Annotated in this window: 52 protein-coding genes, 1 tRNA gene and 2 pseudogenes (2 of these 55 cut by a window edge); 33 read left to right on the top strand and 22 right to left on the bottom strand. The window is 63.6% G+C overall.

Annotated elements, in window-relative coordinates; translation table 11 throughout:
- The 10 genes from LRP30_RS20285 to LRP30_RS20240 all read left to right on the top strand — a co-directional run.
- Positions 1–578, top strand: the 3' portion of a protein-coding gene (locus tag LRP30_RS20285) for an ABC transporter ATP-binding protein (RefSeq protein ID WP_128944170.1). 406 nt of this gene lie to the left of the window's left edge; 578 of the gene's 984 nt are visible here — the last part of the coding sequence; its start codon lies beyond the left edge, outside the window; the stop codon is at positions 576–578.
- The gene (locus LRP30_RS20280) at positions 575–1,561 is read left to right on the top strand and encodes an ABC transporter ATP-binding protein (protein ID WP_249761476.1); all 987 of its coding nucleotides are present in this window, start codon (positions 575–577) and stop codon (positions 1,559–1,561) included. The genes LRP30_RS20285 and LRP30_RS20280 overlap by 4 nt, the downstream gene beginning before the upstream one ends.
- Complete coding sequence (locus LRP30_RS20275) at positions 1,561–2,490, top strand: ABC transporter permease (protein ID WP_249761475.1); 930 nt, start codon at positions 1,561–1,563, stop codon at positions 2,488–2,490. The genes LRP30_RS20280 and LRP30_RS20275 overlap by 1 nt, the downstream gene beginning before the upstream one ends.
- Positions 2,487–3,449, top strand: a complete 963-nt coding sequence (locus LRP30_RS20270; RefSeq protein ID WP_249761474.1) for an ABC transporter permease — start codon at positions 2,487–2,489, stop codon at positions 3,447–3,449. The genes LRP30_RS20275 and LRP30_RS20270 overlap by 4 nt, the downstream gene beginning before the upstream one ends.
- Before the next feature lie 360 nt (positions 3,450–3,809).
- The gene (gene ilvD / locus LRP30_RS20265; protein ID WP_249761473.1) at positions 3,810–5,660 is read left to right on the top strand and encodes a dihydroxy-acid dehydratase; all 1,851 of its coding nucleotides are present in this window, start codon (positions 3,810–3,812) and stop codon (positions 5,658–5,660) included.
- 398 nt (positions 5,661–6,058) lie between these two features.
- The gene (locus LRP30_RS20260; protein ID WP_249761472.1) at positions 6,059–6,376 is read left to right on the top strand and encodes a hypothetical protein; all 318 of its coding nucleotides are present in this window, start codon (positions 6,059–6,061) and stop codon (positions 6,374–6,376) included.
- Positions 6,377–6,717: 341 nt separating this feature from the next.
- Complete coding sequence (locus LRP30_RS20255) at positions 6,718–7,041, top strand: hypothetical protein (protein ID WP_091895582.1); 324 nt, start codon at positions 6,718–6,720, stop codon at positions 7,039–7,041.
- Positions 7,042–7,356: 315 nt separating this feature from the next.
- Positions 7,357–7,446: transfer RNA gene (locus LRP30_RS20250), tRNA-Ser, on the top strand.
- Positions 7,447–7,611: 165 nt separating this feature from the next.
- On the top strand, positions 7,612–7,833 hold the full coding sequence (locus LRP30_RS20245) for an Arm DNA-binding domain-containing protein (protein WP_249761471.1): 222 nt from the start codon (positions 7,612–7,614) through the stop codon (positions 7,831–7,833).
- Positions 7,834–8,145: 312 nt separating this feature from the next.
- Positions 8,146–8,514: a hypothetical protein gene (locus tag LRP30_RS20240; RefSeq protein WP_249761470.1), complete on the top strand. Its 369-nt coding sequence runs from the start codon at positions 8,146–8,148 to the stop codon at positions 8,512–8,514.
- A 734-nt stretch (positions 8,515–9,248) separates the two neighbouring features.
- Here LRP30_RS20240 and LRP30_RS20230 read toward each other — a convergent pair.
- Together LRP30_RS20230 and LRP30_RS20225 are read right to left on the bottom strand one after the other, a co-directional pair.
- Complete coding sequence (locus tag LRP30_RS20230; protein ID WP_091894579.1) at positions 9,249–9,467, bottom strand: hypothetical protein; 219 nt, start codon at positions 9,465–9,467, stop codon at positions 9,249–9,251.
- 706 nt (positions 9,468–10,173) lie between these two features.
- Positions 10,174–10,380 (bottom strand): hypothetical protein, encoded by a 207-nt coding sequence (locus LRP30_RS20225; RefSeq protein ID WP_091895531.1) that lies wholly within the window; start codon positions 10,378–10,380, stop codon positions 10,174–10,176.
- A 462-nt stretch (positions 10,381–10,842) separates the two neighbouring features.
- On the opposite strand from LRP30_RS20225, the gene LRP30_RS20220 reads away from it, so the two are divergent.
- Positions 10,843–12,876, top strand: a complete 2,034-nt coding sequence (locus tag LRP30_RS20220; protein ID WP_249761469.1) for a VTT domain-containing protein — start codon at positions 10,843–10,845, stop codon at positions 12,874–12,876.
- A complete protein-coding gene (locus LRP30_RS20215; protein WP_128933879.1) occupies positions 12,876–13,550 on the top strand; it encodes an endonuclease/exonuclease/phosphatase family protein in 675 nt (224 codons plus the stop codon). Before LRP30_RS20220 ends, LRP30_RS20215 begins: the two co-directional genes overlap by 1 nt.
- A gap of 76 nt (positions 13,551–13,626) precedes the next feature.
- On the opposite strand, the gene LRP30_RS20210 is transcribed toward LRP30_RS20215, so the two are convergent.
- From LRP30_RS20210 to LRP30_RS20195, 4 genes and pseudogenes are all read right to left on the bottom strand, one after another.
- Positions 13,627–14,607 (bottom strand): transporter, encoded by a 981-nt coding sequence (locus LRP30_RS20210; protein ID WP_249761795.1) that lies wholly within the window; start codon positions 14,605–14,607, stop codon positions 13,627–13,629.
- 480 nt (positions 14,608–15,087) lie between these two features.
- Positions 15,088–16,518 carry a DUF1254 domain-containing protein gene (locus LRP30_RS20205; protein ID WP_249761468.1) on the bottom strand — a complete coding sequence of 477 codons (1,431 nt, stop codon included), beginning with the start codon at positions 16,516–16,518 and terminating at the stop codon, positions 15,088–15,090.
- A gap of 146 nt (positions 16,519–16,664) precedes the next feature.
- Positions 16,665–17,331, bottom strand: a pseudogene (locus tag LRP30_RS20200) (hypothetical protein).
- Between the two features lie 136 nt (positions 17,332–17,467).
- Positions 17,468–17,707 (bottom strand): AraC family transcriptional regulator, encoded by a 240-nt coding sequence (locus LRP30_RS20195; RefSeq protein ID WP_249761794.1) that lies wholly within the window; start codon positions 17,705–17,707, stop codon positions 17,468–17,470.
- Positions 17,708–18,053: 346 nt separating this feature from the next.
- On the opposite strand from LRP30_RS20195, the gene LRP30_RS20190 reads away from it, so the two are divergent.
- The 4 genes from LRP30_RS20190 to LRP30_RS20175 all read left to right on the top strand — a co-directional run bounded on the left by LRP30_RS20190 (position 18,054) and on the right by LRP30_RS20175 (position 21,196).
- Positions 18,054–19,100: an AraC family transcriptional regulator gene (locus tag LRP30_RS20190; RefSeq protein WP_249761467.1), complete on the top strand. Its 1,047-nt coding sequence runs from the start codon at positions 18,054–18,056 to the stop codon at positions 19,098–19,100.
- Positions 19,087–20,019, top strand: a complete 933-nt coding sequence (locus LRP30_RS20185; protein WP_346016224.1) for a hypothetical protein — start codon at positions 19,087–19,089, stop codon at positions 20,017–20,019. Before LRP30_RS20190 ends, LRP30_RS20185 begins: the two co-directional genes overlap by 14 nt.
- A 419-nt stretch (positions 20,020–20,438) precedes the next feature.
- The gene (locus LRP30_RS20180) at positions 20,439–20,630 is read left to right on the top strand and encodes a hypothetical protein (protein WP_128937410.1); all 192 of its coding nucleotides are present in this window, start codon (positions 20,439–20,441) and stop codon (positions 20,628–20,630) included.
- A 248-nt stretch (positions 20,631–20,878) separates the two neighbouring features.
- Entirely contained in the window at positions 20,879–21,196 is a 318-nt protein-coding gene (locus LRP30_RS20175; RefSeq protein ID WP_249761466.1) for a DUF1476 domain-containing protein, read from the top strand.
- Between the two features lie 38 nt (positions 21,197–21,234).
- Here LRP30_RS20175 and LRP30_RS20170 read toward each other — a convergent pair.
- Positions 21,235–21,345: pseudogene (locus LRP30_RS20170) on the bottom strand (TIGR00645 family protein); the annotation flags it as partial.
- A 211-nt stretch (positions 21,346–21,556) separates the two neighbouring features.
- Between LRP30_RS20170 and LRP30_RS20165 the strand changes: the two are divergent.
- Positions 21,557–21,790, top strand: a complete 234-nt coding sequence (locus LRP30_RS20165) for a hypothetical protein (protein WP_249761792.1) — start codon at positions 21,557–21,559, stop codon at positions 21,788–21,790.
- A gap of 33 nt (positions 21,791–21,823) precedes the next feature.
- On the opposite strand, the gene LRP30_RS44980 is transcribed toward LRP30_RS20165, so the two are convergent.
- Entirely contained in the window at positions 21,824–21,952 is a 129-nt protein-coding gene (locus LRP30_RS44980) for a hypothetical protein (protein WP_256465491.1), read from the bottom strand.
- Between the two features lie 806 nt (positions 21,953–22,758).
- Between LRP30_RS44980 and LRP30_RS20160 the strand changes: the two genes are divergently transcribed.
- Positions 22,759–23,694, top strand: a complete 936-nt coding sequence (locus tag LRP30_RS20160; protein ID WP_128941691.1) for a septal ring lytic transglycosylase RlpA family protein — start codon at positions 22,759–22,761, stop codon at positions 23,692–23,694.
- Here LRP30_RS20160 and LRP30_RS20155 read toward each other — a convergent pair.
- On the bottom strand, positions 23,688–24,644 hold the full coding sequence (locus LRP30_RS20155; RefSeq protein ID WP_249761465.1) for an alpha/beta hydrolase: 957 nt from the start codon (positions 24,642–24,644) through the stop codon (positions 23,688–23,690). The two genes, LRP30_RS20160 and LRP30_RS20155, sit on opposite strands and share 7 nt — an antisense overlap.
- A gap of 153 nt (positions 24,645–24,797) precedes the next feature.
- Between LRP30_RS20155 and LRP30_RS20150 the strand changes: the two genes are divergently transcribed.
- The 9 genes from LRP30_RS20150 to LRP30_RS20110 all read left to right on the top strand — a co-directional run bounded on the left by LRP30_RS20150 (position 24,798) and on the right by LRP30_RS20110 (position 34,544).
- Entirely contained in the window at positions 24,798–26,060 is a 1,263-nt protein-coding gene (locus tag LRP30_RS20150; protein ID WP_249761464.1) for a D-alanyl-D-alanine carboxypeptidase family protein, read from the top strand.
- Positions 26,061–26,062: 2 nt separating this feature from the next.
- Positions 26,063–26,749, top strand: a complete 687-nt coding sequence (tmk, locus tag LRP30_RS20145; RefSeq protein ID WP_128933889.1) for a dTMP kinase — start codon at positions 26,063–26,065, stop codon at positions 26,747–26,749.
- Positions 26,746–27,792 (top strand): DNA polymerase III subunit delta', encoded by a 1,047-nt coding sequence (locus LRP30_RS20140; protein WP_249761463.1) that lies wholly within the window; start codon positions 26,746–26,748, stop codon positions 27,790–27,792. The genes tmk and LRP30_RS20140 overlap by 4 nt, the downstream gene beginning before the upstream one ends.
- Before the next feature lie 99 nt (positions 27,793–27,891).
- Entirely contained in the window at positions 27,892–29,859 is a 1,968-nt protein-coding gene (gene metG, locus LRP30_RS20135) for a methionine--tRNA ligase (RefSeq protein ID WP_249761462.1), read from the top strand.
- Positions 29,860–29,872: 13 nt separating this feature from the next.
- Positions 29,873–30,661: a TatD family hydrolase gene (locus LRP30_RS20130; RefSeq protein WP_249761461.1), complete on the top strand. Its 789-nt coding sequence runs from the start codon at positions 29,873–29,875 to the stop codon at positions 30,659–30,661.
- Positions 30,658–31,455 (top strand): MBL fold metallo-hydrolase, encoded by a 798-nt coding sequence (locus LRP30_RS20125; protein WP_128941686.1) that lies wholly within the window; start codon positions 30,658–30,660, stop codon positions 31,453–31,455. The genes LRP30_RS20130 and LRP30_RS20125 overlap by 4 nt, the downstream gene beginning before the upstream one ends.
- 209 nt (positions 31,456–31,664) lie before the next feature.
- On the top strand, positions 31,665–32,213 hold the full coding sequence (locus LRP30_RS20120; protein WP_245473404.1) for a TRAP transporter small permease: 549 nt from the start codon (positions 31,665–31,667) through the stop codon (positions 32,211–32,213).
- Between the two features lie 2 nt (positions 32,214–32,215).
- The gene (locus LRP30_RS20115; RefSeq protein ID WP_128941684.1) at positions 32,216–33,529 is read left to right on the top strand and encodes a TRAP transporter large permease subunit; all 1,314 of its coding nucleotides are present in this window, start codon (positions 32,216–32,218) and stop codon (positions 33,527–33,529) included.
- A 37-nt stretch (positions 33,530–33,566) separates the two neighbouring features.
- Positions 33,567–34,544, top strand: a complete 978-nt coding sequence (locus tag LRP30_RS20110; RefSeq protein ID WP_249761460.1) for a TRAP transporter substrate-binding protein — start codon at positions 33,567–33,569, stop codon at positions 34,542–34,544.
- Positions 34,545–34,617: 73 nt separating this feature from the next.
- On the opposite strand, the gene LRP30_RS20105 is transcribed toward LRP30_RS20110, so the two are convergent.
- The 4 genes from LRP30_RS20105 to LRP30_RS20090 all read right to left on the bottom strand — a co-directional run bounded on the left by LRP30_RS20105 (position 34,618) and on the right by LRP30_RS20090 (position 39,676).
- Positions 34,618–34,911 (bottom strand): hypothetical protein, encoded by a 294-nt coding sequence (locus LRP30_RS20105; protein ID WP_249761459.1) that lies wholly within the window; start codon positions 34,909–34,911, stop codon positions 34,618–34,620.
- Positions 34,912–35,081: 170 nt separating this feature from the next.
- Positions 35,082–36,731: an acyl-CoA synthetase gene (locus LRP30_RS20100; protein ID WP_249761458.1), complete on the bottom strand. Its 1,650-nt coding sequence runs from the start codon at positions 36,729–36,731 to the stop codon at positions 35,082–35,084.
- Positions 36,732–36,751: 20 nt separating this feature from the next.
- Positions 36,752–38,641: a TRAP transporter large permease subunit gene (locus tag LRP30_RS20095; RefSeq protein WP_128933898.1), complete on the bottom strand. Its 1,890-nt coding sequence runs from the start codon at positions 38,639–38,641 to the stop codon at positions 36,752–36,754.
- Between the two features lie 15 nt (positions 38,642–38,656).
- Complete coding sequence (locus tag LRP30_RS20090) at positions 38,657–39,676, bottom strand: TRAP transporter substrate-binding protein (protein WP_091895472.1); 1,020 nt, start codon at positions 39,674–39,676, stop codon at positions 38,657–38,659.
- A 471-nt stretch (positions 39,677–40,147) separates the two neighbouring features.
- Here LRP30_RS20090 and LRP30_RS20085 point away from each other — a divergent pair, with 471 nt between their 5' ends.
- On the top strand, positions 40,148–41,344 hold the full coding sequence (locus LRP30_RS20085; protein WP_128955963.1) for a Xaa-Pro peptidase family protein: 1,197 nt from the start codon (positions 40,148–40,150) through the stop codon (positions 41,342–41,344).
- Between the two features lie 323 nt (positions 41,345–41,667).
- Here LRP30_RS20085 and LRP30_RS20080 read toward each other — a convergent pair whose 3' ends face one another.
- The 3 genes from LRP30_RS20080 to LRP30_RS20070 form a co-directional block, all read right to left on the bottom strand.
- Positions 41,668–42,495, bottom strand: coding sequence for a hypothetical protein (locus LRP30_RS20080; protein WP_128955964.1), 828 nt, complete (start codon positions 42,493–42,495; stop codon positions 41,668–41,670).
- Between the two features lie 632 nt (positions 42,496–43,127).
- Positions 43,128–44,420, bottom strand: a complete 1,293-nt coding sequence (gene fsrB / locus LRP30_RS20075) for a siderophore utilization protein FsrB (RefSeq protein WP_249761457.1) — start codon at positions 44,418–44,420, stop codon at positions 43,128–43,130.
- A 59-nt stretch (positions 44,421–44,479) separates the two neighbouring features.
- Positions 44,480–46,468: a TonB-dependent siderophore receptor gene (locus LRP30_RS20070; RefSeq protein ID WP_249761456.1), complete on the bottom strand. Its 1,989-nt coding sequence runs from the start codon at positions 46,466–46,468 to the stop codon at positions 44,480–44,482.
- 144 nt (positions 46,469–46,612) lie between these two features.
- Between LRP30_RS20070 and LRP30_RS20065 the strand changes: the two genes are divergently transcribed.
- The gene (locus LRP30_RS20065; protein ID WP_249761455.1) at positions 46,613–46,831 is read left to right on the top strand and encodes a hypothetical protein; all 219 of its coding nucleotides are present in this window, start codon (positions 46,613–46,615) and stop codon (positions 46,829–46,831) included.
- Between the two features lie 151 nt (positions 46,832–46,982).
- Here the strand turns inward: LRP30_RS20065 and LRP30_RS20060 are convergent, their stop codons facing one another.
- The 3 genes from LRP30_RS20060 to LRP30_RS20050 all read right to left on the bottom strand — a co-directional run bounded on the left by LRP30_RS20060 (position 46,983) and on the right by LRP30_RS20050 (position 50,491).
- Positions 46,983–47,648, bottom strand: a complete 666-nt coding sequence (locus tag LRP30_RS20060) for a methionine ABC transporter permease (protein WP_128944195.1) — start codon at positions 47,646–47,648, stop codon at positions 46,983–46,985.
- A complete protein-coding gene (locus LRP30_RS20055; protein ID WP_249761454.1) occupies positions 47,638–48,789 on the bottom strand; it encodes a methionine ABC transporter ATP-binding protein in 1,152 nt (383 codons plus the stop codon). The genes LRP30_RS20060 and LRP30_RS20055 overlap by 11 nt, the downstream gene beginning before the upstream one ends.
- Before the next feature lie 229 nt (positions 48,790–49,018).
- Positions 49,019–50,491 carry a DASS family sodium-coupled anion symporter gene (locus LRP30_RS20050; RefSeq protein ID WP_249761453.1) on the bottom strand — a complete coding sequence of 491 codons (1,473 nt, stop codon included), beginning with the start codon at positions 50,489–50,491 and terminating at the stop codon, positions 49,019–49,021.
- A gap of 240 nt (positions 50,492–50,731) precedes the next feature.
- Here LRP30_RS20050 and nthA point away from each other — a divergent pair, with 240 nt between their 5' ends.
- Genes nthA through LRP30_RS20035 form a run of 3 tightly spaced genes read left to right on the top strand, consistent with a single transcriptional unit; the run spans position 50,732 to position 52,394 of the window.
- A complete protein-coding gene (nthA, locus tag LRP30_RS20045) occupies positions 50,732–51,361 on the top strand; it encodes a nitrile hydratase subunit alpha (protein WP_249761452.1) in 630 nt (209 codons plus the stop codon).
- On the top strand, positions 51,358–52,017 hold the full coding sequence (nthB, locus tag LRP30_RS20040) for a nitrile hydratase subunit beta (RefSeq protein WP_249761451.1): 660 nt from the start codon (positions 51,358–51,360) through the stop codon (positions 52,015–52,017). Before nthA ends, nthB begins: the two co-directional genes overlap by 4 nt.
- Positions 52,017–52,394, top strand: coding sequence for a nitrile hydratase accessory protein (locus LRP30_RS20035; protein ID WP_164939260.1), 378 nt, complete (start codon positions 52,017–52,019; stop codon positions 52,392–52,394). The genes nthB and LRP30_RS20035 overlap by 1 nt, the downstream gene beginning before the upstream one ends.
- A gap of 241 nt (positions 52,395–52,635) precedes the next feature.
- Here LRP30_RS20035 and queC read toward each other — a convergent pair whose 3' ends face one another.
- Complete coding sequence (gene queC / locus LRP30_RS20030) at positions 52,636–53,349, bottom strand: 7-cyano-7-deazaguanine synthase QueC (RefSeq protein ID WP_249761450.1); 714 nt, start codon at positions 53,347–53,349, stop codon at positions 52,636–52,638.
- A 125-nt stretch (positions 53,350–53,474) separates the two neighbouring features.
- Between queC and mazG the strand changes: the two genes are divergently transcribed.
- Positions 53,475–54,329, top strand: a complete 855-nt coding sequence (mazG, locus tag LRP30_RS20025; protein WP_249761449.1) for a nucleoside triphosphate pyrophosphohydrolase — start codon at positions 53,475–53,477, stop codon at positions 54,327–54,329.
- A 133-nt stretch (positions 54,330–54,462) separates the two neighbouring features.
- Here the strand turns inward: mazG and hflX are convergent, their stop codons facing one another.
- Both hflX and hfq read right to left on the bottom strand, forming a co-directional pair.
- Entirely contained in the window at positions 54,463–55,863 is a 1,401-nt protein-coding gene (hflX, locus tag LRP30_RS20020; RefSeq protein ID WP_249761448.1) for a GTPase HflX, read from the bottom strand.
- Positions 55,864–55,874: 11 nt separating this feature from the next.
- Positions 55,875–56,094 carry the 3' portion of an RNA chaperone Hfq gene (hfq, locus tag LRP30_RS20015; protein ID WP_007591126.1) on the bottom strand. It continues 29 nt past the right edge of the window, so the window shows 220 of its 249 coding nt (coding positions 30–249); the start codon falls outside the window, past its right edge — the gene reads right to left on this strand; it ends in the stop codon at positions 55,875–55,877.

Genomic DNA, 56,094 nt, shown 5'->3' with positions numbered 1-56,094 from the left:
TTCCCGATGCGGCGCGACGGCTGTCGGCCTATCCGCACGAATTCTCCGGCGGCCAAGTCCAGCGCATCATGATCGCGATGGCGCTCGCCGGAAATCCCGACCTGCTGATCGCGGACGAGCCGACGACCGCGCTCGATGCCACCATCCAGGCCCAGATTCTGGAGCTGCTCTCCACGGTCCGCCGCGAGATCGGCATGGCGATGGTCCTGATCAGTCACGATCTCGGCGTCGTCGCCGAGAACTGCGACCGCGTCGCGGTGATGTATGCCGGCCGCATCGTCGAGGAGGCACCCAGCAATCAGCTCTTCGCCGATCCCGTGCACCCCTATGCGCAGGGGCTGATCGGCGCGCTGCCGCCGCTCGATGGGCCGCGGCGGCGTCTGACGGCCATTCCCGGCACCGTGCCCGATCCCGCGCGGATGCCTGACGGTTGCGCCTTTGCGCCACGCTGCACGCTGGCGGCCGAGCCCTGCGGGCTTGCTTCGCCGAGCCTGGCGCCGATCGCGGATGATCGCGCTGTCGCCTGCATCCGCGCCGAGGCCTCGCGCCGCGCGTTGCTCGGGATCGCGGCCGAATGAGCGCGCCGCTCGTCGAGGTGTCCGCGATCGCGCGCAGCTACGCGATGCGCTCCGGGATGTTCGGCCGAGCTACGGCCGTGCATGCGGTCGATGGCGTGTCGCTGACGATTGCCAAGGGCGAGACGTTGGGCCTCGTCGGCGAGTCCGGCTCGGGAAAATCGACAACAGGTCGCATCGTGCTCGGGCTGGAGCCGCCCGACAGCGGCGAGGTGCGGTTCGACGGCAAGCCGATGGCCGCGCCGGCAACGGCCGCATGGCGCGCGCAGCGGGCACGCATGCAGATGATCTTCCAGGATCCGCTGGGCGCGTTGGACCGGCGGCTGCCGGTCGCTGCGCAGATCCGCGAGCCCCTGGACATCCACGATCTCGGCACGCCTGCCGAGCGCGAAGATCGCGTCCGCGAACTGCTGCGCGCGGTCGAGCTGACGCCGGCGCATGGTGCGCGCTATCCCGGCGCGCTCTCGGGCGGACAGCGCCAGCGGATCGTGCTGGCGCGGGCGCTGGCGACGAAACCTGATTTCCTGGTCTGCGACGAGCCGGTCAGCGCGCTCGACGTCTCGATCCAGGCGCAGGTGGTGAACCTGCTCGCCGATCTCCAGGCGCAGCTGTCGCTGACGTTGCTGTTCATCAGCCACGATCTGCGTGTCGTCAGGCAGATCAGCACGATCGTCGCCGTGATGTATCTCGGCCGCATCGTCGAGATCGGCAGCGCCGATGATCTGTTTGCGCGGCCCGAGCATCCGTATACGCAGGCCCTGGTCTCGGCTTCGCCGGCGCCCGGCCGCCGCAGCGCCGGCCGCATCGTGCTGGCGGGCGATCCGCCGAACCCTGCCGCGCGTCCGCAAGGCTGCGCCTTCCACCCGCGCTGCCCGCGCGCGATCGGGCGCTGTGCGAGCGAGGTGCCGGTGCTCTCGGCTGTGGGCAGCAACAGGCAGGTCGCCTGTCATCAGGTCACGGGCGCCGAAACGCGGGACGCGGCGTGATGGGCCGCTATTTCGCCATTCGCATCGGACGCGCGGCGCTCACCATTGTGCTCGTCGTCACCTTCGCCTTCGTCGTGCTGCGGCTATCGGGCGATCCCGCGCTGATGATCTTGGGACCGGAGGCGCCACCTGAGGTGCTCGCGGCGTTCCGCAAGGCCTGGGGCCTCGATGATCCCATCTGGTTTCAGTATCTCGATTATTTCGGCGCCATCGCCAAGGGCGAGCTCGGCCGCTCCATGCGCGACGGAAGGCCCGCAATCGAGCTCGTGCTGGAGCGGATTCCGGCGACGCTGGCGCTGACGCTGCCGGCCTTTGCCTTCAAGGTGGCGCTCGGCATTCCCGCCGGCATCTACGCCGCGCTGCATCGGGGCTCGGGAATCGACCGCGCCGTGATGATGACGGCGGTCGCGGGCTTCACCGTCCCGAGTTTCGTGCTTGCGCTGGTGCTGGTTCTGGTCTTCGCCGTACAGCTCGGCTGGCTGCCCTCGGGCGGGCAGGAGGGCTGGCGGCACGCGATCCTGCCCATTGCGACGCTCGGCCTCGGCGGCGCCGCGGTGCTCGCGCGCTTCACCCGCAGCGCAATGCTGGAGGTGCTGGGCCAGCCCTATATCCGCACCGCCTCGGCCAAGGGCGTGCCATGGCGCAAGGTGGTGACGTCGCATGCGCTGCCGAACGCGGCTATCCCCACCGTGACCATTCTGGGCTTCATGGTGGGCACGCTGATCGCCGGCGCAGTCGTGGTGGAGAGTGTGTTTGCCTGGCCGGGAGTCGGGCGCCTGCTCGTCGTCGCCGTCGCCAACCGCGACCTCGCCGTCGTGCAATGCATCCTGCTGCTGGTGGCGATGACGATGGTCACGTCCAACCTGATCGTCGATTTCCTCTACGGCTTCCTCGACCCGCGCCTGCGCGCCAAAGGGGCGCACGCATGACCGACGCGACGCTGAAGGATACTGAAGCGTTTTCAAGCGAAGTGGATACCGGTTCGCGTGAAGAAAACGCGTCAAAACCAGAATCTAGAGCCCCGTTCCGATTTCATCGGAACGGAAAGGGCTCTAGCGTCCGCCGCCGCATCGGCCTGCCGGTGATCCCAGTCTCGGTCGCGCTCGCGATCATCTGGATCATCGCCATGCTGGTGATCGCCGCCTTCGCCGAGAAGATCGCACCCTACGGCTTCACCCAGCTTGATCTGCGCAATCGCCTGGCCGCGCCCGGCAATGCCGCGCATTGGCTCGGCACCGACGAGCTCGGCCGCGACGTGCTATCGCGGCTCCTCGTCTCGATCCGCATTTCGCTGCTGATCGCGTTCGGCGCCACCGCGATCTCGGCCGTGGTCGGCACCACGCTCGGCTTCCTGGCCGCGCATTTCCGCGGGGCCGTCGAACAGCTCGTGCTGATGCTGACCGACTTCCAGGCCAGCATGCCCTTCCTGATCATGGCGCTTGCAGTGCTCGCCTTCTTCGGCAACTCGCTGCCGCTCTTGATCGGCCTGATGGGCTTGTTCGGCTGGGAGCGCTACGCCCGCATCGCGCGGGGATTGGCCATCTCGGCCAATGCACAGGGCTATGCCGCCGCGGTCGGCCAGTTGGGTGCGACGCCGTCGCGGATCTATCTCCGGCACATCCTGCCCAACATCGCCTCGACCCTGATCGTCTCGACCACGCTGGTCTTTCCCGAGGTGATCCTGATGGAATCCGGCCTGTCCTTCCTTGGACTCGGCGTGCAGCCGCCGATGACCAGCCTCGGCAACATGGTCGGCTATGGCCGGGAGTACCTGACCCGGGCGCCCTGGATCATGCTGGCGCCGGCCACCACGATCGTGGTCACGACGCTGGCGGTCTCCATGATCGGCGACTGGCTGCGCGACCGGCTTGATCCGACGCTGCAATAGGCAACGGGCCCGGCGGTTACAGGCCCGTGCGACGTCCTCCGGCGTCGTCCCTGACAAGCGTAAGCGCAGATCCGGGACCCATAACCACCGGCGGACGTGATTACGGAGACTCGGAGTTGTCAGCTTCGCGCCACAACCACCCCCTGTGGCTATGGGTCCCGGATCGGCGCGCGCTTTAAGGCGCGCTTGGCCGGGACGACGGTTGGGGGCGCGGCAGTAGCCCGCGCCGGGAGCAGGGGAGGGCTGTCCGGACCAAGTTCCCGTTGCACCTCGCCAGCCCGTGCGCTATCCGGCCGGAAAGGCCTGAGGCGGCTTCCATTTTTCCGCCCGGCCCAAGCCAACCCGAGGACGGAAACCGCCATGCCAGCCTATCGCTCCCGCACCACCACCCACGGCCGCAACATGGCGGGTGCCCGCGGCCTCTGGCGCGCGACCGGCATGAAGGACGCCGATTTCGGCAAGCCGATCATCGCGGTCGTCAACTCCTTCACCCAGTTCGTGCCCGGCCACGTCCACCTCAAGGATCTCGGCCAGCTCGTGGCCCGCGAGATCGAGCAGGCCGGCGGCGTCGCCAAGGAGTTCAACACCATCGCGGTCGATGACGGCATCGCCATGGGGCATGACGGCATGCTCTACAGCCTGCCGTCGCGCGAATTGATCGCCGACAGCGTCGAGTACATGGCCAACGCGCACTGCGCCGACGGCCTCGTCTGCATCTCCAACTGCGACAAGATCACGCCCGGCATGCTGATGGCGGCGTTGCGGCTCAACATCCCCGCCGTGTTCGTCTCGGGCGGACCGATGGAGGCCGGCAAGGTCAAGCTCGAGGGCAAGACCAAGGCCGTCGACCTCATCGACGCCATGGTGGCGGCGGCCGACTCCAAGGTCAGCGACGACGACGTCAAGGTGATCGAGCGCTCGGCGTGCCCGACCTGCGGCTCCTGCTCGGGCATGTTCACCGCCAACTCCATGAACTGCCTCACCGAGGCGCTTGGCCTGGCGCTGCCCGGCAACGGCTCGGTGGTGGCGACCCATGCCGACCGCAAGCGCCTGTTCGTCGAGTCCGGCCACACCATCGTCGATCTCGTTCGCCGCTACTACGAGCAGGACGACGCCAGCGTGCTGCCGCGCAACATCGCGAACTTCAAGGCGTTCGCGAACGCCATGACGCTCGACATCGCCATGGGCGGCTCGACCAATACGGTGCTGCATCTGCTCGCCGCCGCCCATGAAGGGCAGGTGGAGTTCACCATGCGCGACATCGACCGGCTCTCGCGCCGTGTGCCCGTGCTCTGCAAGGTCGCACCATCCGTCGCCGACGTGCATGTCGAGGACGTGCACCGCGCCGGCGGCATCATGGGCATTTTGGGCGAGCTCGACCGCGCCGGCCTGATCGACACCTCGGTCTCGACCGTGCATGCGCCGACCATGGGCGATGCGCTGGAGCGCTGGGACATCAAGCGCTCCAAGAGCGAGACGGTGCGCACCTTCTATCGCGCCTCGCCCGGCGGCATCCCGACCCAGGTCGCCTTCAGCCAGGAGCGCCGCTATGACGAGCTCGATGCCGATCGCGAGAAGGGCGTCGTGCGCGATCTCGAACATGCCTTCAGCAAGGACGGCGGTCTCGCCGTGCTCTACGGCAACCTCGCGCAGGACGGCTGCATCGTGAAGACCGCGGGCGTCGATGCTTCGATCCTGAAATTCTCCGGCCCCGCGCACGTGTTCGAAAGCCAGGATGCTGCGGTCGAAGGCATTCTGAGCGGCAAGGTCGTTGCCGGCGAGATCGTGGTCATCATCTACGAAGGTCCGCGCGGCGGCCCCGGCATGCAGGAGATGCTGTATCCGACCAGCTACCTGAAATCGATGGGCCTCGGCAAAGCCTGCGCGCTCGTCACCGACGGCCGTTTCTCTGGCGGCTCGTCCGGCCTGTCGATCGGCCATCTGTCGCCGGAAGCGGCCGAAGGCGGCAACATCGGTCTGGTGCGCACCGGCGACCGCATCGCCATCGATATCCCGAACCGCAGCATCAGCCTCGAGGTCTCCGACGAGGAGCTGGCCAAGCGCCGCGCCGCGGAGGAGGCGAAGGGCGATGCCGCCTGGCAGCCGCAGAACCGCAAGCGCAACGTCTCGACCGCGCTGCAGGCCTACGCCGCGCTCACCACCAGCGCGGCGCGCGGCGCGGTGCGCGAGGTGAAGCGTCGCCCGAGATAGGCGCCTGATCGGCGCGCCGCTGGCTAAATCGATCCCTCCGGGACGACTCGCGGTCTCCGCGCGAGCGCGCCGTTGCATGACAGAACCGTGGAGCCCGGGCCGAGGTCCGTAAAGAAACGGCCCCCGCGTCCTGGGGTGTGGGCTATTGGGGGTGGACGCGGGAGCCGTTTGCGAGGTGGTTGCCCGACGTGCGGGCTTGCCCGCCAGGCGCAACCAATTTAGTGGATTTCACCGCGCTTTGCTATTTAATTTTATTTATTTCTGTTTTTTTGTGATTTAATCGGGAGGTGGATCCTAGGAAAAATACCTGGAATCCATTTTTCCGAATCCGGTCAGGGGCAAATCGCCTTATCCCGATCTGTCCGCAACTGTTCGGATTGCCAGTAGCGGAGTAAGCCATGAGTCCTTCTCCATCGCTCGTGCCGCACATTACGACCGACCGGGACGTTTATCTCGTGCTCGATGACTTCGGCCGGCGACTGGGCCGCGCCTGGTGTGAGACGGCCGAGGAGGACGCCAATCGCGCGACCCTGATCAGACATCTCGTCGAAGGGCAATATCTCCATCCCGCACGCATCGTGGCCTTCAATACCGCGGAGGGATGGTCGCGGGATGCCACCGCGGAAATCGCCGACGAGCTGCGCCGCCGCTTTGTCGAATTCGAGGAGACCGATCCCTCCCTGCTGGAGTTTTTGGAAAGAGCAGTGAGGCGCTAAGGCTCGACCCGTCGGAGGCGGATGAACGCTTTCGGAACGGCGCTCGAACGGAGCACCCGCGGCGGTGTCCTATCGCCGGCGCAGCGATCACGCCCTCGATGTCATGCGGAGTTCGGAGCCAATGGGCATCGCGCGTTAATGCGCGTGGTCAATGAGTTCTTACTGCTCGGCCGTGATCGGCCGTTCGCATTAAGGATGCCCCGACGAAGTTCGGCACCCCAGGATTTTGCCGCATATACTGCGTTCGACCTTTGCAAAATCTATTTCTGGAAGCTGGGGCACCACACGCAATGTCTCGTACTCTCGCCGTTGTTTTCTCCACCGCTGTCGCCGCGATTGCCATGACGGGCGCAGCCTCCGCCGGCTGCTACAATTGCTACGCGCCGCCGCCGTGCACGACCTGCTATCAGCAGCAATACGTCGCGCCGCAATACCGCACCGTCGACGAGACCGTGATGGTGTCTCCCGGCTCCGTGGTCGCGCATCGCACGCCGGCGCAGTACCGCACCGTGATGGTGCCGCAGACCGTGATGGTGGCCCCGCCCAGTGTCCAATACGAGCGCATCCCCCCGCAATACGCCACACGCCAGCGTGTCGAGATGGTCTCGCCGGGCTATTCCTATTACGCCCCGGTGCAGATGGGCTGCGCCTCCTGCGGGTATTGACGTCCGACGCAGTTACGAAGATCTGGCGCGGCGCCTTACGGGGCGCCGCTTTCTTTTCCGCACCAGCAAACGAGGCCCGGACATGGAGACGAATCCAACCGGGCCTCGCAACCAGCGACGCCCTGGGAGATGTCGCCAGTATCCGGGATTGCTGACGGTGCGGCGGCGGTGGGCTGCCGAGCGTATTGGTCAAGCTAGAGGAACAGGCTGACGCTCGCCTGACAGATCGGGACAGCAGAAGAGTGTGGGGCACGCCACCAACTTCGCGTTGCCTTGCGCGGTCGACTGCGTTAAGCGACACCCATTCCAACGCTTGGAAGGGTGGCCGAGTGGTTTAAGGCACCGGTCTTGAAAACCGGCGTGCCCGCAAGGGTACCGTGGGTTCGAATCCCACCCCTTCCGCCAGTATATTGTTCGCCACTGTTCGCGAACGTTCGGAATTCACAGTAAAATCAAAGGATTGCTTCGAAAAGCTGTGCACGCTTGTTCGCAAGTGTTCTCGGTAATTCGAGCAAGAACCGTAGATTTTGCCCGTGGGTTCGGCGGACGGTTTCGCTCGGAGGGGAGCACATGACAGGCAAACCGAAGGCACTCGACGTCGAACGTCAGACTGAACCGGGCAAATACTCCGACGGCAGTGGTCTCTATCTGATCGTTGCTGGCCCGACCTCGAAGAACTGGGCTTATCGATACTGGAAGGACGGCAAAGAGCGCTGGCACGGCCTGGGCTCGTTCAAGGACGTGTCACTGAAGGACGCACGGCTTGCGCGCGACGCGGCCGGCTCCGCGTGAAAGGCGATCGCAGCAATCCCGGCGTCGATATCGTTCAGGAGCGCCGACAATCCGTCGTTCGACCACGGCCGAGCCGAACGCCGCGTGACAGCCCGGCAGCGCGCCAGCCGTAGCCGCAATCCGCTGCGGCATCCTTGCAATAGCGTTTCCTTAGCCGTGACAGTCGCGGGGAAACCCCAGAAAGGCGAACCGCTCCGGGTCGATCCCTTTCTCGACGAGGGCGCCATACTCTGGAAAGGCGTAGAGGCCGCACGCCCCCTCCTTGCGGAGTTGTTCGAGCTTGCCGTGCAGCACTGCGGGAAGGCCGCAGCAATGAGCAACGTCGTTGAGCTACAGCTGCCCGATCGCTTCGAGAACGAGGCTGACGTCCAAAACATCGTTCTGCTGATTGATATGCTCGTCGTGTTGTTGGCTCAGCCCGATGCGGAGACGGCACCATCGATGGGATGCACCGCGTCACGCAGATCATCTCGGATCATGCGCACGCGCTCCGGGACCGCCTACAGCAGGGCGGCTTGGCATGAACCGGCGGCGCCGAGCCCACAGAAAGCGCGAACGGCAGCGGCTGGCTGCCCACGCCCGCCGGTTGAAGCGATGAATACGAGGCCGCCGGATCTCCTTTCGGCGGCCTTCTCACTATTGCGGCAGCTTCCCGCGATCATTTTAATGGCGCGGTCATAGGGAGAAGTCGCAATGCAAAAATTGATTGCCGCTGCTGCATTAACCGCCGCACTCGCGCTAGCGGGCTGCGGAAGAGAGCCCGGGCCAAAGGGCGATCCCGGCCCTCAAGGGCCGGCCGGTCCCCAGGGTGCCCAAGGTATTCAGGGCGTCCCCGGTCCTCAGGGGCCAGCCGGCGCACAAGGGCCTCAGGGGCCGCAAGGGCCAAAAGGCGACAAGGGAGACAAGGGAGATCCGGCGTCCGTAAATATCCGCGCGGTACAAGCGGATGGCGCCGTCAATTGCGACACCAGCGAAACGCTCGTGTCCGTGTTCTGCCCGAGCGGAGGGGCAGCGGACGGTATGAAGTGCGGGGCCTCGCCGACGATCGGTCTGTGCCTGAAGAAGTGACGATCGGTCTGTGCCTGAAGAAGTGAGGACCCAGAGCCCGCCGGTTCACGCTGGCGGGCCGAACGCGCGAAACCGGCGCTGTCCGGAAGAGTACTGACAATGTTCGGAAACGAACAGAACGAAGCTCGAGCTGTGAGTAACCTCGCGGTCGCTTGAACTTCCCCAAGGTCCAAGCACCCCAACGGCCCCGGCCTCCCACGCCCACCCCATGGCCGGGGCCATTTTTCGTCAGAGCTCGCGTGCCATCGCGGGATGGCTCCGGTTCTTCACCTTGATCCAGTGCTTCTGCCGACCGCCTCGGTACGGCCGATCGCGATGCGGGGTGGCCGTTTCAGTCAGGATTCCGGTCACGACACGACATCCAGCGGGACGCTGCAAACGGCGGCACCATCCTCGTCGATAACGAAGATTGCATACTTTTTGCCGATCAGTTGCGGTCTCGTTTCGCGCAGCGATCGAGCGAGCTTGATAGCTTCTGTCCGCGCCTCCGCCTCGCCCGGCAGGTCATGCACGCCGAAATCCGAGACCAACTGGGAATCGATGAGCTTGAAGGAAAAGAGAGGCATCGAATATTGCCTGGGTTCGTGCCAAGCGAAGCCCCCGCCAGCGTTAGGAAGGCGGGGACTCGCGGATGGATGGTTCGAGGCTAGGGAAAACCTAGGTGTCGCACCAAGGACCCGCAGTTATCAGAACGCCATCATGACGCCTCGTGTACCGCGCAAATGTTGGGCAGGTCGCGCAAATAAGAGGCCGTTGCGAGAGAGGAGGCGCACACTCTTGTCCTCCCGGATGACCAGCATCCGGTAGCGTCGTGTTTCACCTCACGAATCCAGTCCGGCCCGATTTCGGATGTGGTATGCGCCCAATTCAGCCACAATGCGGCTTCGTTGCCGTGGTCAGCTGAGCTCGATATTGAGGGCACAATCGCCGACCGGCTGAAGTGACTGTTGACCCGTCGAGGGCGCCGCGACGCTCGAGATCGGTGGCAATTCCAATCGAGGCGGCTTGGTGTGCCTTAGCTGCGTTCCGCGGACGATTGATCATCCCAGAGCAGTTCACCGCACCGGCATTTGTACACCCGGATGAAGCGGGCTGTCTTCATGTCCCATAGCTTTTCCGCCAGACTGAGTGGTTCGCCGCATTTGGGGCAGCGGAATAGGGTGGGGCTCGGGGGCGTGGCTGGAAGCATAGGCACGTCTCTTCTTTCAGAAGACGCGAAAGCCCAGCGAGCGTTGCACCAACGTCGCGGTCGACCGGGCTGCTTGATCCGCATCAATCAATCGACCGCTCCAGCTTCTGAGCTGCCCGGAAGTCATCCAGATGCTGCAGGTTCGGGCCGTACGCGGCCTCCTTGGTGAGCAGATGGTAGATCCGGGCCGCCACCAATTGGAGATGCTTCATTCGTCCGCGGGGCATCGCCCGGGCCTTGCAAAGGGCTCGGACCGCGTGCGCTCGGAAATAGTCAAAAGCGTCGGACATCGGAGATTCAACGTCTCGTCCAGAGATTGGTTCTTACCCCTCGTTTCCAGGAACACCAGTCAATCAAGCTGTCTGTAGAGTCAGACCGCTCGACGGTCAGGACAAACGAGAGCGCATCCGGAACGCTATCGAGTTTGAAAAATTAGCCCGGCAGGAAACTTCACGGCGAGCACGCATGTTCTTCTTTTTCTCGAACCGGGTGGGGTGTCTCGGCTCGCTGCTGATCTCCGGCTTGGTCACCGTGGCGCTGCTCTTCCTGTTCGGGATACTCCGGTTCTGAACCCAGGCGCGTGGTGTCAACAGATCACCTGCGTCTTTGTAACCCTATGTCCAGAGGACGTGGAACCCTCTAAGCATTTGGGACGTTGAGCCGCGAATGCGATTTGCGAGGTCCATCTGCTTCAGAGTTCATCGACCCTGATCCCCGGAGACACCGTCTGGAGGCGGTGCGAAGCGCGGCGCGTGACGGTTCTGAACGATGCTGCCGCGTTTTTCGCGGCCCTGCGGCAAGCGCTGCTGGAGGCGCAAGAGCAGGTCTACATCATCGGATGGGACATCCATAGTGCAACCAGGCTGGTCGGAGCTTCCGGACGAGCGGATGATGGTTTGCCGGAACAACTAGGCCCATTGCTACGCGCGCTCATCCGACGCCGCCCGACCTTGCGGATCGACATCCTTGTCTGGGACTTTGTCTCCTTTTACGCCTCCGAAAGAGAACGGAATTCCGCGACAAAATTTACTGCCGAAACATCTGGCCACGTCCGGTTTTGTCTCGATTGCACGCTTCCGTTTGGTTCGGCCCAACACCAGAAGATGGTCTGTATCGACGGTTCACTGGCGTTCGTTGGCGGGCTCGATCTGACGATCAGGCGCTGGGACACCAGCGATCATCGGGCCGAGCATCCATTGCGCTGCGACCCTGAGGGCAAGCCATACCCACCCTTTCATGATGTTCAATGCATGGTCGATGGGGATGCAGCAGCGTGGCTGTTCGACCTCGCCGAGGAACGCTGGCGTGCTTCAGGTCAACAGGCCCATCATCGGCGCCGGCTAGGGAACATGCGGTGGCCGGCCAATGTACCGGTGGAGGCCGAGCACTTGCCGGTAGGTATCGCGAGGACCGAGGTGGTCTGTCCTGCAGGCTCGACCATCAAGGAAGTCGAGCGCTCATTGACTGCAGCGATCCGGTCGGCGACCAGCTTCGTTTACATCGAAAATCAGTTTACCAGCGCGACCAAGATTGCGCGTGAATTGGCGCAGCAGATGCTTCGCGTGCCTTCGCTTCGGGTTCTGGTCGTCACTCCTAAATTGCATTCATCGTGGTTGGAATCACAAGCCATGCAAAATGGCCGTGGTGCCTTCATCGACTGCTTCAGTGAGGTTGGAGTCGCAGATCGCATCCGCTTCGTCTACCCGGTCTCACGCAGCGAGGATGCCGAAGCTGCCGTGATGGTGCACAGCAAGCTCATGATCGTGGATGATCGGATCTTGAGGGTCGGCTCGGCTAACCTGAACAATCGCTCGATGGGCGCCGATAGCGAATGTGACCTGATCTTTGAAGCGGCATCCGACCAGCATCGGAATTTCATCGCTTCGGTCCGCCGTCGCCTGATCGCACATTTCTGCGGTCTCGACGAACTGACCATAACGCAAAACGAGGATCGTCTTTTTGCGCTCCTGGACGACGTGGCGGGAACTGATGGGGCGAAGACGCTGCGGGAAGTGGGGGCCTCGGTCCTGACCAGTACGCTGGCCACAATGGTTCAGCCGGTAGCAGACCCGGAGCGGCCGCTTCATCTGGAGCGGGCGGCATCTCGCATGTGGAGCACGAAGACACTAATGGGGATCGCGTCGATAACGGTCGCGCTTTTTGGACTGACGATGGCTTGGTCGTACACGCCGTTGAGCGATTTTACCGACGCGCCTCATATTTCGGCGTTACTGTCTGCCTACTCGCAGTCCATCTGGGGGCCACTATTCGCTATCGCAGCTTTCGTCGTTGGCGGGCTGGTCGTGTTTCCGGTTCTCGTGCTCATTGCAGCAACTGCTGCCGCACTTGGGCCCTGGCTAGGCTTCATCACCGCCATGGCGGGCGTCTTGCTCAGCGCCTTCATCCTTTTTGCGATCGGACGGGGACTCGGCCGACAACGCCTCCAGCAGTTGCTCGGCCGACGTGCAGCGCGCATCCAAGAACGCGTCGTGGGCAAGGGGATTCTAGCCGTCGTCGTCATCCGGATGATTCCCATAGCACCGTTCTCGGTGGTGAATGTCGTGGCTGGTGCGAGCACGCTGCCTCTACGTGACTTCATGGTTGGAACTCTGCTGGGCATGATGCCCGGTATTCTCGCCATGGCAGTTCTTGGGGCTCAAATCGCAGACTTCGCCAGGAATGCGTCCTGGAGCAACATATTGCTGTTGGCTCTGGCGTTCTTGGGCTGGCTGGGAATCTGCGCAGGCGCACAATTCGTCGCGACCTGGCTCGCCGGGAGGCGCTGATGGCGGCGATGCGCTTCATGACATGGAATGTGCATGGCACGTTCAATCTCAATCCGAAGTTCGATTTGAAGGGTGTTTGCTCGATCGTTCGCAAGTGGGCCCCCGATGTCGTCGCGCTTCAGGAGGTGGATTCGCGATCGCGGTCAGACGATCCATTTGCGAAGTTGGCGAGTGTTGTCGGCGATCACGGGGTTCACGCCAAGTCGATTGTCGCCGAGGATGGCGACTACGGTCAGATGCTCCTGAGCCGCTTTCCGCTCTCCGGCGTGCCCGAGATCCTCGATGTGTCGTATCGAGAGCGGGAGCCACGCAGAGCGATTGCCACGGGACTGCTGACACCGGTCGGCGATGTACGCGTAGTGGCCACTCATCTCGGCCTGAGTATCCACGAGCGCTATGCGCAAGCTCAGGCCCTGGTAAGCTTGGTGCGACCTGGAAGGACCGTTGTCCTCGGCGATTTCAATGACTGGTTTTGGGTGAAATCGGTGCGGCGCGTGCTTGCGCAGGTCTGCCCCAACCGTACACGCTTGCGGACTTTCCCGGCGCGTTTGCCCGTTCTCCGCCTCGATAGGATCTATGCCACGCCCGATAGCCGGTTCGAGAGAATTTGGACTGACGGAGAGGCAACGGCCTATTCAGACCATTTGCCCGTGATTGCGGACATCGAGATCTAGGGCGTGCCCTCATTAACAGGGTGGCCATGATGTATGTCGGTAAGATTTGACTCGCCTCGTTGCCGGTGACGCGTGGCTATTTCGTTGTCAGGCGCCGCGCCGGCGTCAGCGTGCTGGCGGGCGCCATCGGAGAGAGCGAGAACGTCAGCCACGTGTTCCAACCGGCGGGGCGGTTCTCGGCGGCAAACTCGCCGTACCCTTTCAGGTTCAAATATCCCTGCATGTCCCCCACAGGAAACAGCACGCCTACTTGCGGGCCGACGCCTAGCACGCGGGACCGGAAGCCACCCAGCACCGGATGCTGACCGGAGTCGTCGGTGATCTGCTGATACGCATAACCGACGAGGCCAACAAAAACCTGCTTGGACAGAAACTGGGAGACGCCCCAGTCGATGTGAAAGTCGACACCATTTTGGTACTGGGTGTCTGTATTCTTGAAATTGTAGGTGAAGCCTGCGACCGCAGAAAATTCATGACCTGCCTGCGGGTTGAAATATGTGTATCCGCCGCCGGCATCGACCGCGCCGTGACCGATGCCGAGATTGGCGAGGCGCGTCGAACTATATGCACCGACCGGGATGTCTCCAGTCACATACGTCATGAAGTTATGGACGCCGGCGTTCCATTTGAGCGTCGCCTGCGGGTAGAGATCACCCACCGATGTGATCGAGTCGCCGAAACTGCCCGTACGCGTTACCGCGAATGGACCGATCGCGGTCGTCAGCGTTCCGGCAAGATCGGCGCTCGATCGCCCGAACAGTCCGGTTACGCCGATGGCGAGTTGTCCGCCCAGCACCGGCGTCGCGAAGGTGTAGGTGGGATTGAGCAGCATCAGATCGGCCTGCGCATTCAGGCGCAGGTTCAGGTCGACGTTTACGTTGGCGGGTATTCGGCCGACATGGATCTCCCTGGCGGCAGCTGCCGTGCCAAAGGCGCTGACGCTGGTGTGATAGTAAACCGCTGCCATCGACCAGCCGGGGACTTGAGGGGTCGCCGCAAGGCTGCTGAAGCGCCCCGGCAGCCAATATGAAACACCGCCTTCATCCGCGTAGGCCATACCAGTGAGGAGTCCGGAAACCGCCAGAGCTGCGCCGACAGCCAGATCGATGGGCCGACGACCCAGCCTCGCTTCGCACACAGGGCCCTTCATGCGCTCGCCTCCATCCGGTTGTGATATTTGTCGCAGCCCCCTGATCGGACATCGAGCTGCATGCTCTTCCAGCCGTGTTGCTCCGGCACCACGCTGCGCGGCTGCTCCACATGTGGTTGTCATAGATATGCCATGTATGCGCTGACCCCTCGACATGATCAGGCCGATGACGCCGGCGTTCTCTGCAAATATCGTGGTGGTCCCGGGCATCCCGAGCCTTAGCTGACTGCGTAGGCACTGAAATGATGGTGAATACGGCCAGGATCGTTGTCGAACACCAGCTTGACTGCGGCACCGGGCTTGATCGTCTGGAATCCGTTCGGCGAGAACGTGCCAACGGCGGTCTATTCGCTCTGACAAACAGACCGCCGGCATGGGTTCATATTCTCAAGCCCCGACTTTCCTAGCGGCAGGAACCTTCCATGTGCCGTTGATGATGGAAGGATTCGTTTCCCTCGGCCAATACATGCGCAGCATGAGTATGAAATCCCCCTCGGGCGCCGGCAGCCAATTTGATTCCTTGTCCTTGCCCGGGGAGTCCTTCTGGATATAAAGATCGGTCGAGCCGTCAGCGTTTTTCTTCAGATCTTCGCGAGCGCTGATTGAGTAGCGGTTGATCGGATTCTTCACGAAGAAGTAGCCGCTGTCGTACATGGTCAGCGACCAAAACCCTTCCGCAGGAGGCAGGTGGCCCTTGGGAAACCGCATGACGTACTTGTTGGCGCCATTGTATTTGCGACCGTCCGCATCCTTTTGCGAGGTCGGGTAGACCGCATCCTGCGGACGGTTGGCGCCAAGTCCAATCGCGGTCACCAGCGCCCGCACCAGATAATCGGTGCCATAGATACCGGTTTTCGTCGTGAACGCGAAGCCGTTCTCGTCCGTGATCGCCTTGTTGACCTTGAACTGAAGCATGATCCTGTCGAACGACACCTCAGGGACGCGCCGCAGAAAATCCGCATTCAGCTTCTTCTCGTCGAAATCCTGTCCGGGGACGATGCCGATGCGGGCAAATTTTGCAAGCTGGGGTGCGTCCGCAGCGCTCGGCGGGTTGGTCTTCATCAACTCGCACAGCAGCTTAAAGTACGAGACCGCGTCCATGCGATTGACTTGCTCGCGCACCGCCGTCTTCATGTCGATCGACGGATCGACCTTTCCGGGCGGTGGCGTGTACGGTTTACCATAGGCGCTGAGCGGAACGAGCTTGCACTCATCCTGCAGCTTGTGCACGGCGGCGTAATCTTCCGGTGTGCCGGTGCAATAGATGCGGCCGAGCAGCCACACGATGCTCGTGGGCGATTTGTACTCCTTCACGCCGGCCGGCAGCGTGCCTTTCCATCCTGGCCCAGTGATCGCATAGGTCTGCGCACCGGTGCCGGTGGTGCGCTTGCCCGGGACCTGGAACACCGTCGTCCAGCCGTCCAGCATCGGCATCAGGAAGTAGCGCCCCTTCATGTCGGGGATACTGAGGACCCAGGGTTCTTTCCCGACATCGAAGAAGGACGTCGTATACAGGGTATCGGCGTTCGGCGCGGTGACGTCCCGGAAGGATGCGTCAGGATATTGGCGCAGCTTGATAATGTGGCCCATCGGCCCCCGCGTTCCCACCGGTTCGGCAACGTTGGTGATGATCCGGCGCGTCATCTCCATCGTCACCAGGGGATAGCCGAAAATGTAGGCGTCGCTCGCGAGCCAGAAATCCTCCAAGCCTTCCCCGACGCCAAGAAACGAGTCCTGGGCGAGTGCCGATCGTGCAGAGGCCGCTCCTGCCAGCAGCCCCATTCCGCCAAATGCGAGGGATCGACGAGTGATATCCATGGTGTTTCCCTTTCAAAATAATTCACAACTCACGGGCAGCAACTTTCAGAGTTGACGGAAAGACGACGGCAATATCGCGTGACGAAGGTCGCCCCGAAGGACTGTGCATTGCTGAACCGGCTTCGATGCCGTCAATCTCCGTTGGCTCAATAGCAAGGCGGATAGGGATAGTACCCGCATCGGGGTGCGTAGTAGGGATAGGCCGCAGCTCCAACCGCGGCGGCCGCTCCCGCATAGGCGGCGCCACGGTAGAACGCGCCGCGCCAAGCCGTCCGGCGCGCGACACCGGCAAACGACAGCGGTGTGAACGGCCGGCCGATGATGTCGATGAAGACCGAAGCCGGTCCGTCGGCGCCCGCAAGATCGCCTTCGAGCACGTCGACATCGAACGTCAGCTTGTCGGCCTCCAGTTTTGGCGATTTGAGCACCACGACGGCATCGGCCACCGACGACCCATCTTTCCTGAACCCGGACACGGTAGCGTTCGGCGGATCTTTCGCGAAGTTGTCGCTGCCGTTGCCCCAATCCTCGACTTCGTGACGTAAGATCGTGCCCGGCCGCCCGAACAGGTCGATCGGCAAATACGATTGCATTCGGCGAAATTCCCATCAGCACGAGCTTGCCGTCCTTCAGGCTCGCACCGCGCGAGTTCAGAACAAAGAGAGACGGGACGACTTCCGGCTTCGCCTGACCTATGGATTTCTCGAGCGGAACGTGCGGCTTGTTCTCGGGTGCGGATTGAGCAAAAAGCTTTTGGGGAAAGGCCAACAGCCCGGCGGCGCAAGCCGCGATCAAAGCTAAGCGAAGCGTCATGTTAGTGCCCTCCTTGCAGGCTGGTTGTTCTTCTTCGATGAGCTTCAATTCAGGAAGCAGCTTCGCTACGCATTTCGCGCCAATCCAGATCGCGCGTCTTGCCATTTCGCGCCAAACATCGTGAATAGTTCAGCGATCAATCACGCCAGATTTTCTGCGCTGGCATCCCACTCTTTCCCTTACGTACGAGTTGCTGCTGCCTGTAAATGACAGGTTGGATTTTCATCAAACGTACAAAGGTGCGGCTGAAGCTGCTCGCGTTGCGATACCCGAGAAATTTAGCGATATCCGACAGGGGCTTGCGTGAGTCGACGAGCAAGTGGCAAGCGATGTTCAGGCGAACCTCTGCAAGTATCTCGCTGTGACTTGTGCCCATACGCCCAAGGTGACGCTGCAACGTGCGCGAGCTGATTTTGAGAGAGCGAGCGGTACTATCGAGGGTTGCGTCACCGTGTCGCAGTGACGCGTCAATGGCGGCGCGGACCGCTTGGAAAGGAGGTAACCGAACAGCTCTCATCGCCGCGAAGCCCATGCTCCTGCAAGAGAAAGCGCTGCATTAATTCTAAAGGCGTGCCGACGACGAATCTGGCCATCAGCCGCCAAAGTTTCTCATTCAAATGAATTTGGTCGGGAGCGTGAGCAGGCCTGTCCTAAAGGACAGGGGCGGGGAGGTCGTTGCCCCGCTAGGCTGCGATCACGGCAAGCTTGTTGGGCAGGCAGCAATGACCGCAATTCCATTGACCCGTTGTCAATTTCTCATTCCATTTGCCGAGATTCATTCAGAGATCGGCGGGCCCACTGCGACCCTTCTCGCCAAGTTTAAGTTGCCGACGTCGCTGCAGGAAAAGGCAGACCACTACGTGCCGCTGCTGCCAGCCGTTCGCTTCGCGACGGCTGCGCAGCAAAAGCAGGGATTGTCGGAGATCGCCTTTCGAGCAGCCCAGAGGCTTTCATTCGATCATCTGAGCGACGCGATGCGCGTTCGAATCCGTCATTCACCGACCTTGTTGGCCGCTCTCGAGCAGATGTGCAAATGGGCGCCGGTTGAAGATACAAGTCTTCAGCTATGGCTGGAGCCATGCGACGCAAGCGTGAAAATTAGCAGCAGGATCGCTGGAACGCAAGGGATCTCCGATCTTGAGATATCCCAATGGCTTCAGAACGTATTCGTCCTGCACATCGTCCGCCAGTTCGCTGGCGCGAACTGGATGCCCAAAGTGATCGCGTTTGAAGCAAATTATAAACCGAGCATTGAGGTTCAATCGCTTTGGCCGCACACGCGCTTCATGTCGGGACAGAAGGCGTCATGGATCGAGGTGCCGTTGCAGTTTTTGAGCCTTCCGAATGGGGATGCCGCCCGATCGAAGTTACCGGAAACCGAGAGGCAGCCGTTCGGCAATGACATCGTCAGCGTTCTCAGGTTGGCTCTGCCGTCCTACCTTGACGAGGGCGGCCCGACGATAGCCCAGGCGGCCGAAATGGCTGCCTTGAGCGTCAGGAGCCTCCAGAGGAAGCTTGCCTTGGCGGGGCTCACATACTCCGGCCTGCTAGAGCAGGTCCGCTTCAACAATGCCGTCAAGCTCCTGAGCAGTACCGAAACCAAGATCATCGACGTGGCATTTTCGTCGGGCTACGCCGATCCTGCCCATTTTGCCCGTGCTTTCCGTCGAATCTCCGGCTGCACTCCACGCGAGTTTCGCGAGAGAGCAAGAAGCGGACAAGCTGAGATCGATCACAACTCCACGCGATCGAACGATGATCGTCTCTAGAGAAGAGTCGCGCTTGCGCGCCTCTCTCCGTAGAGGCGCAGAGTTTTCGGGCTTCAGATCGATTTTGAGAGCCGGACTGTCCGCGACATTGATGTTCCCGACTGGGACGGCTCTTAGCGCAAACGATGACGACGTCGCTATCAAAGCACCGGTGCCAGCGATCTATCTCGACCTAAGAACGATCTATGCGCAGGTTCCAGCAGGGTCGCTTGCATTCGGCTTTGGCCATCCAACGCTGTTCACTGCGTTGCGAACGTTTGATGCGGTATTTCCGACCAGCCTGCCAGCGGCGAAATCTCTCAACGTGGATTTTCCCCTAACGGTCGACGTCACCGACAGCGTCTCGTTATATACCGGCGTCTCCGGCAATTCGACGGAGTTCGGAGGCGCCGGGTGGTCGTCCTTTCAAATCACGAGCTGGAACATCGGTATCCAGGCGGATGTTTATCAGCAGAACGGCGGGCTCTTTCCTACCGTGACGCTGCAATCGACCTTCACACAGTCGATCCCCAACGGCTCGCTGACCACGACGTCCTTCAACAACATTCTCGAATTCGATTACGCCCTCGATCCCGACGAGACCAGAGGGTTGCTCGCTGGATTCCAATACACGCGCACTGACGTTGCCGACAAGCTGGTGAAGATCAACCCAAACACGATCGCCTATATCGGCGGCTACTATCAATGGCCGAACAATTGGAAGTTCACCGGGCCAGTGGGCGTGCAATCCTTCCAAGGTGCGCAGCTTGTTAGCCTTGCGTCGATTCAGCCCTACACACAAGCGATTGTGCGGCTCGATCTCGATCGCATGGACGATAACGACAATCGCTTGTTTGGTGTCACGGCCGAAATCATGTGGGTACCTAAGCCCGCGTATCAGCTGACGGTTAGAACGCCGTTGTATGCGGTTCGCAATTAGGCGCGCCTTGATCCCAGATATCCCGGGCTTTTTGCTGGATCAACGCGCAGCGCGTCTACAGCTTGACGCCAACTTTCAGTTTCGGCCGCATCGCGACCACCCACCATGGTATTTTCCTCCGACGAGACGATCTTCGCTCGCTCGTCTCTCGTCCTGGCGCCGTGAAGCAATAACGTCCTGAGGTTCCGGCGCGTGCAACGTCTAGCAGCCTCATCAGCTCATATTTCGATTTTCCGAAGATGGCAGAATGCCACTGTTTTGCCGGACGGGTCAACCGGCTTTTGCGCGAATGCAAAAGTCGTTGTGCCAACAAGACTTAGCTACTGTGCATGGGGTTGTTTTCGCAAATCTTAGTGGTCAGCGCCTACACTTCAGCTCGACCATGCGGAACTTTTTCCTCGTCGCCACGTTGTGTCGCCATGAGTGAAGAGCTTTCCTTCCGACGCAAACCCCTGACCCCCGAGCAGCGCCAGGCGCGCGATGCGGCGCGCCGGATCGAGGCCGAAAAGGCCATGCGCGATCATGAAGAGGCGCAGAAGGCGTTTTACGCCAACAAGGAGCGGCTGAAAGCCGAACGCCTCGCGCGCGAGGCGGCCGCGGCGAAGGGCTGACCAAGCGCGGTCGGCGCTGACAATCTCCTAGATCGATCTTTCGACTGACGCCGGCGGCTCATGCCGGTTGGCGTGCCCGTCGCGCTCAAGACCAGCTTGCGCGCGCCCGGTCGCGCGCCCATCGGCGGGCTTGACGGCGTTTGCGTTTCGGGAGGAAGCTTCGAATGATCCTCAATTGACGTGAATGACGGAGACGTTCGCTCCCAGCCAATCCGACCCCTTCAGCGAAAGCGAGAATGGAGCTGACCATGACCACGTTCGACAAGCGCGAGCAGGGCTTTGAAGCAAAGTTCGTCCACGACGAGGAGCTGATGTTCAAGGCGACGGCCCGGTCCAACAGGCTGCTCGGGCTCTGGGCCGCAAGCCTGCTCGGCCTCAGCGCCGACCAGGCGGCAAGCTACGCAACTGCGCTGGTCACGGACAATCTGGAGAGGCAGACGATCGACGACATCGTGAGCAAGGTGTCAGGCGATCTCGCCGCCAAGGGCGTTGCGCGCGAGCAGGTGGCGCAGAAGCTTCTGGAGTACCTCCGCCAGGTCATGCAGCAGCTCGAAGCCGACAAATAGCAAGTTCGGTCGTTGCGTCTCATTCGGCGTGCTTGCGCGCCGGAATCACCGAGCTTGTCGACATAGGCGATGCCGAGCGCCGAGACAATGAAAGTGATGTGGATCAGCACCTGCCACATCACGCCGTTCTCGGTGTAGGTGGCCCGGTTCTCGCATCGAGATGATCTCGCTGCCATGTAGCCCGGCAAGATGGCCGGCGGAAGACGGGGCGCGCTACTCGCTATCCAGGGATCGCGCCATTTCGTGCTACGGTGCCGGTCGGCCGTCGCGCGGGCGGCCAGGATCGGGATCAAGATCGGGAGGCGGGGCGTGTTTCGCAGCAGGAAATGGGCGGGCGGGATCGCGCTCGTTGCCGCGATCATGGCCGGCTCCGGCGGCACAGAAGTCTCCGCAATGCCGCTGACCCCGTTCCGCTACGAGGCTCAGGCGCAGCGCCATTGTCCGCACGATCAGGTGGTCTGGCTCGATTTCAGGAAGGGCGTCTACTACACCAGGGGTCAGAAGCGATATCGCCAGGGCTTTGACGGCAGCTTCGTCTGTCTGAGCGAGGCCCGCGACGGCCGCTATCGCCGCTCGCTGTTGGGTCTGCGCTGAGCGGCGCGTGACCGGGGCTCGACGGCGAGCCGGTTATTTCCGGCTCGGCAGCTTCACCGGCACGTGCGGGGAGGTGCTGATGACCCGGGGACTTCCGTCGGGATAGGTGCGATCGCCGCGGATCAGGGATTCAAGAACCAGGAAGAACTTCTCGGCAAGCATGTGAGTCACCGTCGTCGGTGATGGCCTCTTGAAAATAAGTCGAGGCGCCGAAGGCGGAAATTCAATCAACTAAACGGGAGCGGGACAATCCGGGCAAACACCTGTTTGCAGCACGGCATGGTCGTCGTCGGGAAAGTGCGAAGATCTCGTCCGAGATCAGCCGAAGGCCAGGGCCACAAGGCCCGAGCAGAGCAGGACCAAGCCGCCTGCGGTCAATGCCAGGAAGCCATCGGATACGAGGTCATGGTTGCGCATGGGACACCTGCCGCTCTCGTCCTCGATGCTCGATCGGATCGATTAAAATTGTCCGAACGGGCCGCCTTGAAAGAGGTGATGCTGCCGCCCCGCGCGAGTGCCTTCAGGCCCTCGTGCGGTAACCTTCAAACGCATGGGCCAGGAAGATCCCCGCGCTTACCAGACCCATCAGTGCCGAAACCGTCTCGATCATCGTTAAATTCCACATCCCGCCCTTGCATTCGAGAGAACGCGTGCGGCCTTGCACAGTCAAAAGAATTTCGGTGAGCGGCGTGACAATGGGGGTGGAGTGAGGATTTGGCGCAACAGAATGTCCAGCCTTGGCACAGAGCAGGGCGCCCGCGCTCCGTAGATCAACGGAGGCGAGCGAACGTCCCGTTTACCATCCCGGCGTGATCGTCATGGGCTCCCCATTTCCGCCGTGTTCGGGTTGCGTTATCGTTACCGCTTCCGATGCGGTGGTGGGCCGCCTCGGATTACAAGGACCGGACGGCGCTCCCCGCGGCTAAAGCGGGATGGGTACGCGCCCGGCGAAATGGTATTTGGGGCGAATGGGGATCCGACGGTCAGATTCGGTTTTGCGGGCCGCGCGCGGTGTTGCGGCGGTCGCGACCTGCCTTGCGCTCGCCAATTGCGCCTCCTCGAACAAGTTCGCCAGCCGCGTCGATCCGAAATACGGGGTGTCCTCGAGCCCCCGGGTCGTGGCCTGGGGCGACCCGGTCCCGAAGGGGGGCGGCACCTACCGCGTCGGCAAGCCCTATGTCGTGGCGGGCCGGACCTATGTGCCGGAGGAGGATGTCAACTACCGCGCCGAGGGCATGGCGTCCTGGTATGGCGATGATTTCCACGGCCGCCTGACCGCCAATGGCGAAGTGTTCGACATGGCCTCGCTGACCGCGGCGCATCCGACCCTGCCGATGCCGTCCTACGCGCGGGTGACCAATATCTCGAACGGCAAGTCGCTGATCGTCCGCGTCAATGACCGCGGGCCCTATCACGGCAACCGGCTCATCGACGTCTCGAACAAGGCCGCCGAACTCCTTGAATTCAAAGGCAATGGCGTCGCCAAGGTCCGGGTCGAATATGTCGGCCGGGCGCCGCTCGAAGGCTCCGACGACCGCCAGCTGATGGCGACCTTGCGCACCGGCATTCCGGCGCCGACGCCCTCGATGGTCCGGGTCGCTTCGGCCAAGCCTTTCGTGCCGGAATTGCCCGCACCGAGCCGCGGTGCCATTCGCGGCGAGGTTCCGATGCCGGAGGGGCGGCCCTACAACCTCGGCAACAGCTCGGCGGATATGGCTTCGCTCAATGCGACCTCGGAAATGTCGGCCTCGAGCCGCAGCCGGGGCCGGGCGCTACACAACGCGCGGGCCGTGTCCTATGACGAGGACGGCCGCTACGCGACCGAGAGCGCTCCGTCTGCCGCCTACACCTCGGACGGCGCGGCCGAGGCCCGCAGCATCCTGAGCGGTCGCGGTCTCTACTGAGACGCGCTTTCCTTCAAGAACGTCACCAGCTCCGCGTTCACCTCCTCGGGCCGCTCCTGCTGTACCCAATGGCCGGCGCCTTCCAGGATCAGCTTACGCTTCAGATTGGGCAGCACGCGCTCGAGCTCGTTGACGCGCTTGACCCCGATCAGGCCGGTGATGACGGCGTCTTTGGAGCCGGCGATGAACAGCGAGGGCTGATGGATCTGCGCATCCTGCCAGGGGGCCGTCAGCTCCCAATTGCGGTCGATGTTGCGGTACCAATTCAACCCGCCGCGGAAACCGGACTTGCGGAAGCACTCGGTGAAATAGGCGAGATCAGCCTCGTTCAGCCAGCCGGGCAGCGGCCCCTCGGCGCCCGCATGGCCGAGAAAGCCCTTGCCCTCCTGCACGAACATGGCTGCCGAGGGATCGGCGAGGCCGCGGCCGCCAAGCACGATGCGCATGGTGCGGGCGACGTCGCGCTCGAGCTCGGCTTCGGCGACGCCGGGCGTCTGGAAATACTGCCAGTAGAAATTGGTGATGCCGCCCTGGCGCAGCAGGTCGAGCGGCTTGCCGCGGCCTCGGAACGGCGGCGGCACGCTCAGGCCGGCGACCGCCGTGAAGATATCTGGGCGGAACAGCGCCGCGTGCCAGGCGACCGGTGCACCCCAGTCGTGGCCGACCACCATCGCCTTGCTCTCGCCCAGCGCCTGTACGAGGCCGACGACATCGCCGACCGTGTCGAAGATGGAGTAGGCGACAACATCAGCCGGCGCCGCGCTCTGGCCATAGCCGCGCATGTCGGGGGCGACGACGTGAAAACCGGCCTCTGCCAACGCCGGGATCTGGTGGCGCCAGGAATAGGACAGTTCCGGCCAGCCATGGCACAGCACCACTAGCGGCCCCTGGCCGGCCTCGCGGATGAAGAGCTCGACCCCGTTGGCCTTGATCATCCGGGTTGAGGACATTCGCTTTTCCGCCTTGTTTCAGGGGTTTGGTCGGGAAATATAAGATGCCACGATAGGGGCGCGAGGAGAATCGTGCAATCTCAGGACAAGCGTCCAGCTCCGTGTTGTTCGCATCTGTTCCAACTGCTAGAACGCCGCTCTCAGGGCTTGGCCATGGCATTTCGTCCTTCTTTGCTTCGTCGCTCCCGGTTCACCGCCGGTGCGCTGGCGCGCGGGCTGATCGCGGCGGTTCTGGCCGCGGCCATCGGCTGGGGCGGGGCGCTCTACGCCGCCAACCAGAGCGTGCAGGGCGCCAAGAAGGCGGAAGACACGGGGTTCGACGGCGACGCCCCGACCGCGATCCTGATCGAGGCCTCCTCGGGCAGCGTGCTGTTCGAGAAGAACGCCGACGAGCTGCGCGCGCCCTCCAGCATGATGAAGCTGATGACCGCGGAGGTCGTCTTCAACGCCATCAAGAAGGGCGACATCAAGCTGACCGACGAGTACCGGATCAGCGAGAATGCCTGGCGCAGGGGCGGCGCGCCCTCGGGCGGCTCGACCATGTTCGCCGCCATCAACAGCAAGGTCTCGGTCGACGATCTCCTGCATGGGGCGATCATCCAGAGCGGCAACGATGCCTGCATCGCGCTCGCCGAAGCCATGGCGGGCAACGAGCGGATTTTCGCGGCCGACTTCATGACCAAGCGCGCGCGCGAGCTCGGCCTCACCAGATCGACCTTCGCCAACTCCAACGGCTTGCCCGATCCCGGCAACAAGATGACGGTGCGCGAGCTCGGCATCCTCGCCCGCCACATCATCCTGGACTTCCCCGAGTTCTACAAACTGTTCGGCGAGAAGGAGTTTACCTGGAACAAGATCCGCCAGCCCAACCGCAATCCGCTGCTCAATTCGATGGAAGGCGCTGACGGTCTCAAAACCGGCTACACCAAGGAAGGCGGCTACGGCATGGTGGGCTCGGCCGTGCAAAACGGCACGCGCCTGATCGTCGTGGTCAACGGGCTCGACGATCCCGAAGACCGCGCCACGGAAGCCAAGAAGATGCTAGAATGGGGCTTCCGCAATTTCGAGACCCGCGTGCTGATCGCGGCCGAGCAACCCGTCGGCTACGCCAAGGTGTTCGGCGGCGAGAGCCGCTCGGTCAAGCTCATGGCCAAGACGCCCGTGAAGGTGATGGTGCACAAGAACGGCAGCGACAAGCTGATCGCCCGCATCGTCTATAGCGGCCCGGTGCGCGCGCCGGTCGAAGCCGGCCAGAGGGTCGGCGTGGTCAAGGTCTGGCGCAGCGGCGCCATCGCGGTGGAGACGCCGGTCTATGCTGCCGAAGCGATTGGCACCGGCTCGACCATGCGCCGCGCGATCGACGGCGCCAGCGAGCTCGTGATCGGCATGTTCCGCGCGGGCGCCGAGAAGCTCTGACCATGAGTAAAAGCCCGGTACGGTGGCCGTCTGGACGCGGACGCTTCATCACCTTTGAAGGTGGCGAGGGGGCCGGCAAGTCGACCCAGATCAAGAAGCTGGCCGACCGTCTCAAGGCGGCAAGGATGCGCATCCTTGTCACGCGCGAGCCAGGCGGCTCACCGGGCGCCGAGATCATGCGTCATCTGGTGCTGTCAGGCATGGGCAAGCTGCTTGGACCCGAAGCCGAGACGCTGCTGTTCGCTGCTGCCCGCGACGATCACGTCCGCACCGTTATCCAGCCCGCGCTCAGCCAAGGCATCTGGGTGCTGTGCGACCGCTTCGCCGACTCGACGCGGGCCTATCAGGGCAGCCTCGGCCGCGTGCCAGACGGCCTGATCAACGCGATGCAGCGGGTCACGATCGGCGATCTCAAGCCGGATCTCACCATCATCCTCGACCTGCCGGTCGAGATCGGCCTGCAGCGTGCCGCCGCGCGCCGCGGCAGCGCCACGCCCGACAGGTTCGAGGGCGAGGATCTCAAGTTCCACCAGGACCTGCGCGACGCCTATCTCAAGATCGCCGCGGAAGATCCCGCGCGTTGCGCGCTGATCGACGCCAATTCCGATCCCGATACGGTTGCCGGGCGTGTCTGGACGGCGCTGCGCGAACGTCTCCTTCCCACGCCCTCTTCGGTGATTTCCGCATGAGCCCGCGTCAGACCGAGCGCGAAACCGCCATTGCTCATCCGCGCGAGACGTCGAGGCTGTTCGGGCATCGCGACGCCGAGACGGCGCTGCTGACTGCCTATCGCAGCGGGCGCATCCCGCATGCCTGGCTGATCGGCGGGCCGCAAGGGATCGGCAAGGCAACGCTGGCCTACCGCATGGCGCGCTTCGTGCTCGCCCATGGCCAGCCGCTGGCGCCGTCCGTGCAGCACGCCCAAGACCTTGCGATCGATCCCGAGGACGCCGTGGCGCGGCAGGTTGCGGCGAGTTCGCATGGCGGCCTGTTGACGCTCGAGCGCACCGCGAACGACCGCGGCGTGATGCGCACCGTGATCACCGTCGACGAGACGCGCGAGACGATCGGCTTCTTCGGCTCGACGGCCGCCGCCGAAGGTTGGCGCGTCTGCATCGTCGATACCGTCGACGAGCTCAATCCAAATGCGGCCAACGCACTGCTGAAAATCCTCGAAGAGCCGCCGCAGCAATCGCTGTTCCTGCTGGTGAGCCACGCACCCGCACGCGTGCTCGCCACGATCCAGTCGCGCTGCCGCAAGCTGCGCCTGCGTCCGCTCGTCACGGACGACGTGATCGGTGCTGCGGCTGCGGCGGCCGACCTCGACCCGAACGATCCCGCCCTGCGCGAAGCGGCGGAGGCCTCCGAGGGCAGTGTCGCGCGGGCGCTGACGCTGCTCGGCGGTGATGCGCTCAAGCTCCAGCAGCGCACGGCAGCAATGCTCGCGCGTTTGCCGCAGGTCGATCCGCGCGAATTGCACACGCTCGGCGATTCGCTTGGCACCAGCGACCGCGTCGCGCTTGCCGCCTTCATCGACGGCATCGACCGCTGGATCGCCGAGCGCCTGCATGCGGATGAAGCCAATGCCAACCAGAACCTGCCGCGCCTTGCGCGGCTAGCTGAGGTATGGGAAAAGATCGTCCGCGCCGCGCGCGACACCGAAACCTACAATCTGGAGCGCAAGCCCTTGGTTTTCTCGGTGTTCGGCTGGCTGGCGGACGCAACGCGCTAGAGCATGATCCGGAAAAGTGCGGAGCGGTTTTCCGAAAAGATCATGCAACCTGACGCAGGTTCGTTTCCAAATTTTGAGAAGCCGGTAAAGGAATTCGTCGTGGCAACGCGAGCTAAGAAAACCGCCAAGGGCAAGAGCAGCAAGAAGAAGGCTGCAAAGGTGCTTGCGCGCAAAGCTGCCAAAAAGACCAAGAAGGCCGCCGCGAAGAAGGGCGTGAAGAAGAGCGTTGCGAAGACGGCAAAACGGGCTGGCAAGAAGGCTACCAAGAAGCAGGTCGTCGCCAAGAAGGCGGTGACAAAAGCGGCCAAAAAGCCAGCCACGGCTCCAGTGAAGCCAGCCAAGGCTCCAGCGAAGACGGTGGCCAAGAAGGCGAAGGTCACTGCGCCTGCTGCGATCGCAGCGCCGGCTCCTGTCGTCGCGCCACCGAAGGCTGCGAAGCCCAAGGAATCGAAAAAGGCGCCGCGTGCCCCGAAGCCCGCCATAGTCGCCGCTCCGCAGGCCACTGCTCCGGTCGCCGCCCCCGCGCGCGACAACGTCTTCTACATCACGACGGCGATCGCTTATCCCAATGGCAGCCCGCATATCGGCCACGCCTATGAAGCGATCGCGACCGACGTGCTGGCGCGCTTCGCGCGGCTCGACGGCAAGGACGTGTTCTTCCTGACCGGCACCGACGAGCACGGTCAAAAAATGGTTCAGACGGCCGCCGGTGAGAACATGTCCGTCTCCGCGCTCGCGGCGCGCAATGCCGGCCGCTTCAAGGAGATGGACGAGCGTCTGAACGTGTCGTTCGACCGCTTCATCCGCACCACCGAAGAGCAGCATCATCGCTCCAGCCAGGAGATCTGGCGACGCATGGAAGCGAACGGCGACATCTATGCCGACATCTATTCGGGCTGGTACTCGGTCCGTGACGAGGCGTATTACGCCGAGGACGAGACGCGCCTGAACGATGACGGCGTACGGCTCGGACCGCAGGGTACGCCGGTCGAGTGGGTCGAGGAAAAGAGCTATTTCTTCCGCCTGTCGGCGTACCAGGACAAGCTGCTCAAGCTTTATGCGGATCATCCCGATTTCATCGGGCCGGACTCCCGCAAGAACGAGGTGGTAAGCTTCGTCAGAGGGGGCCTGCGCGATCTCTCGATCTCGCGCACCACCTTCGATTGGGGCGTGAAGGTGCCCGGCGACGAAGAGCACGTGATGTATGTCTGGGTCGACGCGCTGACCAACTACATCACCGGGGTCGGCTTCCCCGACGAGAGCGACAACAGCTGGCGCTATTGGCCGGCCGACGTGCACATCATCGGCAAGGACATCATCCGTTTCCATGCGGTGTATTGGCCGGCGTTCCTGATGTCGGCAGGCATTCCGCTGCCGAAGCGGGTCTATGCCCACGGCTTCCTGTTCAACAGGGGCGAGAAGATGTCGAAGTCGGTCGGCAACGTCGTCGATCCCTTCAACCTCGCCGACCAGTATGGCGTCGACCAGATGCGCTATTTCTTCCTGCGCGAGGTGCCGTTCGGTCAGGACGGCAACTACAACCACGAGGCCATTGTCGCGCGCATCAATGCCGATCTCGCCAACGATCTCGGCAACCTTGCGCAACGCTCGTTGTCGATGATCGCCAAGCAGCTCGGCGGCGTGCTGCCGGAGCCCGGCGAGTTCAGCGACAACGACAAGGCGATCCTTGCGATGGCCGACGGCATGATCGCCACGTCACGCGAAGCAATGGCGACGCAGCAGATCCATCACTGGCTCAACGCCGTGTGGGCCGTGGTTGCGGAGGCCAACCGCTATTTCGCGGGCGAAGCGCCGTGGGCGCTCGCCAAGACCGATCCTGTCAGGCAGAAGACGGTGCTCTATGTCACCGCCGAAGTCGTGCGCCAGATCGCGATCCTGGCCCAGCCGGCGATGCCGACCGCCTCGGGATTGCTGCTCGACAGCCTCGGCATCCCCGCCACCGAGCGCAACTTCGCTGCGCTCGGTGGCACGTCGCGCATCGCGCCGGGCTCGACGCTGCCGGCGCCGAAACCGGCGTTCCCGCGCTACATCGAGCCGGCGGCCTGAAGGCGGTCGCGCGATGCTGGTCGACAGCCACTGCCACCTGGATTTTCCGGACTTCGCGGAAGATCTCGACGGGATCGTGTCGCGTGCGCGTGCGGCCGGCGTCAAGCGCATGGTCACGATCTCGACGCGGGTGCGGAAGCTGAACGATCTCGTCAGGATCGCCGAGCGCTATGACGATGTCTATTGCTCGGTAGGCACTCATCCGCATAACGCGGATGAGGAGGATGGCATCGCGCCGGATGAGCTGATCGCGCTGACGCAGCATCCCAAGGTCGTCGCGCTCGGCGAAGCCGGGCTCGATTATTTCTACGACAACGGCTCACCGGAGGCGCAGGCGAGGGGGTTTCGCGCCCACATCGCCGCCGCCCGCGCCACCGGCCTGCCGCTGGTGATCCACACCCGCGAAGCCGACGAGGATTGTGCCCGTATCCTGGAAGAGGAGGTCGGACGCGGATCGTTTCGCGCGGTGCTGCATTGTTACACCGGCGGGCGTGAGCTGGCGCTGAAGGCGGTTTCGCTTGGGCTGTATATCGGCTTCACGGGTATCCTGACCTTCAAGAAGTCGGAGTCCCTGCGCGCGCTTGCGGCCGAACTGCCGTCGGATCGTATTCTGGTTGAAACAGACTCGCCCTATCTTGCGCCCGGAAAATTCCGCGGCAAACGCAACGAGCCGGCCTATGTGGTCGAGGTCGCAAAGGTGCTCGCTGAGGCGCGCGGCGTGTCGTTGGATGAGATCTCGCGCCAGACCACCGAAAATTTCTTTCGTCTGTTCTCAAAGGTGAAGGCTTCAGGAGACGCATGACGCTGACGCTGACGATCCTGGGCTGCGGCTCCTCCGCCGGCGTGCCGCGCCCGGCGCTCGGCTGGGGCGCCTGCGATCCCAACAATCCCAAGAATCGCCGTCGCCGCTGCTCCCTGCTGGTCGAACGAAAATCCGAGCACGGCACCACACGCATCGTGATCGACACGTCGCCGGACCTGCGCGAGCAGTTGCTTTCGACCAATGTCGACCACATCGACGCGGTGTTCCTGACCCACGAGCACGCCGATCAGACCCATGGCATGGACGACCTGCGCTCGGTCGTCATGCATATGCGACGCCGCATCCCGACCTACTTCAACCTGTCGACCGCCAAGGACATCATGGCGCGGTTCTCCTACTGCTTCATCTCGCCGGAGGGCAGCGACTATCCGCCGATCCTGACGCGGCATTCGATCGAGGCGGGCGAAAGCCAGACCATCCTGGGGAAGGGCGGCGCGGTGACGATGGCCGCCTTCCTGGTGCAGCACGGCAACATTCCCGCGCTCGGCTACCGCATCGGGGATGCCGCCTACACACCAGACCTCAACGACATCCCGCGCGAGAGCTGGGGGGCATTGGAGAATCTGGACCTCTGGATCGTCGACGGCCTGCGCTACACCAGTCATGTCAGCCATTTCAGCATCAACGATGCGCTGTCGTGGATCGAGCGTTTCAAGCCGAAGCGTGCGGTCATTACCAACATGACCGCCGACGTCGATTATGAGGTCATCAGGCAGTCGCTGCCTACGGGCGTGGTACCGGCCTATGACGGGCTGCGGCTGGAGACGCACTAAACCCGCGGTGGAAATTCTCCTGCCAGGCGGCATACTCCTTGCTTGCGCCGGCCCCATCATGTTGATCTAACGTCTGAAAGACAGGCGTTTGACAGGGCGATATTCAAGCAGGACCGGCACCTGATGTGCAATCGCCGGGTCGGTTGAATCGCCTCGTGCGAGGATGGGGATTGCGTTTGGCAGGCGACGATGTAGCGGCTCAGGGACTGGTGCGACGCGCTCTGGATCTCCTCTATCTCGGCGCGGGCTACGCGGCGGGGGTCTTCCTGGTTGCGATCTTTGCAATCATGATGGTCATGTCGGTCGGGCGTCAGTTTGCGATCAACATTCCCGCAGGTGACGATTTCGCGTCCTGGTGCATGGCTGCAATGGCTTTCCTCGGTCTCGCGCACACCTTCAAGCGCGGAGAGATGATCCGCGTCGGCCTGCTGCTGGAGCATCTGCACGGGCGGACCAAGCAGGTCGCGGAGATCGTCGCGCTGGGCATCGCCACCGCATTCATCCTCTACTTCACCCGGCATGCCGTGCAGATGACCTACGATTCCTGGCGCTTCAACGACGTGGCGCAGGGCGTCGTCGCGCTTCCACTCTGGATTCCGCAGCTCGGCTTTGCCGGCGGCCTTGCGATCCTGTCGATCGCGCTGATCGATGAAATGGTCAATGTCGTCGGCGGCAACCGGCCGAGCTACGAGAAGGGCTCGCCGGACGAGACGCCCGACGAGTTCATCGAGCGCATCTCGCAGGGCGGCGGAGGTTGACCATGGCCAATCTCGGCATGATCGAGTTGTCGTTCGTCCTGCTCGGCGTCATGATCCTGCTGCTGGGCAGCGGCGTCTGGATCGCGGTCTCGCTCGGACTGGTCGGCTTCGTGGCGATGGCGCTGACCACGAGCCTGCCACTCGGCTCGGTGCTTGCGACCACCACATGGAGCGCAAGCTCGTCCTGGACGCTGGCCGCGCTGCCGTTGTTCATCTGGATGGGAGAGATTCTTTTCCGCACCAAATTGTCGGAGGAAATGTTCCGCGGTCTGTCGCCCTGGGTGCAGTGGCTGCCGGGGCGGTTGACGCATGTGAATGTGATCGGCTGCGGCATCTTTGCGGCGGTGTCGGGCTCGTCGGCCGCGACTTGTGCGACCATCGGCAAGATCGCGCTGCCGGAACTCGACAAGCGTGGCTACGACAAGGGCCTGAGCCTCGGCTCGCTCGCGGGCTCCGGCACGCTCGGCCTCTTGATTCCGCCCTCGATCCCGATGGTGGTCTATGCGGTCACGGCGAATGTCTCCGTGCTTCAAGTGTTTCTCGGCGGCTTCCTGCCGGGCGTGCTCGTGATTGTCCTCTATTCCGGCTACATCATCATCTGGTCGCTGCTCAACCCGAAGAAGATTCCGCCGCGCGATCCGCCGATGCCATTCCGGCAGAAGCTCCGCGAGTCGGGCAAGCTCGCGCCCTGCCTGCTATTGATCCTGGCGGTCTTCCTTTCGCTCGTTCTCGGCTTTGCGACAGCGACCGAATGCGCCGCATGGGGTGTCTCGGGCGCGCTGCTGCTGGCGTGGTGGAGCGGCACGCTCACGCGCAAGAACTTCCTCGAGAGCATCATGAGCGCGACGCGCCTGACCTGCATGATCATGCTGATCCTGGCAGGCGCGGCCTACACCACGGCTGCGATGGCCTATACGGGTATCCCTGCGGCGCTCGCCACCTGGGTCCAGGGGCAGCAGCTCACACCAAGCATGCTCGCCCTCTATCTCAGCATCATGTACATCATCCTGGGATGCCTGATCGACGGCATCTCGATGATCGTCCTGACCGCCGTCATCGTGCTGCCCATGGTCAAGCAGGCCGGCCTCGATCTGGTCTGGTTCGGCGTCTATCTCATCATTCACGTCGAGATGGCGCAGATCACGCCGCCGGTCGGTTTCAACCTGTTCGTGCTTCAGAACATGAGCGGCCGCGATACGTTCACCGTCGCGCGGGCGGCATTTCCATTCTTCATTCTGCTGCTGGCTGCCGTGTTCATCATCACGGAGTATCCGCAGATCGTGATGTTCTTGCCCAAGCTTGCTTTCCCAGACTGACGTACCGCTTTTCAAATTGACTGTGAGGAGAAGCCCGATGATCTCTCGTTTAGTCCGCGCATCCTTGATCGCTGGCGTCATGATGGCCGCGACACCTGCTTTGGCCCAGACCAAATGGAATTTGCCGGCAGCGTATCCTGCCGACAATCCGCACTCCGAAAATCTGGTCGCCTTCGCCAAGGACGTCGAGGCCGCCACGTCCGGCAAGCTCCAGATCACGGTTCATCCGGGCGCCTCGCTGTTCAAGGCGCCCGACATCAAACGCGCGGTGGTGACCGGGCAGGCGCAGATGGGCGAGGTGCTGCTGTCGATCCACGAGAACGAGGACCCGCTCTTCGGCGTCGACGTCGTGCCGTTCCTCGCGACCAGCTTCCCCGACGCGATGAAGCTGTATCAGGCCTCCAAGCCTGCGATCGCCAAGAAGCTCGATGCGCAGGGTCTCAAGCTGCTGTTCGTCGTGCCGTGGGCGCCGCAGGGCGTCTACGTCAACAAGCCGCTGGCGACGATCGAAGACATGAAGGGCTTGAAGTGGCGCGCCTACAATGTCGGGACCGCGCGCATCGGCGAGCTGGTCGGCGCGCAATCGGTCACGATCCAGGCTGCCGAACTGCCGCAGGCGCTTGCGACCGGCGTCGTGAACTCCTTCATGTCGTCGGGCGGCACGGGCTATGATGCGAAGGCGTGGGAGTCGCTCAAATACTTCTATGACGTGCAGGCCTGGATTCCGAAGGACTACACCTTCGTCAACAAGGCCGCGTTCGAGGCACTCGACAAGCCGACCCAGGAAGCCATCCTCAAGGCAGCCGCGACCGCGGAAACGCGCGGCTGGAAGGCCTGGCAGGACAAGAGCACCTGGTACATCGAACAGCTCAAGGCCAAGGGCATGACGGTGGAGCCGCCGAGCCCCGCGCTGAAGGCCGGCTTCCAGAAGATCGGTGAGCAGCTCACCGCCGACTGGCTCAAGAAGGCCGGGCCCGACGGCCAGGCGCTGATCGACGCCTACAAGAAGATGTGAGACTGGCGATGCCTTCCGCTCACCGCTTTTCCGGCGCGTGGGCGGAAGTCTTCTCCTCGATCTCGCGGCAGCCTCACCATGCGTAACTCAGCATGGCTTTGCCGGTATAGGACTGCACGAGGCTCGACACTTCGCTGTCGAAGTTCGCCGTGGCGGACCAGCCGTTGAGGTCGCGCAGCTCGATTGCAACGTCCGTGAGCGCCGCGTTCGGCGCTAAAGCCGTACCGCCGACGATGAAGCCTTGGCCGGGCAGGGACTGGAACGCAGCTGGGATCGATTGTCCCGCGCTGAAATCACGAGCCCAGGCGAGTCGACCGCGCAGGTTCAGCGCGCTTCCCAACAAGGCAAAGGACGTGCTCGTGCGCAAGCCGAGCTCGGTGCGGCTGTCCGTGAAGCCGTCGCCGCGTCTCTAACGTTTTCCAATCTTTTCCTGTCGTGTCTCGACATCGTCGAGGCTGCGCGTTCGGTTTCCGACAACGCACAATCGCCGCGCAGACGCAGCTTATGTTTCCAGATATTTCTGAAGCCTCGATCGGCTCAGGCCGAGATCGCCTTCGCTGATCCGACTTCGTTGCGCAGCAGGAATTTCTGGATCTTGCCGGTCGAAGTCTTCGGGATCGGACCGAACACGACCGCCTTCGGCGTCTTGAATCCAGACATGTGGCTGCGGCAGAACGCGATGATCTCAGCCTCGGTTGCGCTGGCGCCGTCCTTCAGCTCGACGAAGGCGCAGGGCACCTCGCCCCATTTCGGATCGGGCTTGGCGACCACGGCGGCGAACAGCACGGCCGGATGCTTGTAGAGGATGTCCTCGACCTCGACGGAGGAGATGTTCTCGCCGCCGGAAATGATGATGTCCTTGGAGCGGTCCTTGATGATGACGTAGCCGTGCTCGTCGAGCACGCCGAGGTCGCCGGTGTGAAACCAGCCGCCCTCGAAGGCTTCCTTGGTCGCCTTCTCGTTTCTGAGATAGCCCTTCATCACGATGTTGCCGCGGAACATGACCTCGCCGATGGTCTCGCCGTCGCGCGGCACCTCTTGCATCGTCTGCGGATTGATGACGGTGACGTCTTCCTCGAGCGGGTAGGGCACGCCCTGCCGACGCTTCATGCGCGCGCGTTCGGCGGGCGGAAGCTCGTCCCATCCGGGCTGCTCGGCGCAGACGGAGGCGGGGCCGTAGACTTCGGTCAGCCCGTAGACATGCGTCAGCTTGATGCCGATGCTTTCGGCGCCTTCGAGCACGGCGACCGGCGGCGCGGCGCCTGCGATCAGACCGACGACGCGACGGGCAGCGTTGCCTTTGGGCGCATCGGGCGCGTTGATCAGCGTGTTGTAGACGATCGGTGCACCGCACATGTGGGTGACGCCGTGCTGTCTGATCAGCTCGAAGATTTTGGTCGGCTCGACCTTGCGCAGGCACACGTTGGTGCCAGCGGCCGCCGCAACAGTCCAGGGGAAGCACCAGCCGTTGCAGTGGAACATCGGCAGCGTCCAGAGATAGACCGGATGCTGACCGAGATTGCCGGCGAGGATGTTGCTGACGGCGTTGAGATAGGCGCCGCGATGATGAGTGACGACGCCCTTGGGATTTCCTGTGGTGCCCGAGGTGTAGCTCAGCGCGATCGCGTCCCATTCGTCCGCAGGCAGGACCGCGGTGAAGCTCGGGTCTCCTAGCGCGAGCGCCGCCTCATATTCGATCTCGCCGATGCGCTTGCCGCCCTTGAAGGCCGCATCGTCGACGTCGATCACGAACGGCTTTGGCCCGGTCATCTGTGCGAGTGCGTCGGTGATGACGCCGGAGAATTCCGGATCGACCAGGATGATCTTGGCCCCGCCATGGTCGAGCTGGAATGCGATCGAGGGCGCATCCAGGCGGATGTTGAGCGCGTTGAGCACGGCGCCCGTCATGGGGACGGCGAAGTGCGCCTCGTTCATCGCCGGAATGTTCGGCAGCATCGCCGCCACGGTGTCACCGACGCCGATACCCTTGCCCGCCAGATAAGAGGCAAAGCGGCGGCAGCGCTCGTGAGTCTGCGCCCAGGTGAAGCTGCGGCCCTCATAGACCGTGCTGACAAGATCGGGATAGACGGCGGCGCTGCGCGCGAGGAAGCTCAGCGGGCTCAGCGGCACATAGTTGGCGGGGGTCTTGTCGAGGCCGATATTGTACTGGTTCTGCCGCTCACTCATCGACACCTCCTGAAAACGCCTCAAAGGAATCCGATCGAAATCCAGGGGAAGATCGCGACGATGATCAATCCCACCAGCAGCGCCAGCAGATAGCCCCAGATCGGCCTGATGCCTTCGGCCGGATCGACGCGTCCGATGGCGCAGGCGGCATAATAGCCGACGCCGAAGGGTGGGGCGAATAGCCCGATACCCATGGCCAGAATGATCACCATGGCGTAGTGCACCTCGTGCACGCCGACGGCACGGGCGATCGGAAACAGCAGCGGGCCGAACAGCACGATCGCCGGAATGCCCTCGAGCACGCTGCCGAGAATGGTGAAGGCCAGGATCGAGACGGCGATGAAGGTTGCGGCTCCCCCGGGCAACCCTGTCATGGCCGCCGCCAGCGAGCGCGAGAAACCTGATTGCGTCAGGCCCCAGGCCATGCCGGTGGCGGTGCCGATGATCAGCAGGATAGCGCCCGACAGCGCTGCGGTCTCGACCAGCATCGGAAACAGCCGCCGCCAGTCGAAGCGGCGGTAGACGAGGAGGCCGACCAGGGCGCCGTAGACGATGCCGATGGTGGAGACTTCGGTGGCGGTCGCGATGCCCTCGACCACGGCGTAGCGGATCACGAAGGGCAGCGCGAGCGCAGGCAGGGCGACGATGAAGGTCTTGCCGATCTCGGATGCCGTGGCGCGGCGGACGTGGCTCATGTCCACGTGGCGGTAGCGCCACCACACCAGCATGCACAGCGTGATCGCGAGCACCACGCCGGGCAATAAGCCCCCGGTGAATAGCGCTGCGATCGACACGCCCGTGACCGAGCCGATCGTGATCAGCACGAGGCTCGGCGGAATCGTCTCGGTCTGGGCACCCGTCGCCGCAAGAAGCGCGACGAGATCGCCGGGCTTGGCGCCGCGCTGCTTCATTTCTGGGAACAGCACCGGTGCGACCGCCGCCATGTCGGCGGCCTTGGCGCCGGAGATGCCGGAGACCAGGTACATGGCGCCGACCAGCACGTAATGCAGGCCGCCGCGGACATGCCCGAGCAGGCTCGCCAGGAACGCCACCATGGCCCGCGCCATGCCGGTCATCTCGATCAGAAGCCCCAGGAACACGAACAGCGGCACCGAGAGCAGGATGAGGTGGCTCATGCCCTCGTCCATCCGCCCGACCAGCACCATCACGGGCGTTCGCGTGGTCAGCGCCAGATAGCCGAAGATCGCGAGGCCAAAGCCGAACGCAATGGGAACGCCGGCAAAGACGCAGAAGCCGGCGACGCCGACGAAGAAGATGACGAGGTTGAGATTGCCGAGCGGCCGCAGCGACGGCTCCGCCAGCCAGAATGCGCCGATCAGGACCGCAACAGACAGCACGGCGGCCGCAACCATCCGGTAATCGGCGGCGCGCAGCAGCCGCAGCAAGGCGAACGCCGCCATCAGGCTGATGCCGGCCGGCAGCGCGGCAGCGCGCCACATATTTGAGATCTGCAGCGCCGGTGTGGTGATGTAGCTCTCTTCGTAGGCATAGTCGCAGGACGGCCAGACGATCAGCGCCAGGAACGCCAGCGCCGCGCAGGTTGCGACCAGATCGAGATAGGCCCGCATCGCCGGCGTGGCGCTGGCCACCACCGCAGTCATGCGCATGTGCTCGGAGCGGCGAAACGCGACCGCCGCACCCAGCATGGCGAGCCACAGGAACAGGATCGAGGCGAGTTCGTCCGACCAGATCAGCGGCCGGTGCAAGCCGTAGCGCGCAACCACGCCGGCAAACAGGATCACGATCTCGGCGACGACCAGGATCGCCGCCGGGATCTCCATGAGGAGGCCGAGTGCGCGCTCCGTTGAGGTCAGCAATGAAGGTCGGCGAGGGGACTGAACAGTCGCCTCGCCCGCCACTTCGATCACCTCGACCTCGACATGAGCCATGACGGCCCCAACACGTTACGACAGCTTGCCCACCGCCTTTTCCAGGAGGTCCCAGGCCTGATCGCCGTATTTGCCCTTCCACTCGGCATAGAAGCCGGCGGACCGCAGCTTGTCGCGGAACGGCGCCACGGCCGGCTGGTTGAAGGTCAGGCCCTTGGTCGCGAGCTCCTGCTGGAGGTTGGCGTTGAGCTTGGCGGTATCCGCGCGCTCGTTGACCGCGGCGGCGTTGATGTTCTTGGCGACGATGGTGCGCACGTCCTGCGGCAGCTTTTCCCAGGCTCTGCGGTTGGCCAGGAACCAGAAGCCGTCCCACATGTGGTTGGTCAGCGAGCAGTACTTTTGCACCTCGTAGAGCTTTGCGGTCGAGATGATCGCCAGCGGATTCTCCTGGCCCTCGACGATCTTGGTCTGGAGCGCTGAATAGACCTCGCTGAAATTGATCGAGGCGGGCGCCGCATCGAACGCCTTGAACATCGAGGTCCACAGCGGCGACACCGGCACGCGGATCTTGAAGCCCTTGAGATCGTCCGGACCGGTGATCGGCTTGGTCGACGACGTGGTCTGGCGGAAGCCGTTGTCCCAGATCTTATCCATGACCTCGAGGCCGGCCTTCTTGATCTCGCCGCGGACATGGGCGCCGAGATCGCCGTCCATGGCCTTCCAGACCGTGTCGTAGTCCGGGAACGCGAAGCCGATGCCGTTGATGGACGCCGCCGGCACCAGGGTCGACAGGATCAGGCCTGACAGCGTGAAGAACTCGACGCCGCCGGAGCGGATCTGGCTCAGCATGTCGGTGTCGGAGCCGAGCTGGTTGTTCGGGAAGATCTGGAGGTCGAACTTGCCGTTGGTCTCGCTCTTGATCGCGGCCGCCATCTCCTTGGCGCGCACGTTCAGCGGATGAGTGTCCGGCAGGTTGTTGGCGTATTTGTAGGTGAACTCGGCGCTCTGGGCGCGGGCAACATGGGGCGCACCGAGGCCGCCCAGAACCGCGGTCGCGGCGGAGGCCTTGAGAAGCGTGCGTCGGGAAAAGCTCATGGGTCTGCTTCCTCGGAAAGTTTGTTGTTGTTCTGAGATGCAAACCTATACGGACGTCAGGTCAGAAGGTCATCTGCGATCTCGCGAGGCCTCGCTTATTGCAGCCGGACAAGGTCACGGCAATATCGGCTTTCGGAGAGATGGGCCGACAAAAAATGCGAAAACAACCCCATGCACAGTAGCCGTCAATGAGCTGGGAAGAGCCGCCCAGCGCCAGCCCGCAAATGGCCTGGAGCGAAGGTGCGGTGGCAGGAATTCCATCTAAATGTCTGATCTAATTGTACATAAATATATTCCATAATATACCTTATGCGAATTACTGATATGGACGCGGCAGGCAGTTCCCCAAGCTGGTGCGAACCCTACGTCCGGGCCTAACATCAGGAGCCAACCGAGGATCCGACGGTTAGTCGGATGGTCGCGGACAGGAATTGCAGGAGATCAAAACGCCGCAGCCATGGGAGAGTCGTCATGCAGGAGACCGCTGCCCGCGCCACTGCCTCGCGTGTCATTCCGTTCGATGCCGCCAAGCTCGACCGTCTCATGGAGGACGCTGGCCTCGATGTGTTGATCGCGACCTCCAAGCACAATGTGCAGTACCTGTTAGGCGCTGAGCGGGCGATCTTCTTCGACTATATGGACGCGCTCGGTGTCAGCCGCTATTTGCCAGTCCTGGTCTATCCTAAGGGCGCCCCCGAGAAAGCGATCTATGTCGGCCACCGGATGGAGACCCATCAGCGCGCTGTCGCGCCGCCATGGGTTCCGGAGCTCCGGACCGAGTCCAATGGGTCGGTCGATGCGATCACACGGGCCGCAGGCCTGATCCGGGATGCCGGCGTGCCCTTGCGGCGGGTCGGGGTCGAGATGGCGTTCCTGCCGATGGATGCCGGCCGGGCACTGGCCGATGTCCTGCCCGGTGCCGAGCTCAAGGACGCCGTCGTGGTGCTGGAGCGGCTGCGGGCAGTCAAATCGGCGGCGGAATTGGCGAAGCTCAAGACCGCGTCCGAGCTCGTCATCGCATCCATGCTGGCGGTGATCGCCGGCCACGGTCGGGGTACGACCAAGCAGCAATTGGCGGATGCGTTGCGCCTCGCAGAAGCCAACCGCGGACTGACCTTCGAATATTGCCTGCTCGCCTGCGGCAGCAGCCACAACCGGGCGCCATCGTCGCAGCATTGGCAGCAAGGCGAGGTGCTGTCGTTGGACTCCGGCGGCAATTATCGCGGCTATATTGGCGACCTCGCGCGCATGGCCGTATTGGGCAAGGCGGATGCCGAGCTGAAGGACTATCTGGCCGAAATCGAGGCGGTCCAGCGCGCCGCCTTCGCCGCGGTCCGGCCGGGCGCCATGGGCGGCGACATCTACGTCGCGGCCGAGCGACAGCTCGCCCAGATCACCCAGCGCGACTGCACCGATTTCCTGGCTCACGGCATGGGCCTCGTCAGCCACGAGGCCCCTCGCCTGACCGCCAGGGGTCCGGTTCCCTACGACGACACCGACGCCCGCCAACCGCTCGAAGCCGGCATGGTGGTGTCGATCGAGACCACGATGAAGCATCCGACGCGTGGCTTCATCAAGCTCGAGGACACGGTCGCGGTAACGCCGACGGGGTACGAGATTTTTGGCGAAGGCGGGCGCGGATGGAATCTCGGCGGCAACGCGCTTTAGCGTAGCGGCAGCAACTCCAGCTGGCTCTGCATCTTCTTGGCGACTGCTGCGAACCAGCTCTGCCTCCGACGGCGGCGCCCCACCCTCGATCACTTCTGCGCGCGACCAGGATGCCGTTTCGCTTTGGTTCGGGCGACTTTCGGTCTGCGAAAGCCGGGCCAGCCCGCCGATCCGGCAACTCGAATGCCCAGGGGGCCAGTTCTCGCCCCCAAAGCGATGTCAGCACGCAGGACGAAATCGAAGGGTCACATGATCACCGAACCGACGGCTTTGGCTATGAATGTCCCGGTCGAAAGATGGCGCAAAATGCTCGAGCTGCCGCTTTAGTGTAGCGGCAACAGATCGAGCTCGCTCTGCGCCTTCTTGACGACCGCGGCGAACCAGCTCTGGCTCGGCGCTTCCTTGGCGAAGCAGCCTGTGAAGGCGGTCATCGCATTGTCTTCACGGGTCATGTCGCCGCGTGGGCCCTTCTTGTCGATCGGCTTGGCCATCATCTGTTTCCAGACCTTCTCGCAGGCCGGGATCGGGGTGGTCTTCACAGCGCGCGATGCGGCGATGAAGTACACCTTGTCGCCCTGGATCGCGACGACGTCGATTTCATCCGGCGCACCCTTCAGATCGCCATTGCCGCGCACGCCGAGCACGGCGGCCGCGGCACTCACCGTCGCGGGCTTGGTGATTGGCAGCTCCGCATAGATGGCAAAGGCGGCGTCCTGGATCGCGTAGTAGTAGAAGCGGTCGGATTTCAACGCAGCGCCGCTCTCCTGCGGCATGCCATCCTCGCGATGCTCGCCCAGCCAATGCCTGAGCAGCGTGGTCGTGGTCACCACCGCTTGCGTCTTGTAACCTTCCGAGGCGAAGCTGAGCCCGTCGAGATGGCCGAAGCCGATGTCGTTCTTGAACAGCGTGTCGACGTTCGACTTGCCCTCGGCCGGCAGCCCCTTGATCGTGACAGGTCCCACCAGGCCACGCAGCACGCCTGTCAGCTCCTTGAGTGCGGCATCGTGCTGCTTATAGATCTCGTCGCTCTCCTTGGCTGCCGAGAACCTTGCGATGTAGCGATCGCGCAGGTCGAGATAATGCTCATCGAGCGCGGCCGCATAGGCGGGTGTTGCCAAGGCGAGCAGGCAGAGCAAGGCGGGCAATCTCATGGCAATGTCCGCAAAGACTGGAAGCTATCTCCAGTCTTTGTGCCGGTGCCGGGCGAGGAGGTTCATCCGCGATGCCGCGCTGTGCTCTTCGCGCGCGACGCACGGCAAGCGATGCAGTCTCCCTCAATAGCTTCGGCCCGGGCCAGACGAGCCGCGCGAACCTCGCGCCCCGCGGAAGTAACGGCACCACCCGTCCGGGCTGATGGGTCCGGCAACGATCTCGCAGCTGCCGGGGGGCCGGAAATGCGCACAAACCCCGCAGCGCTGGGCTCCGTTTGGTTGATACTGGTACTGCGCGACCTCTTTCGGGATGGGCTTGCGTGCGCGGGCATAGGCACCCGTGGCAGATCCTGCCGTGCCATGGGCCCACGCCGGAGCCGCAGCCGCGCCCGCCAGCACTGCGCCGCAGAGCGATTTTGCGATGAAGCCGCGGCGAGAAAGACCTTGATCGGGCATGTTGCTGGAGGAAGAGCTTGCACCTACCGGCTTGGATTGATCACTTATCAGTCGCCTCCTGGCGGTACCGCCTTGGGCAAGTGTCGCAGCGCGGCGCGTCACCACGGATATACGCTACGGATTCGCACCGAGGCTCGGTTTCGCGGCAAGGTGCATCTGAAGACCGGACGAGCGCCCTACTCTGCCGGCGTGAGTTGCTGCCGGCCGAGGCGCATCGCCGCGGTCTCGCGCACGCGGACACGGGCGCGGCGCTTGCGCCACCAGATCACGACGCCGGTGACCGAGAGAGCCGCCACGATGAGGCCCATGATCGAGATCAGGATGCGGCCGAACGACCCGACGATGCGGCCCGAATGCAGCGGGAATTGCGCCTGCACGAAGATGTCGGCGGCGGTGCCGACCCAGGGCAGGCGCTCGCCGATGGGACGGCCGTCCTCGCTGTCGTAATAGAGCTGCGCCGGGCCGACGCCGCCGGCGCCGTGATCGTCGCCGGGATGAAAGAAGGCGGCGGCATAGACGCCATGGGCCGGGCCGTAGCTGATCGCGCCGACCGGGGCGGTCCACCCTCGCCCCTTGCCGTCGGCCGCCGCGCGCGCCGCGATGTCGGCAAAGCTGACCTTGGGCTCGATGGGGTTGTCGAGATCGCGATAGGGCCGCTGCTCATAGGGCGTCGGGGTGTAGTTCGAGACCATCTTCATCAGCGGCGAGAACACCTCGAAATAGAGGTTCAGCGAGAACGCCGTGAAGGCGATGACGAACAGCACGCCCCAGGTCCACAGGCTGAAGGCACGATGGATGTCGAAATTGATCCGGTAGGCACTGCCCGAGGTCTTGATGGTCCAGGCCGGCGCCCACCGCGCCCAGAAGCCGCGCTGGAGCTGGCGCGTGACTTCAGGCGCCCGCGCCGTCTTGGCGCGCCGGCGTGCGGGCAGCGTCAGATAGAAGCCGACGAAGCAATCGATGGTCCAGATGATGGCGATCACGCCGAGCACGCGCATGCCCCAGCGGTCGCTGCCCCAGAACTCCGGAATGTGCATGGTGTAATGCAGCTTGTAGAGGAACGAGACGAAGTTTTCTCTCGTCACCGGCCACACTGCGCCCCAATAGCGCCGGCCGAGCTCCGCGCCGGTGTTGGGATCGAGGAAGACTTGATTGTAGTCGAGGGCGTACCGCTTGCCGGTTGCGGGATCGATCCGCGGCATGACGAAGAACCACAGCGAGTGGCCCTCCTCCGGCGTCATGAAGAGATAGACGACGCGTGCGCGCGGATCGCGCTGCTCGATCATCTTGGCGAGCTCGATCGAGGGAATCGCCGGACCCTTGGTGCTGACGTCGAACAAATGGCTGTTCAGGACGTCGTCGATCTCGTGATCCCAAGAGATGATCGCCCCGGTGATGCCGGAGAAGAACAGGAAGCCGGCGGTCAGCAGTCCCGCCCAGCGATGCAGCCGTCCGAATATCGCTCTCATGGTCTTCCACTCTCATCCAGCAGACCCGGCCGCCATTGCCGAACCGACTTTAAGTGAACTCACCAGCGGTAGGTCAGCTTGCCGATCGCCTTGCGTCCCTCGGCATACATGCAGCCCGACAGGCCGTAGCAGGCCGCGACGTAGCGTGTGTCGGCGAGGTTGGTGACGTTCAGCGACAGGCGCCAATTGTCCCTGGTGTAGGCCAAAAGCGCATCCAGCACGGTCGAGGATCCCACCTTGAAGGTGTTGGCATCATCACCCCAGGTCGCGCCGACATAACGGATGCCGCCGCCGAACTGCAAGCCTGCGAGCGGTCCGTTCTGGAGCGTGTAGTCGCTCCACAGCGAGGCGCGGTTGAGCGGCACGGTGACCGGCGCTTTGCCGACATTCACCGGATCCTGCGTGACCATGGCATCGACATAGGCATAGGCCGCGCGCAGATTCCAGCCGTCGGCGAGCGACATCGTGCCTTCGAGCTCGATGCCGCGCGACTTCACCTGCCCGATCTGTTCGTAAAAGGTCATTGCAGGTACGTACACAGCGACGTTGTCGCGCGTCAGGTCGAAGGCGGCGAAGGTGAACAGCGCGTTCCAGCCGAGCGGCTGGTACTTGACGCCGACCTCGTACTGCACGCCGGTCTCGGGATTGAGCATCTGGCCGCCCGGCCCCGTGGCGAGCACCGGCAGGAACGATTCCGAGTAGCTGAAATAGGGCGCGATGCCGTTGTCGAAATTGTACATCACGGCGGCGCGGCCGGTGAACGCCGAGGCATCCTTCGAGACAGACGTATTGGAGATGCCGCTGTCGAGCTGCGTCGTCACGAAATCCTGGCGGCCGCCGAGCTGGAACGATAGCCGGCCGAGCTTGATCTGATCCTGCGCATAGAGGCCGAGCTGCGACTGCTTCACGCCGGTGTTGTCGTTCATCGCGCCGATGGTCCAGTCGTAGCTGTAGACCGGGTTGAACACGTTGATCTCCGGCGACGACGTCGCAACGCTAAAGGCGGTGTCGCGAAACGCAGTGTTGCGATAGTCGATCCCGACCAGCGTGGTGTGGTTGAAGATGCCCGTGGTGAACTTGCCCTGGAGCTGGTTGTCCACCGCGAACGAGTTGATGTACGAGTTGCTATAGCTGCCGAAACGCCCCAGCTGCCCTGCCGCCTCGTCGGTATACCCCGTGCCGTAGAAGGTCTTTTCCTCGTTGTGCTGATAGGCGTAGCGCAGGTTCTGCCGGAACGTGATGTTGTCGGTGAAATCGTGCGAGAGCTGGTAGCCGGCGGTCGCGATCTCGGTGTTGAAGGCGTTGAAGCTCGGTACGCCCGCGAAGAACGAGACCGGGATGGTGCGACCGTTGTTCGGCCACACCGTGCCCGAGGCCGGCAGGAACTGGAGGCCCCACCCTGCCCTGTCGCGCTGGTAGTTGGCGAGCAAGGTGATGGTGGTGTCCTCGTTCGGCTTGAAGGTGACGGCGGGCGCGATGAAGACGCGGTTGTCTTTGGTGAAGTCGACCTGAGTCTCGCCGTCGCGCACCACGCCGGTGAGGCGCCACAGCACGGTGCCTTCCTTGTTGGCGGACCCGCCCATGTCGAACTGGCCCTGATAGCGGTTGAAGCTGCCGCCGGAGATCGAGACCTCGCCGAACTGCTGCGCCGTCGGCAGTTTTGTCACGTAGTTGAGGATGCCACCGGTGCCGCTGCCGCCATACATCGCCGAGGACGGGCCCTTGAGTATCTCGATACGCTCGGCCCCATAGGGATCGAGGCCGTTGAAATGCACGTAAACGCTGGAGGGAATCCGCAAACCGTCGATGTAGAGCCCAGACATGGTCGTGTCGAAGCCGCGGATCTGAAGGGCGCCGAAGCGGGTGTCCGAGCCGCCATTGACGTCGCCGCTGACGCCGGCCGTGTAGCGAAGCGCCTCGCCGATCGAGACCGCGCCCTGGTTCCTGACCTGGTCGGTGGTGACCACGGACACCGACTGCGGCGTTTCGATCAGCGGTGTATCCGTCTTGGTGGCGGTGCCGCTCCTGGTGGCGACGAAACCGCGCACCGGACCATTGGCGCGTTCGCCGGTGGCGCCGTTCGATGCCGACTGGGTTGGCGCAGCCTGCTGCGCCGGAGCGCGACGATTGGCGCGAGAGGCGCGTGTCGCCGCCGATCTGCGTGACGATGCAATCGCCGCGGGGCGAGCGCGTTGGGCTGGCGCGTCGACGGTGACAGCGGGAATTTGCGTCTGGGCTTGCAAGTCATCGAGCGGCACGGAGAGAGCAAATGTGCTGACCGCACCGAAGAAGAGAAGATGAATCTGTCGGCGACGCGTGTCATCACGCGAAGAAAGTTGGAAGTCGGTCACGTCTTGGAAGCCCCACGCACTGCCGGCTTTGCCGGTATCATTTTTGATGCCCCGCCCTAACTCAGGCGGTTTCGGAGTGCGATAGGAACGCGGTTAGAATCCCTCCAGACGTGTGCGCAGCATGTGCGGCGAATGCGCCCAGTCGCGTTTCGATTTTGGAATGTTTCCAGACGGACGAGAATCTGCCCGTCCGCAACATCTGGAAACGATATCAGCGGTGCCGCAGCCGGCGGTTGACGCGACGCGCCAGATAATCGCCCGCGCTCTGCACGAGCTGCACCAGCGCGATCAGCACGACGACGACGGCCAGCATCATCTCCGGCATGAAGCGCTGATAACCGTAGCGGATGCCGAGATCACCGAGGCCGCCGCCGCCGACGGCGCCGACCATGGCGGAATAGCCGAGCAGGCTGACGACCGCGAGCGTCAGCGCCAGCACCAGGCCCGGCAGCGCCTCGGGGATCAGCACCTTGAGCACGATCTGGATCGGCGAGGCCCCGAACGAGGACGCCGTTTCAATGAGGCCGGCGTCGACCTCGCGGATCGCGGCTTCGACGAGGCGCGCGATGAACGGCGTCGAAGCGATGGTCAGCGGCACGATCGCCGCCGTCGATCCGATCGAGGTGCCGGCGACGAGGCGCGTGAACGGGATGATGGCGACGACCAGGATGATGAAGGGCGTGGACCGCGTCGCGTTGACGATGACGCCGAGCACGCCGTTGATGGCAGGTGCGGCGAACAGCTCCCCCTTCCGGCTGGTCGCAAGAAAGACGCCGAGCGGCAGACCGAAGACGGTGCCGAGCAGCGCCGCGATGCCGACCATGAACAGGGTTTCGCCCGTGGCCTGGGCGATCAGGTTGATGAGTTCAGGCGACATGGCCGAGACGCTCCGCCGGGAATTGATATTGAGACAACCAGGCGAGCGTCCGCGTCGCCGCGTCCTCTCCGCCAGACATGCCAAAAGGAATGCCGAGAACGAGCGAGCCGACGTGCTGGCCGCTGATCTCGTCGATGCGCGCCGAGAGCAGTGCAACGTCGAGGCCGAGCTCACGGGCGAGCCGCGCCACCAGCGTATCGCTGGCGCCGGCGCCGCGGACCTGGACGCGGATTACGACCTGTCCACCCGCGACCGGCTCCGAAACAATGCGGCTCGCCAGCGACACCGGCAGGCTGTCGCCGATCACCTCCGCCAGGAAGGACTGCGTGATCGGGTGCCTGGGATGGGTGAAGATGTCGGCGACATCGCCGCTCTCGACCACGCGGCCGGCATCAAGCACCACGACCTCCTTCGCGAGCTGACGCACTACCGACATTTCGTGGGTGATCAGCACGATGGTCACCCCGAGCTCGCGGTTGATATTGGCGAGCAGATCGAGGATCGCGCGTGTGGTCTGCGGATCGAGCGCGGAGGTCGCCTCGTCCGACAGCAGCACGCTCGGCCGCGTCGCCAGCGCCCGCGCGATGCCGACGCGCTGCTTCTGGCCGCCGGAGAGTTCCGAGGGATAGCGGTCGTGCTTGTCGGCGATGCCGACCAGCGCGAGCAGCTCGGCGACACGGGCCTTGATGTCGGCCTTCCCCCACCCGGCGATCTCGAGCGGCAGCGCGATGTTGTCAGCCGCCGTGCGCGACGACAGCAGGTTGAAGTGCTGGAAGATCATGCCGATCGAGCGTTGCGCCAGCCGCAATTCGCGCCCTGCGAGCGCCGAGATGTCCCTGTTGTCGACGATGACGCAGCCCGTGGTCGGCTTCTCCAGCCCGTTGATCAGCCGGACCAGGCTCGATTTGCCCGCCCCGGAGCGACCGATCACGCCGGTGATGGAACCGCGTGGAATCGCGAAGTCGATGTCTTGCAGCGCGTTGACGCCGGGCTTGCCGCGATAGGCTGGATAGGTCTTTGAGATGCCGGCGAAACGGACCATCGCGTCCAGCTCGGTCGCGGCAGGCGAAATCGCTTCAGGCGTCTGGATCGGCTGTCCGATCGCAAGCGATTGGTGGGCGTTCATGGTGGTGGCCTTCATGCACAATGGTTCGCTTGCCCGCAAAATCCGCGGGGAAGCCTGGTCGCAATCATGCGACGGGATTGGAACCGCGATGAGGGCTCGGAAAGCGCGCTGCACCGCAGCACGCACCATCGCCCTTTCAGGTCCGTCTTGCAATGTCAGATATCTGCGGGAGTTGGATGAAGTTTTCCAAATCCCGCCCTCGGGGAGAAAATTCATCTGCCAGGCCAAGAGCCTCCGGCGCGGCTCAGTGGACCTGCAACCAGGGCAGCACGATCAGCAGGAGGCCGGCGAAATAGAGCAGGCCGAAGATCAGGCCGAAGCCCCAGAACTGGCCTTTGCCGATGTAACCGCTGCCGAAATACATCGGCGCAGGTCCCGTCGCGTAAGGCGAGATCACGCCCATCAGGCCGAGCGAATACATGCAGAGCATGGCGAGCGTCGTGACCGGCAGATCAGTGATGCCGGATCCGACCGCCAGCACCACCGGCAGCACGGCGGCCGCATGCGAGGTGATGCTCGAGAAGAAATAGTGGATCCAGAAGAACAGCGCGACCAGCAGCAGCATCGCGGTCGATGGCGACAGCCCCGCGAGCGGCTTGGCGTACTCGCTCGCGAACCATTTGATGAAGCCGATCTCGTTGAGGCCCGAGGCCAGCGTCAGCAGCGAGGTGAAATAGAAGAACACTTCCCAGGCGCTCTTTTCGCCGACGATGTCGGCAAACTCGATCACGCCGGTCACCAGCATCAAGGAGATCACGATGAACACGACGGTGGTGGCGTTGACGAAGTTCGAGCCGAGCACGGGGACGTGGATGTCCGGGCTCGAGCCCGCGATCCACAGGAACATCGCCAGCACGATCAGGCCGAGCATGATCCATTCGTTGCGCGACATCGGGCCCATCGCGCTGAGCTCCTTCGCCGCCCATTCCGAGATTTCCGGGCTGCGCTTCACCTCGGGACGGCACACCAGATAGCTGAGCAGCGGCACGAGCACCATCAGGAGGATGCCGAGCGGCGCAAAGCCGACGAACCACTGGCCCCAGCTCACCTCGATTCCGACCGTCTTCTTGGCGATCGCAAGCGCTGCCGCATTGGGTGCGAGCGCGGTGAAGAACAGCGAGCTCGTGATCGCGGTCGCCGCAAAGGCGGTCCACATCACATAGGTGCCGATCCTGCCGGCAGTCGGTCCCGGCTCGGAGCCATAGATGCGCGGGATGTTGCTGATGATGGGATAGACGATGCCGCCGCTGCGCGCGGTGTTCGAGGGAGTCGCCGGCGCGAGCAGGAAGTCCGACATCGCGACCGCATAGCCGAGGCCAAGCGTGTTGCGGCCGAGCCGCTGCACCAGCACCAGCGCAATGCGCCGGCCGAGCTGGCTCTTGCGATATCCGATCGAGAACACGAAGGCGCCGACGATCAGCCACACAGTGCTCTCGGCAAATCCCGCCAGCATCCAGCGCAGCGATTTCGTGGGATCGGCATCGATATAGCCGGCGACGCCCGCGACCGTGAGACCGATGAACCCGACTGCACCGACGGGCATCGATTCCAGGATGAGCCCGGTGATGACCGCCGCGAACACGGCAAAATAGTGCCACTGATTGACATTGAGACCCGACGGTACCGGCCACAGATAGATCGCCAGCCACACCACGAGGGGCGCGATCAGCTTCCAGCGAAACCCGTTCGCCTCAGACGCCTGTGAGCTAGCGGTCATGGGCCTTCCCCCTCGATTGTCGTCGCGCCGTGCGGCCCGTTGACCGGGCCGGCTTTTGTCCCAGCGCGGCGTATAAGGACTGTCCACGACGATATCAATGGCTGTCCAGGGCCGGTTTGAAAGCGGTTTTCGTCATGTCACCGGCGATGCCAGCGCGCCAACGGCGTCACGACCACGTGGCCGGATTGCACTGCAACGAACGCTCGACAGAAACGGACCATTGCGCCTATCCTTTGTCCCATGAGCCACGATCATGACCATCACCACGATCACGACCATTCCGAACTGTCGGAGACCGAGCTGCGCGTGCGCGCGCTTGAGACGATCCTGACCGAAAAAGGCTATGTCGAGCCGGCTGCGCTCGATGCCATCATTCAGGCCTATGAGACCAAGATCGGCCCGCACAATGGCGCGCGCGTCGTCGCCAAGGCCTGGACCGATCCGGCGTTCAAGAAGGCGCTGCTGGAGGACGGCAGCAAGGCCATCGGCACGCTCGGCCATGTCAGCCGCGTCGGCGATCATCTCGTCGTGATCGAGAACACGCCTGAGCGCCACAACATGGTCGTGTGCACGCTGTGCTCCTGCTACCCCTGGGAAATGCTCGGGCTGCCGCCGGTCTGGTACAAGGCCGCGCCCTACCGCTCGCGTGCGGTCAAGGATCCACGCGGCGTGCTCGCCGATTTCGGCGTCACGTTGCCCAAGGACATGGAAATAAGAGTGTGGGATTCCACCGCGGAGACGCGCTTCCTGGTGCTGCCGATGCGGCCCGAAGGCACCGAGGGCTGGAGCGAGGAGCAGCTTGCCGAGCTCGTCACCCGCGACTCCATGATCGGCACCGGCTTTCCCAAGACGCCGGGAGCACCGTCGTGAACGGCGTGCACGACATGGGCGGCATGGACGGGTTCGGCAAGGTCGAGCCCGAGCCGAACGAGCCGATGTTCCACGCGGAATGGGAAGCGCGTGTCCTCGCCATGGTGCGCGCGATGGGTGCGGCCGGCGCCTTCAACATCGACACCTCGCGCTTCTATCGCGAAACGCTCCCGCCGCATGTCTATCTCTCGAGCTCCTATTACAAGAAATGGTTCCTCGGTCTCGAGGAGATGCTGGTCGAGAAGGGCTATCTCACACGGGAGGAGGTCGCCGCCGGCCACGCGATGCAGCCCGCAAAGGCGCTCAAGCACGGCAAGTTCGATCTCGCCAATGTCGAGCGCGTGATGGTGCGCGGTAAGTTCGCCCGCCCTGCCCCGGCCCCTGCGAAATTTGCGATCGGCGACCGTGTACGCGCCAAGAACATTCATCCGGCGACGCATACGCGGCTGCCGCGCTATGTGCGCGGCCATGTCGGCGTCGTCGAGCTCAACCATGGCTGCCACGTGTTTCCTGACACGGCCGCGATGGAGCAAGGCGAAAATCCGCAATGGCTCTACACCGTCGTGTTCGAGGGTCGCGATCTCTGGGGCGCGGATGGCGATCCGACCTCGAAGGTCTCCATCGACGCGTTCGAGCCCTATCTGGACCCGGCGTGATGAGCCGCACGCTTGCTGCCGCCGCAACGGCGGCGATTCCGAGCATTCCTCGCGACGACGACGGCCCGGTGTTCCGCGCGCCCTGGGAGGCGCACGCGTTTGCGATGGCGTTGAGCCTGCACGAACGCGGTGTGTTCACCTGGCCGGAATGGGCCGCAGCGCTCGCCGACGAGATCAAGCGGGCGCAGGCGGCCGGCGATCCGGATACGGGCGAGACCTACTACCTGCACTGGCTCGCCACGCTGGAAGGCCTCGTCGCACGCAAGGGCGTCGCTTCGACGGAGACGCTGCACCGCTACCGCGACGCCTGGGACCACGCCGCCGACCGCACGCCGCATGGCAAGCCGATCGAGCTGCGGCCGGAGGATTTTCGGTAGGTCTCGCTGAGTTCGTCATTGCGAGCGCAGCGAAGCAATCCAGAATCCCTCCGCGGCGGCAGTCTGGATTGCTTCGTCGCAAGAGCTCCTCGCAATGACGGCGGAGAGAGCGCGGGTTCTCTCCGCCTGTCGTCGCCCGGCTTGACCGGGCGACCCATTACGCCGCGGCCTCTCGGCTCAAGCACGGTCTCTAGGACACTGGATCACCCGCTTTCGCAGGTGATGACCCGAATTTGTAGTCTCAGCGCCCCGCCACGAACTCCCGCCACCCTTTCGCCCGCAGGCTGCACGCCGGGCACTCCCCGCAGCCGTATCCCCACTCGTGCTGCGCGCCGCGTTCGCCCAGATAGCAGGTGTGCGACTGCTCGCGGATGAGGTCGACAAGCCCCTCGCCCCCGAGGTCGTGCGCGAGCTTCCACGTCGCCGCCTTGTCGATCCACATCAGCGGCGTATGCAGCTCGAACTGCTTGGCCATGCCGAGCGAGAGCGCGGCCTGCATGGCGCGGATGGTCTCGTCGCGGCAATCGGGATAGCCGGAATAGTCGGTCTCGCACATGCCGCCGACGATATGGGTAATGCCGCGCCGGTAGGCCAGCGCCGCGGCAAAGGTCAGGAACACGAGGTTGCGGCCCGGCACGAACGTGTTCGGCAGGCCGTCGGCCCCCATCGCGATCGCGACGTCGCGGGTCAGCGCCGTCTCGGACACGGCCGCCAACGTCGGGATCGACAGCGTGTGGCTCTCGCCGAGCTTTGCGGCCCAATCCGCGCGCAGGCCCTTGATGCCCTCGAACAGGCGGTCACGGCAGGCGAGCTCGATGGCATGGCGCTGGCCGTAATCGAACCCCAGCGTCTCCACGCGGGCGAAGCGGCTGAGCGCCCAGGCGAGGCAGGTGGTGGAATCCTGGCCGCCGGAGAACAGCACCAAGGCGGTCTGTGATGAAAATGCGTCGCTCATGGCCCGCGCTTTAGCACTGCGCAGACCGCCCGCCAATCGGTGGAAATCGGCCTGTTCCGCCGCGCCCCGCTGGGAACGGCCGCCCGCTTTTGGCATAAGGCTTTAGAGCCAGGAGACCGCCCGCAATGACCCCTTCCCGCGACATTTCCCGCCTGATCGAGATCATGGCGGCGCTACGCACGCCGGTGACCGGCTGCCCCTGGGACCTCGAGCAGAATTTTGCGACCATCGCGCCCTACACGATCGAGGAAGCCTATGAGGTGGTCGATGCGATCACACGCGGCGATCTCGACGATCTGCGTGAAGAACTCGGCGACCTCCTGTTGCAGGTCGTGTTCCACGCCCGGATGGCTGAGGAGCAGAACGCGTTCGCTTTTGGCGACGTCGTCGAGGCCATCACCCGCAAGATGATCCGGCGTCATCCCCACGTCTTCGCCGACAAGGACGGCAATCTCGCCTCCTCTCACGTCAATGAAGTCTGGGACCGCATCAAGGCCGAGGAGAAAGCCGAGCGCGCCGCGCGCCGGCCGCCGGAGGACGCGCCGGCGCACAAATCGCTGCTGTCGGGCGTGAAGGCCGGCCAGCCCGCTCTGACCCGCGCCATGGAGTTGCAGCGCAAGGCCTCCACCGTCGGCTTCGACTGGAACGACCCGCGCGCAGTGCTGCAAAAGATCCGCGAGGAAGCCGACGAGATCGAGGCCGCGCTGGATCGAAATGACAAGCAGGAGCTGGCAGAGGAAACCGGGGACCTGATTTTCGCACTCGTCAACCTCGCCCGCCATGTCGACGCTGACCCGGAGGCCGCGCTGCGTGCAACCAACGCGAAGTTCGAGCGGCGCTTTGCCTATATCGAGCGTGCGCTTGAGGCGCAGGGCCGCACCCTGGAGCAGGCCTCGCTGGCGGAGATGGATGCGCTATGGAATGCGGCGAAGGACGAGGAGAAGCCGGCGTCGGAGGGACGCAAGGAAGTTCGCCGGTAACTTCAGTGTCGTCCTGGCGAAAGCCAGGACCCATTGCCCCAAATGCAAGATGTTGAGGCCCGCTGGAGCAAGCAGGGTGCGAATTGCATTGGCCTGTGGTTATGGGTCCTGGCTTTCGCCAGGACGACGGCTGCTATGTGGCCGACAGATGCGGCACCGCATCGAACCGCGACACCACGATCTCCCGCTTGGTCTCGTCGACCCGCACCGTCATGTCGAAGCGGCCGTCGTGCAGCTCTTTCGCCAGCACCTCGGCATTGCGGTGCAGCCAGCTGATGCCGGCGCCATCGGCCGCGTCGATGGAGAGATCGAGCGTGGTGCGTTTGGCGGCGAGCCGTTCCTCGATCGCGGCGAGCAATGCGTCGACGCCCTCGCCCGACACCGCGGAGACCAGCATGGCCGGATGGTCCGCGGGCCGGCGCGCGGCGATGTTCAAAAGCTCTTCGCGCTGCTCGGCATCGTAACGGTCGATCTTGTTCCAGACCTCGATGATGCGGCCGGAATCGTCGGGATTGATGCCGAGCTGCCGCAGCACCGCGTCGACGTCGCTTTGCTGCGCCTCGGCGTCCTCATGCGAGATGTCGCGCACATGCAGGATGACGTCCGCCTCCAGCACCTCCTCCAGCGTGGCGCGGAAGGCGGCGACGAGCTGTGTCGGCAGGTTGGAGATGAAGCCGACGGTGTCGGACAGCATCGCCTTGCCGCCGTGCGGCAGGTTGAGTGCGCGCAGGGTCGGATCGAGAGTCGCGAACAGCATGTCGGCGGCCTGCACGTCGGCGCGGGTCAGGCGGTTGAACAGCGTCGACTTGCCGGCATTGGTGTAGCCGACCAGCGCCACGACGCGGTACGGCACGCGCTGGCGTCCCGCACGATGCAGCCGCCGCGTCGCCTGCACCTTCTTCAGCTCACCCTCGAGCTTGGAGATGCGCTCCTGGATCAGGCGGCGGTCGGCTTCGATCTGCGTCTCGCCCGGGCCGCCCATGAATCCGAAACCGCCGCGCTGGCGTTCGAGGTGGGTCCAGGAGCGCACCAGGCGCGAGCGCTGGTAATTGAGATGGGCGAGCTCGACCTGGAGCGAGCCTTCCCTGGTCTTGGCGCGGCGGCCGAAGATTTCCAGAATGAGCCCGGTGCGGTCGAGCACCTTGGCGTGCAACTGCTTCTCGAGATTGCGCTGCTGGATCGGCGCCAGCGCACAATCCATCACCACCAACTCGACATCGAGGCTCTTGGCCAGCGCGGCGATCTCCTCGACCTTGCCCTTGCCGATGTAAGTGGCAGGGCGGATCTGGCTGACCGGCGCGATGATGGCATCGGCAATGACGAGATCGATCGCGCGCGCGAGGCCCACGGCTTCATCGAGCCGGGCCTCGGCGTCGCGCTGGACTTGGTTGGACAAGCCATGGCTTTCCGGTTGCGCGTCGGCACTGCCCGCACGCACTCGCAAGTAGGGGCCGATGACCAGCACCCGCCCCGTCTGCTTAGCCCCTGCCGACCGCGGACGGTCGGCGTCCCCGTCGAAATTCCGGGGTTCCAATCAGAGCACTCTCAAGCCGGCTGATCCTCGCCGCCTTCGAACAACTGGATCGGAGCGCCCGGCATGATGGTCGAGATCGCATGCTTGTAGACGAGCTGCGAATGACCGTCGCGCCGAAGCAGCAGACAGAAATTGTCGAACCAGGTCACGATGCCCTGGAGCTTCACTCCGTTGACCAGAAAGATCGTTAGTGGCGTCTTGGTTTTGCGAACGTGATTAAGGAAGGTGTCC

This window comes from Bradyrhizobium sp. C-145 (assembly GCF_023375135.1).
Taxonomy (GTDB): domain Bacteria; phylum Pseudomonadota; class Alphaproteobacteria; order Rhizobiales; family Xanthobacteraceae; genus Bradyrhizobium; species Bradyrhizobium zhanjiangense.
This window is presented reverse-complemented; position numbering and strand designations above follow the sequence as displayed.

What these genes read in the sequence shown, in the direction of transcription:
- LRP30_RS20195 (WP_249761794.1), bottom strand. Translation starts at nt 17,707, where the DNA reads ATGGGCACAAGTCACAGCGAGATACTTGCAGAGGTTCGCCTGAACATC.
- LRP30_RS20185 (WP_346016224.1), top strand. Translation starts at nt 19,087, where the DNA reads ATGATCGTCTCTAGAGAAGAGTCGCGCTTGCGCGCCTCTCTCCGTAGA.
- LRP30_RS20230 (WP_091894579.1), bottom strand. Translation starts at nt 9,467, where the DNA reads ATGCCTCTCTTTTCCTTCAAGCTCATCGATTCCCAGTTGGTCTCGGAT.
- LRP30_RS20175 (WP_249761466.1), top strand. Translation starts at nt 20,879, where the DNA reads ATGACCACGTTCGACAAGCGCGAGCAGGGCTTTGAAGCAAAGTTCGTC.
- LRP30_RS20280 (WP_249761476.1), top strand. Translation starts at nt 575, where the DNA reads ATGAGCGCGCCGCTCGTCGAGGTGTCCGCGATCGCGCGCAGCTACGCG.
- LRP30_RS20215 (WP_128933879.1), top strand. Translation starts at nt 12,876, where the DNA reads ATGGCGGCGATGCGCTTCATGACATGGAATGTGCATGGCACGTTCAAT.
- LRP30_RS20270 (WP_249761474.1), top strand. Translation starts at nt 2,487, where the DNA reads ATGACCGACGCGACGCTGAAGGATACTGAAGCGTTTTCAAGCGAAGTG.
- LRP30_RS20100 (WP_249761458.1), bottom strand. Translation starts at nt 36,731, where the DNA reads ATGAGTGAGCGGCAGAACCAGTACAATATCGGCCTCGACAAGACCCCC.
- LRP30_RS20130 (WP_249761461.1), top strand. Translation starts at nt 29,873, where the DNA reads ATGCTGGTCGACAGCCACTGCCACCTGGATTTTCCGGACTTCGCGGAA.
- LRP30_RS20110 (WP_249761460.1), top strand. Translation starts at nt 33,567, where the DNA reads ATGATCTCTCGTTTAGTCCGCGCATCCTTGATCGCTGGCGTCATGATG.
- queC (WP_249761450.1), bottom strand. Translation starts at nt 53,349, where the DNA reads ATGAGCGACGCATTTTCATCACAGACCGCCTTGGTGCTGTTCTCCGGC.
- LRP30_RS20180 (WP_128937410.1), top strand. Translation starts at nt 20,439, where the DNA reads ATGAGTGAAGAGCTTTCCTTCCGACGCAAACCCCTGACCCCCGAGCAG.
- LRP30_RS20035 (WP_164939260.1), top strand. Translation starts at nt 52,017, where the DNA reads ATGAGCCGCACGCTTGCTGCCGCCGCAACGGCGGCGATTCCGAGCATT.
- LRP30_RS20125 (WP_128941686.1), top strand. Translation starts at nt 30,658, where the DNA reads ATGACGCTGACGCTGACGATCCTGGGCTGCGGCTCCTCCGCCGGCGTG.
- LRP30_RS20240 (WP_249761470.1), top strand. Translation starts at nt 8,146, where the DNA reads ATGAGCAACGTCGTTGAGCTACAGCTGCCCGATCGCTTCGAGAACGAG.
- LRP30_RS20095 (WP_128933898.1), bottom strand. Translation starts at nt 38,641, where the DNA reads ATGGCTCATGTCGAGGTCGAGGTGATCGAAGTGGCGGGCGAGGCGACT.
- LRP30_RS20085 (WP_128955963.1), top strand. Translation starts at nt 40,148, where the DNA reads ATGCAGGAGACCGCTGCCCGCGCCACTGCCTCGCGTGTCATTCCGTTC.
- LRP30_RS44980 (WP_256465491.1), bottom strand. Translation starts at nt 21,952, where the DNA reads ATGCTTGCCGAGAAGTTCTTCCTGGTTCTTGAATCCCTGATCCGCGGC.
- LRP30_RS20260 (WP_249761472.1), top strand. Translation starts at nt 6,059, where the DNA reads ATGAGTCCTTCTCCATCGCTCGTGCCGCACATTACGACCGACCGGGAC.
- LRP30_RS20275 (WP_249761475.1), top strand. Translation starts at nt 1,561, where the DNA reads ATGGGCCGCTATTTCGCCATTCGCATCGGACGCGCGGCGCTCACCATT.
- LRP30_RS20205 (WP_249761468.1), bottom strand. Translation starts at nt 16,518, where the DNA reads ATGGATATCACTCGTCGATCCCTCGCATTTGGCGGAATGGGGCTGCTG.
- LRP30_RS20050 (WP_249761453.1), bottom strand. Translation starts at nt 50,491, where the DNA reads ATGACCGCTAGCTCACAGGCGTCTGAGGCGAACGGGTTTCGCTGGAAG.
- LRP30_RS20165 (WP_249761792.1), top strand. Translation starts at nt 21,557, where the DNA reads ATGGCCGGCTCCGGCGGCACAGAAGTCTCCGCAATGCCGCTGACCCCG.
- LRP30_RS20150 (WP_249761464.1), top strand. Translation starts at nt 24,798, where the DNA reads ATGGCATTTCGTCCTTCTTTGCTTCGTCGCTCCCGGTTCACCGCCGGT.
- ilvD (WP_249761473.1), top strand. Translation starts at nt 3,810, where the DNA reads ATGCCAGCCTATCGCTCCCGCACCACCACCCACGGCCGCAACATGGCG.
- nthA (WP_249761452.1), top strand. Translation starts at nt 50,732, where the DNA reads ATGAGCCACGATCATGACCATCACCACGATCACGACCATTCCGAACTG.
- LRP30_RS20210 (WP_249761795.1), bottom strand. Translation starts at nt 14,607, where the DNA reads ATGGCCTACGCGGATGAAGGCGGTGTTTCATATTGGCTGCCGGGGCGC.
- LRP30_RS20225 (WP_091895531.1), bottom strand. Translation starts at nt 10,380, where the DNA reads ATGTCCGACGCTTTTGACTATTTCCGAGCGCACGCGGTCCGAGCCCTT.
- LRP30_RS20080 (WP_128955964.1), bottom strand. Translation starts at nt 42,495, where the DNA reads ATGAGATTGCCCGCCTTGCTCTGCCTGCTCGCCTTGGCAACACCCGCC.
- LRP30_RS20055 (WP_249761454.1), bottom strand. Translation starts at nt 48,789, where the DNA reads ATGAAGGCCACCACCATGAACGCCCACCAATCGCTTGCGATCGGACAG.
- LRP30_RS20090 (WP_091895472.1), bottom strand. Translation starts at nt 39,676, where the DNA reads ATGAGCTTTTCCCGACGCACGCTTCTCAAGGCCTCCGCCGCGACCGCG.
- LRP30_RS20155 (WP_249761465.1), bottom strand. Translation starts at nt 24,644, where the DNA reads ATGTCCTCAACCCGGATGATCAAGGCCAACGGGGTCGAGCTCTTCATC.
- LRP30_RS20115 (WP_128941684.1), top strand. Translation starts at nt 32,216, where the DNA reads ATGGCCAATCTCGGCATGATCGAGTTGTCGTTCGTCCTGCTCGGCGTC.
- mazG (WP_249761449.1), top strand. Translation starts at nt 53,475, where the DNA reads ATGACCCCTTCCCGCGACATTTCCCGCCTGATCGAGATCATGGCGGCG.
- LRP30_RS20160 (WP_128941691.1), top strand. Translation starts at nt 22,759, where the DNA reads ATGGGGATCCGACGGTCAGATTCGGTTTTGCGGGCCGCGCGCGGTGTT.
- LRP30_RS20245 (WP_249761471.1), top strand. Translation starts at nt 7,612, where the DNA reads ATGACAGGCAAACCGAAGGCACTCGACGTCGAACGTCAGACTGAACCG.
- tmk (WP_128933889.1), top strand. Translation starts at nt 26,063, where the DNA reads ATGAGTAAAAGCCCGGTACGGTGGCCGTCTGGACGCGGACGCTTCATC.
- LRP30_RS20140 (WP_249761463.1), top strand. Translation starts at nt 26,746, where the DNA reads ATGAGCCCGCGTCAGACCGAGCGCGAAACCGCCATTGCTCATCCGCGC.
- LRP30_RS20060 (WP_128944195.1), bottom strand. Translation starts at nt 47,648, where the DNA reads ATGTCGCCTGAACTCATCAACCTGATCGCCCAGGCCACGGGCGAAACC.
- LRP30_RS20255 (WP_091895582.1), top strand. Translation starts at nt 6,718, where the DNA reads ATGACGGGCGCAGCCTCCGCCGGCTGCTACAATTGCTACGCGCCGCCG.
- LRP30_RS20190 (WP_249761467.1), top strand. Translation starts at nt 18,054, where the DNA reads ATGACCGCAATTCCATTGACCCGTTGTCAATTTCTCATTCCATTTGCC.
- fsrB (WP_249761457.1), bottom strand. Translation starts at nt 44,420, where the DNA reads ATGAGAGCGATATTCGGACGGCTGCATCGCTGGGCGGGACTGCTGACC.